This is a genomic window from Modestobacter excelsi, assembly GCF_005930495.1.
Lineage (GTDB): Bacteria > Actinomycetota > Actinomycetes > Mycobacteriales > Geodermatophilaceae > Modestobacter > Modestobacter excelsi.
In genome coordinates, this window is the sequence record NZ_SJEX01000047.1 from 1 (window position 1) to 40,732 (window position 40,732).

Genomic DNA, 40,732 nt, shown 5'->3' on the forward strand with positions numbered 1-40,732 from the left:
GACATGCCCATGCCCACCGACCACGAGCTGTTCGACCTCGGCGACGTCGTCCTGCAACGGGGCGCGACCCTGCGCGGAGCCCAGCTGGCCTACAAGACGTACGGCACGCTGAACGCCGACAAGTCCAACGTGATCGTCCATCCGACGTGGTACAGCGCCTGGCACGACGCCAACGAGTGGACGATCGGGAAGGGCAAGGCCTGCGACCCGGACGAGTACTTCATCGTCGTCCCGAACCAGCTGAACAACGGCCTGTCGTCCTCCCCCAGCAACACGCCACCCCCGTACGACGGGCCGAACTTCCCGCCGGTCACCTTCTACGACCAGGTCGAGGTCCAGCACCGGCTGCTCACGGAGAAGTGGGGCATCGAGTCGATCGAGCTGGTGCTGGGGTCGTCCATGGGAGCAGGGCAGACCTACCAGTGGGCCGTGAGCCATCCCGAGATGGTGAAGCGGGCCGCGCCGATCGTCGGTTCGCCGGTCACCAGCGAGCACAACCAGGTCTTCCTGAAGAGCCTCCGCGCCGCGCTCACCGCCGACCCCGTCTTCAACGGCGGGCGGTACTCCCCCGGCGCGCTGCCCACGGTCGGGCTCCGCGCCTTCGCCCGGATCTACGCCGGTTGGGGGCTGTCCCAGGCCTTCTACTGGCAGCGCGAGTACCGCAACATCGGCTTCTCCTCGCTCGAGGACTTCCTCGTCGGGTTCTGGGAGGGCTTCTGGCTCGACGACCGGGACCCGAACAACCTGCTGGGCATGCTGTGGACGTGGGAGCACGGCGACGTCGGACAGACGCCGGGGTTCGACGGCGACACCGAGGCCGCGTTGCGGTCCATCCGCTGCCCGCTGCTCGCCATGCCCGGGAGGACCGACCTGTACTTCCCACCCGAGGACGAGGAGTGGGCGTCCCAGTTCATCGCGAACGGGGAGGTCCGGGTGATCCCGAGCATCTACGGTCACTTCGCCGGGCTGGGCAACAACCCCGCCGACAACGACTTCATCGACCACGCGCTCACGGCGCTGCTGGAGCGCCCCGTCTGAGACCAGCGCCCGGGCGCCGTGCGGATGCGGTGACGGATTCGCGGTCAGCGGACGCAGTACCCCATGTCGGCCAGTCCGGCGAGGATCATGGGCAGTGCTTCGGGGGTGTTGGCTCCGGTGCCGTCGTGCAGGAGGATGACGCTGCCCGGCCGCACCGCCCGCAGCACGCGGTCCCGGACGGTCGTCGCGGGTGGATCGGCCCAGTCGCGCGGGTCGACCGTCCACAGCACCATCGAGGTGAGCCCGACGCCCGAGGCTGCCGCCTCCACCGTGGAGTTCGTCGCCCCGTACGGCGGGCGCCACTGCGTCGGTGTCGTCCCGGTCACCCGTGTGACGACGTCGTTGGTGTCCTGCAGTTCCGACTCGACCTGCGCCCGGGCCAGCGTGGTGAGGTCCGGGTGGTCCCAGGAGTGGTTCCCGATGGTGTGGCCCTCCTGACTCTCGCGCTGGACGAGAGCGGGGTGGGCGCCGGCCATCTGGCCGACCACGAAGAAGGTCGCGGTCACCCCGTGTGCCGCGAGGGTGTCGAGGATGTCTGGCGTGGCCGTGCGGTTGGGACCGTCGTCGAAGGTCAGGCGGACGTGGCCGGCCCCGCACGGCTCCGGTGCCGCCTGAGCGGGAACGGCCGGCAGCAGCAGCCCGCAGACCGCCGCGATGACGAGCAACGTCCGAGACCGCATGGGAAACGGTTGCACACCGCGCCGAGGCGCGCAGCAACTCGCGGCACCCGATTCCTCGAGTGCCCGGGATGACGACTCCCGCGGTGCCGCTCCGACCCGACCCGGGCGCTCACCGCAGAGCACGGCGCCCGGCCGCTGGGACCTGGTGCCGGAGTCAGCTCGAAGGTCAGCCCCCGAGGTCGGCGCGGTGGTCACCGCCCGTCCGAGGCACCGTCGTGGCAGGGGCCCCGGGCGAAGCAGGGGACCACGGCCACCGGCCGAGACCGACAGCGACCCCCGCCCGCGGACGGGTGGGGGTCGCTGTCGGTGCTGGGAGCGGTGGCTCAGCCCTCGTAGTTCACGTGGACGTGGTCCATGTGGTTCGCCGTGGCGCTGCCCCGGTCCTCCATCTGCTTCCAGGAGCCGGTCGGCGAGGTGAGGATCTCCTGCTCCCAGATGATGTAGTCCACACCGAGCTCGTCCCAGTGGGCGAGGTGGTAGGCGACGATCTCGTCGCCGAGGGCCGCGTTCTCGAGCACCATGTAGTCCACGGCCAGCCCGGACGGGTGGCCGCCCGGGTCGACCGCGCTGGCGCGGGTGCCGCCGAGGGTGATGCCGTCGGCGCCGGGGACGTTGCTGACGACCGCGTTCGCAGCGGCCTGCGCCTGCGGCTTGACCGCGCCGGCGCTGTTGGTGATGTGCGCCTCGGTGGTGGTCGCCACGAGCGTGTGGGTCGTGACGGGGGCGGGCGCCGCCACGACCGAGGTGGCCGGCGCGGCCCCGGAGGTCGCCAGCACCTGACCCGGGACGAGGACGTCCGGGTTGCTCCCGATGACGCCGGCGTTGAGCTGGTAGAGCTCGTGCCACGACTCACCGTGGGCGGCGGCGATCTTCGCCAGCGTGTCTCCCCGCACCACCGTGTAGGTGCCCGCCGGAGCGGCGTCCCCGGCGACCGAGACCTTCTCCGGCGCGGCGACCGGGGCGGGCGCGGGAGCAGGAGTCCCGACGGCGACCGCCGTGGTGCCGTCCGTCAGGCGCTTGCCACAGGTCGGCCAGGCGCCGATGCCCTGCCCGGCGAGGACCTTCTCGGCGATCTGGACCTGCTCGGCCGGCGTCGCCAGGTCCGCGCGGGCCGCGAGGCCGGTGCCGCCGTACCCGGCCCACGTCGACTGGCTGAACTGCAGGCCGCCGTAGTAGCCGTTGCCGGTGTTGATGTCCCAGTCCCCGCCGGACTCGCACTGGGCGACACCGGTCCAGTCGTGGGTGGTGGCGGCCTGCGCCGCCGGGGTGCTCAGGACGCTCAGTCCGACGACGGTCGCGCCTGCGGCGACGGGTACGCCGGCGAGGGCGTGCTTGGTGCGGACATAGCGGGGTGCGCGGTGCTTGGCCATGGTGATGTCTCCGATCACCGCCTGCGGGGTCAGCTGTCGGGTTCGGGCGATCGGTGCCCGGCCGCGGTCTGCGGCTTCACCCCGAGGCGCCATGCCGGAGGCATGTGCGCCGAGTTCGTGGGTCCCCCACCCCTGCCCTGGGTTCTGATGAGGCAGCCGGTGGGCAGAGCTCGGCGGTCCGGCGCCACGCTCACGGGTTGGGTGAGCGCCACAAGAAGTTATGAGTCGACTTGTCGACTGTCGTCGTGATGCGCGTCACTCTTCCGTTTCGGGCGGCGTTTCCGCTGGTCCGAGAGGAGGGTTCTCGGCACGGCGGCCGGCCCCGCCCGGCGAGTCCGCCCCGGCGTGTCGGCCGATCGTGCGCTGCCTCACGCGGACCGCGGGTCCCGCAGGGACGTCAGGAGGTCGGCGAAGGCGTGGTCGACCCGATCGGTGTCGCCGGTGGCGTCCAGGTCCATGATCAGCCCGCGGATGACGGCGAGGACGAGCGTCGCCAGCTCCGGACGCCCGAGGGTGCGGAGCCCGTCCTCCAGCGGTGGGAGCCGGTCCGTCGTGGCCTCCCGCCGGAAGCCGGGCCACAGCTGTTGCTCCGCGTCCTCCCGCAGCCGCCCTGACATGCTCAGGTAGCGCCGCCCCCCTCGACCCGTCATGCCGGCCCAGGCGCGGCCGAGCGTCGTCAGGTGGTCCTCGTCCGGCCGCACCCGCAGCAGCGCCTCGAAGTCCTGCCGCTGACGGCTCCGCGCCCGCTGCAGCACCGCGCGGAGCAGCGCCTCCTTCGTGCCGAAGTGGTACAGCAGCATCCGGGTCGAGGTGCCGGAGGCGACGGCGAATGCCTCAGCGGCTGTCCGCCGGCACCGGGTCGGCGTGCCGGCGCTGCCGGTGCAGCCGCAGCCGGTGGTGGTGGGCCTCCGGCGAGTGGACCACCGTGACCGGGCAGGTCGCGTGCATCGCGCACTGGATGCTCGTCGAGCCGAGCAGCACGGTGTGGAAGCCACCGTGCCCCCGGCTGCCCACCACCAGCAGGTCCGCGCCGTCCGACTCGCGGACGAGCACGTCCGCCGGGGAGCCGGGCACCGCGTGGACCTGCACCTCCGGCATCGCGCCGGCCGATCCGCCCGCGGCCGCGTCGACCACCGCGCGGACCCTGTCCACGCACTGGCTCCTCAGCGTGTCCCGGATCCGCGCCTCCTCGGTCGCGCCGAGTCCGCTGAACTCCCCCTGCCAGGCCGGCACCCGGTAGGCGATGACCGCCACGACCGGCACGCCACGCCGCGCCGCGTCCTCGAGCGCGAACCCCAGCGCCGCCTGGGAGCCCGCCGAGCCGTCGACCGCCACCACCACCCGGGGCCCGCGCGAGACCTCGGGTCCGGCCGAGGGCTGCTCCACGTACAGCGACTCCTCCTCGTCGTGCACCACGCCACCTCCTCCGCTCCGCCTCACCCGGATGGTCCTCCGACCGGGCAGCGGCCACCAGGGCCCACCGACCCCGGTGCACCGAGGTGCCCCGGGCGGCCCCCGGACCTCACGCTCCGGGCGCGTCCCCCTCGGGACGACGGGCGGCGTCAGCGCTGAGGTGCTCGGCGAAGAAGGCCTCGATGCGTGCCCACGCATCGGCCGCGGCGACCGGGTCGGGCTGGAACTTCAGCACCCGGCGCAGCAACGGGCGCAGCACCCGGGGCCCGGGGTCGGTGTCGTCGAGGAAGCCGTGCCCCGCCGTCGGGTACTCGTGGACGTCGTGCGGCACACCCAGCCGGGTCAGCACCCCCTCCAGCTGCGCCGCAGTCCCGCGCAGCGCGGGGTCACGACCGCCGTAGCTGGCCACGATCGGGCAGGCGCCGGCCAGGGCACGGTCCGGGTCCTCCGGCAGGCGGGCGTAGTTGGCCGACGACACGTCGAATCCGCGCGGTGCGGTCAGCAGCGCGAAGCCGCCGCCCATGCAGAACCCCAGGACGCCGATCCGCCCGGTGCAGTCGGGCAGCGATGCCAGGTGGGTGCGGGCGGCCTCCACGTCGACGAACGCCCGGCCGGACCCGGCGGCGATCGCGCGGAACGTCGGCACCAGGCAGCGCCGCGCCCCGCCGGCGGTGAACAGGTCGGGCATCAGGGACAGGTAGCCCGCGGCGGCCATCCGCTCCACCTGCCGCCGCATGACGTCGTCGATGCCGAACAGCTCGTGCACCAGCACCACGCCCGGCCAGGGTCCCGGTCCCGGGGGGATGCCGAGCACGCCGCGCAGTCCCGGCGTCCCGCCTGCGCCGCTGGTCAGCACGACGTCCTGCAGTCGCGGACCGTGGGGATCGGTCATCGTCCGGCCTCCCTGCTGCCTGCTCCCGCTGGGGAGAGGAGCGATGCTGGCAGAGCCGCGCCCGCGTGTCACCCCGCACGGCGCGCAGCAGGGGCTGGGCAGCGGGTGGCCGGGTGTGGGGGAATGCACCCGGCTCCCTCGAGGGGCGGACTCGACGCGGGATCGGGGGACGCGATGAGAGCAGTCGTGGTGGGTGGCGGGGTCGCCGGACCGGTCGCCGCCATGGCCCTGCAGAAGGCGGGCATCGGCGCGACCGTCCACGAGGCGCACCCCGCTCCGGACGGCGACGTCGGGGCGTGGCTGGGCGTCCAGGTCAACGGCCTGGACGCGCTGCGGGTGATCGAGGCGGACCAGGTGGTCCGCGAGGTCGGCCATCCGACGCCGGTGATCGAGTTCCGCAGCGGCACCGGCAGGCGGCTGGGCGAGCTCCCGACCGGTCGCGACGGGGTCGTCGGTGTGTCGGTGCAGCGCTCCGAGCTGTACCGGGCGTTGCACGCCGAGGCGCTGCGCCGGGGCATCGAGGTGCGCTACGGCTCCCGGCTGGTCGATGCCCGCAGCACCCCCGACGGCGTGACGGCGACCTTCGCCGACGGCAGCACCGAGTCGGCCGACCTGCTCGTCGGTGCCGACGGCGTTCGCTCGTCGGTGCGCGCACTGCTGGACCCGGACGCCGCACCGCCCCGCTTCGTCCCGGTGCTGAACACCGCCGGCTACTCCGCGCACACCCCGGCCGGCGCGGAGGTGGGTCGGCTGACGATGGTCATGGGCCGACGGTCCTTCTTCGGCTGGCTCCCTTCACCGGACGGCCGGACGTGGTGGTTCGCCAACCCGCCCGCGCGACAGGAGCCGGCGGACGGCGCGGTCGCCGCTCGGTCCGACGCGGAGTGGCGTGCCCTGCTGCGCGACCTCCACGGAGCCGACCGGTCCCCCGCCGTCGCCCTCGTCGACGCGACGCCGCACCAGCTGCGGGGGTGGACGACGTACGACGTCCCGTCCGTGCGCCGCTGGCACGACGGGCAGCGCGTGGTGCTCATCGGGGACGCCGCGCACGCGACGTCGCCGGCCGCCGGCCAGGGATCGTCGCTGGCCATCGAGGACGCCGTCGTCCTCGCCCGCTGCCTCCGCGACCTGCCCGTGCCCGCGGCGCTGCCGGCCTACGAGCGCGCGCGGCGCGACCGGACCCAGCGGGTCGTCGCCCAGGGCTTCCGGACCAGCAGCGCCAAGTCGCCGCCCGCGGTGGGCCGCGTCGTCCGCGACCTGGTCATGCCGGTGGTGCTGCGGTACCGGGACCCGCGCGCCTGGGTCCGCGACCACCACGTCGACTGGGACGCGCATGCCGCGACCGGCCGGACACCTGCCTGAGACGCTGCTCAGAAGACGGTGTACCCGCCGTCGACCACGAGCACCGAGCCGGTCATGAACGACGACGCGGGGCTGGCCAGGAACACCACCGCCGGGGCGATCTCCTCGGGCTCGGCCGCGCGCTGCAGCGGTGCGTCGTCGACCCAGTGCCGCTTGAACTGCGGCTGGTCGATCGGCGTCATGTCGGTGCGGACGTAGCCCGGGGCGACCGCGTTGACCCGGACGCCGTGCGGCGCCCACTCCGCGGCCAGCGACTTCGTCAGGTGGTGCACCGCGGCCTTGGAGGCGTTGTAGGCCGGCTGCCACTGCGGGCGGTTCACGATCTGCCCGGACATCGACCCGATGTTGACGATCACGCCCCCGCCCGCGCCGATCATCTGCTCGCCGAAGACCTGGCAGCCGTGCCAGACACCGTTCACGTTGACCCGCATGACCTCGTCCCACTCGTCCTCGGTCACCTCGAGCGCCGGTCGGTGGATGCAGGCGCCGGCGTTGTTGACCAGCACGTCGGCCCGGCCGAGGTCCGCCGCGATCTCCCGGGCGACCGCCACGACGGATCCCCGGTCCGCGACGTCGGCGCGGAAGGCCGCGGCCCGGACGCCCGCGGCGGTCAGCTCCTCGACGACCGCGCTGCTCGCGGCTGCGTCCCGCGCCACGATCGCGATCGTGGCGCCGGCCTCCCCCAGCGCACGGGCGAAGGCCCGCCCCAGGCCGCGGTTCCCGCCGGTGACCACGGCGACCTTGCCGTCCAGCCGGAAGCTGTCGAGGACCGTCATGCGGCGACCGTCCCACACCACCGCCCGCACGTCCTGGCGGAGCGGGGACGTACCCCGTTGTGGAGCGACCAGCGCGCGAGGAGCCTTGCGGGGCATGACAGCCACACCGCCTCCCGGCCCCCCGACGCCTCCTCCGCCTCCGGCCGACGGGCCGCCGCCCTCCTGGCAGCAGGCGCCTCCGCCCCCGGCAGCCTCGGTGCCGCCGCGTCCGGCGCTCCGGCGGAGCACCACCAACCGGGTGCTCGGCGGGGTGTGCGGTGGCCTGGCGGAGTACACCGGCGTCGAGGCGCTGCTCTGGCGCATCGGCTTCGTCGCGCTGGCCTTCCTCGGCGCGGGCGTCCTGGTGTACCCGCTGCTCTGGATCCTGCTGCCGGCCGGCACGGCCCCGGCCGAGGCCGCCCCGGCACCCCGCCTGCGCGAGACCCTGCAGAACGGCCGGACCCCCAACCGCTGAGTCGCCGTCCCGGGCGGCGGAGCTCGTCGGCTACACGCGGGTGAGGGGCCGGTCCTCCGCCGTCCGTTCCTGACGGTCCTCGACCAGCGGGGACGGCTGGACCCGCAGCACCCGGGCCAGCCCGGCCGGCAGCCACCAGTTCCACGTGCCGAGCAGGCTGACCAGCGCCGGCACCAGCAGCGCCCGCACCAGGGTGGCGTCGATGAGGATGCCCACGCCCAGCGCCGTCCCGATCACCTTGATGTCGGTGCCCGGCGAGGACGCCAGCGCGGCGAAGGAGAAGAACAGGATCAGCGCGGCCGAGGTCACCAGCCGGCCGGTGCGGCCGAGACCGGTGACCACCGCCGCCCTGGTGCTGCCCGTGGCGTCGTACTCCTCCCGCATCCGGGCCAGGATGAACACCTCGTAGTCCATGGACAGCCCGAACAGGAACGCGAAGATGATCACCGGCAGCCAGAAGGTGATCGCGCCCGTTCCCTCGATCCCGAAGACCGCCCCGGAGCCGTGGCCCTCCTGCCAGAACCAGGTCACGGCGCCGAACACCGCCGCCAGCGAGACCAGGTTGAGCAGCACCGCCTTGATCGGCAGCAGCAACGACCGGAACGTGCGCACCAGCAGCACGAAGGTGATCACCGCGATCAGCGCCAGCACGTAGGGGAAGGTGTCGTACACCGCCGAGAAGTAGTCCTGCACGATCGCGCCCGTCCCGGCGACGCCCACGCTGCCGTCGGTCGCGCTCTCGACGGCAGCGCGGACGTCGTTGACCACCTCGATGCTCTGGCCGTCGACCGTCTCGCTCTCGGGGACGACGTCGACGACGGTGGTCCCGTTGCTGCTGCCCCCGGCCACGGCCATCCGGACGCCGGGGACGTCGCCCGCCGCCCGGAGCGCCGCCTCGGCCTGGTCGTCGGGCACCAGCACCTCGATCGGGGTGAGCACCCCGGTGCCGACACCACCCCGCTCCAGCTGCTGCAGCGCGTCGAACGGCGGCCCGCTGCTGGCCAGCGACGCGCTGTTCGCCTGGCCGATCTTCATGCCGAACACCGGCGCGATGACCACCGCGAGCACCAGCACGGCGGCGCCGGCGGCGAGCCAGCGCCGGCGCACGATGAGCCGCGCCCAGGCGGTCCAGCCGCGCGCCGCGACCGCGTCGTGCCGGATCCGCGGCCAGTCGACCCGCGGTCCGACCTTGGACAGCAGGGCGGGCAGCAGGGTCAGCACCACCGCCACGCTGACCAGCGGGATGAGCATCCCGCCCAGTCCCATGCTCCGCAGGAACGGCACCGGCACGATGACCAGGGCCAGCAGGCTGATCGCGACCGTCACGCCCGAGGCGAGCACCGCGTGCCCGGCCGTCCGGACGGCGACGACGACGGCCTCGTCGTTGCCGCGACCGTGGGCCCGCTCCTCCCGCCAGCGGGAGACCAGCAGCAGCGAGTAGTCGATGGCCACGCCCAGCCCGACCAGGGCGATGAGGAACTGCACGACGAAGCTCACGTCGGTCAGGTAGGTCAACCCCAGGACCAGCAGGAACGTCGTCAGGATCGACACCGCGGCGATCAGCAGCGGGACGAGGGCCAGGAACGACGCGAAGACGAACAACAGCACCGCCAGCGCCCCGACGGCACCGAACAGGGTCTCCACCAGCACGCTGGGCCCCTCGGTGTCCCCACCGGCCGACAGCAGCACGTACGACGTCAGCCCGGTGTCCAGCCCGGCCGCCGCGGCCGCCTGCTCGAACGCGGGCTGCACCTGCGCCTCGGTGCCCGGCCCGAAGCCCGCGGGCATCGGGCCCTGCACCAGGGCGAAGGTGCTGCGCCCGTCGTCGGTGACGAACCGGCTGTCCCCCGTGCTGCCCAGGTCGACCACCCGGACCGAGGGGACCGCCGTCCGGACCGCCTCGAAGACGCCGGCGACGTCGGCCTGCCGCTCGGCCACCGTGCTGCCCTCCGGCACGGTCAGCACCGGCACCAGGGTGTCCGCGGTGCTCGTGCCGAACGTCGCGATGAGCTGCTCCTCGGCCTCGTAGCCGGGCTGGCCGGGCAGCGAGAAGTCGAAGGACAGCCGGTCGGTGACCGTGCCGGCGACCGCTCCGCCGGCGACCATGGTCACCAGCCAGCCGAGGACGACGAGCAGGCGGTGGCGCAGGACGAACCGGGCGAGGGACTCCACAACGTGCTCCCTGGGCAGCCGTGAGCAGGCAGGTGGTGCGCGTGGTCCCCGTGCGCGGCGAGGCTAGCGGCGGCCCGCGGCGCGTGGGGCGGCCCGAACCGCACGGTCCCGTTCTCCGGGGACGCGCCCGGCGTGTCCTCGGGGCGTGCCCCGCCGGGCGAGCAGCTGGCTCACGACGTTGGCTCCCACGATGGCCGCGATGCCGCACCATGCGTCCCAGGGCAGCGCCTCCCCCAGGACGACGAGGCCCACGACCGCGGCGAGCATCGGGTTGATGCTCATGAAGACGCCGTAGGCACCGGCAGGCACCCGGCGCAACGCCCGCAGGTCGACGGCCAGGGGCACCGCGGAGGCGAGCACCCCGGCCGTGACGGCACAGAGCACCGTCGCCGGGGAGGGCGGGGAGGTGACCAGCACCGAGACGCCGATCGGCACGAAGACGAGGGCGGACAGCCCCGCTGCCGTCGCCGGCCCCGCGCCGCCGGACACCCGTGCCCCGATCTCCCGGTTGACCAGGATGTAGCCCGCCCAGCACGCGGCCGCGAGCAGGCCGCAGGCGATCCCCGCCGGGTCGGTCGCCGGCTGCGGCCGGCTCAGCACGACCACGCCGACGGCGGCCACCAGCGCGCACAGGAGGTCGACCCGGCGGCGCGAGGTGGCCAGCGCGACCGCGAGCGGACCCAGGAACTCGAGGGTGACCGCGAGACCGAGCCCGATCCGGTCGACCGCCGAGTACAGCGACAGGTTCATCGTCGCGAAGACCGCGGCCAGCAGCAGCACCGGCCGCCACTGGGCCGCGGTGAACCGCCACGGCCGGGGGCGGGTCGCGGCGACCAGCACCGCTCCGGCGACCCACTGCCGGACGGCCACCACGCCCAGCGCGCCGATCACCGGGAAGGCGAGGGTCCCGACCGCGGCCCCTACCTGGTTGGACAGCGCGCTGCCGACCATCATCGCCACGCCCACCGCGGATCCCGACGACCGGTCCGGGACCGCAGCGGCGGTGCGGTCAGCGGGACGCTGGACGGGCTGGATGACCGGCTGCACAACCCGAGCCTGCAGGTCCGGGGGCCTTGCGCAAAATGCAATCCGCGCAATCGTTATACGCTGAGCGCATGGCTCTCGAGCTGCGCCACCTCCGCTGCCTGGTGGCCATCGTGGACGCCGGGACGCTCACCGACGCCGCCGCGGAGCTCGATGTCTCCCAGGCCGCCGTCTCCCGCACCCTGGCTGGCCTGGAGGCCGAGCTGGGCACCCGGTTGCTGCGGCGCACCGCCCGCCAGGTGAGCGTGACGCCGGCCGGCGAGCGGGTGCTGGGCCGCGCGCGCCGGCTGCTGGCGGCGGCCGAGGACCTGGTGGCCGAGGCGGGTGGGCACGCCACCCGGCTGCGGATCGGCTACGCCTGGTCGGCGATGGGCCGGCACACGGTGGCCTTCCAGCGGCGCTGGGCCGCCCTGCACCCGGACACCGAGGTGCAGTTGGTGCGCACCAACTCCGCGACCGCGGGTCTCGCCGAGGGCGCCTGCGACCTCGCGGTGCTCCGGGTGCTGCCCGACACGCGGCGGTTCGACAGCGCGCTGGTGGGCTCCGAGCGCCGGGTGTGCGCCCTCGCCGCCGACGATCCGTGGGCGCGCCGCCGCTCGCTGCGGCTGGCCGAGGTGGGCGAGCGGACGCTGGTGGTCGACCGGCGGACGGGGACGACGACGCCCGACCTGTGGCCCTCCGACGCCCGTCCGGCGGTCGAGCACACCTCCGACGTCGATGACTGGCTGACCGTGATCGCCGCTGGCCGCTGCGTCGGCGTCACCGCCGAGGGCACGGCCGCGCAGTACCGGCGGCCAGGTGTGGTCTACCGGCCGATCCGGGACGCCGAGCCGATCGCCGTCCGGCTGGCGTGGTGGCGCGACGACCCACCCGCCACCACGGCCGCCGCCGTCGCGCTGCTGGCCGATCTGTACCGCGAGGGATGACCGGGGTCTCCCCTCCCCGGCCGAGCCGGGCCAGGATGCCGGGGCATGAAGTACGTGATGAGCTACCGCGCGGTCGAGGACTTCCTGCCGCTGGCCCAGCAGCACGGCCCGGCGCACGTCGCCCGGCTGCACGAGTTCCGCGACCGCGGTCTCCTGCTCATGGTCGGCACGTTCGACGAGCCGATGAACGGCGACGCGATGGGCGTCTTCACCACCCGTGAGGCGGCCGAGGAGTTCATCGCAGGGGACCCCTTCGTCCTGGGCGGCGTGGTCGCCAGCCACTCGGTGCGCCCGTGGAACGAGGTCCTGCAGCCGGGGTGAGCTGCGAGCATCACGGCATGACCACCCCGTCCGCACCGCCGTTCGAGCCGTGGCCGGCCCTGCCCCTGGAGCAGTGGCAGGACACCCGGGACACCCTGCACCTGTGGACCCAGGTGGTCGGCAAGGTCCGGCTGGCGCTCGCGCCCGCCGCCAACCACTGGTGGCACGTCCCGCTCTACGTGGATGCGCGCGGTCTGACCACCTCGCTGATGCCCTACCGGGGCCGCGGCCTGGAGGTCGTGCTCGACCTGACCGCCCACGAGCTGCAGCTGCTCACCACCCTCGGCGAGCGCCGGCGGATGAGCCTGGAGCCCCGCAGCGTCGCCGACTTCACCGCGGAGTTCCGGGCGCACCTGCGCGAGCTCGACGTCGACGTGCCGATCCACCCGGTGCCGGTCGAGGTCGTCGAGGCGATCCCGTTCGACGAGGACACCGAGCACGCCAGCTACGACCCGGACGCCGTCCACCGCTTCTGGACGTCGCTGGTGAGCGCGCACCGGGTGCTGAGCCGGTTCCGCGGCGAGTTCCGCGGCAAGTCCAGCCCGGTGCACTTCTTCTGGGGGGCCTTCGACCTCGCGGTCACCCGCTTCTCCGGCCGGCCCGCACCACGGCACCCCGGCGGGGTGCCGCACTGCCCCGACCCGGTCATGGTCGAGGCCTACAGCGAGGAGGTGTCCAGCTGCGGGTACTGGCCGGGAGGCGCCGCCGAGGGCGCCTTCTACGCCTACGCCTACCCCGAGCCGCCCGGGTACCGGACCAGCCCGGTGAGCCCCGGGACGGCGGCCTTCGACGAGGCGCTCGGCGAGTTCGTGCTGCCCTACGCCGACCTGCGGCAGGCCGCCGACCCCGACGCGCACCTGCTGGAGTTCCTGTCCTCCACGCACGCGGCCGCCGCCCGCACCGCGAGCTGGCCGACCCGGGGCTGAGCCGGCGCGGGGCTCACCCGGAGGGGTGACGCCGCCGGGCACAGGCGGCGCGCAGGCTCGCGGAGCGGGCACCGGGTGTCGTTGAGGGACCGTTCGGTCCACACGGCAGGTCGGTCCACACGGGCAGGGAGGCAGGGCGATGAGGGTCGCGTTCTCGGTGTACGGCGTGCTGTACGTCGTCATCGAGATCGTCGGGTACCAGCTGGAGCGGGTCAGCTGGCCGGAGATCACCGCCCTGGACGTCGCCACCGCGGTGACCAACGCGCTCCTGACCGTGGCGGTGCTGGTCGCCGCGCTCGTCGCGGTCGACGTGCTGGGCCACCGCTGGCGCCGCCACCGGCGGGCGCTCGCCGCGGAGCGCACCCGGCTGGCCGCGGCGCAGTGGACCGAGCTCGAGCCGCTCCCCGTGCACGCCTGGCGCCCGGAGCCGCTGGCGCTGCCCGCCGCCCCTGCTCCGGAGCCGAGCGGTCCGGCCCGGACCGCCTACGCGCCGAACGCCTACTCCCGCCGTGCCTGGCCGGACGCGGCCGCCGCGGACGCCTCCGGCCGGCTGCTCTGAGCCGCCCGGGCCGGCTGCCGAACGGCTCCGTGCAGGAACTTTCGGGCACCGGTTCCCCACGGAGGGCTTCGAGCCGCTAGTGTTCTCTTCGTCGGGAAGGCCCTGCGCTCTGGCAGGACCCCGACGCACGACCTCAGCTAGGAGCGAGCAATGCCCGAAGGAACAGTGAAGTGGTTCAACGCAGAGAAGGGGTTTGGCTTCGCCACCCCGGACGGCGGCGGCCCGGACGTCTTCGTCCACTACTCGGCCATCCAGACCAGCGGGTACCGCTCGCTCGATGAGGGCCAGCGCATCTCGTTCGACATCGAGCAGGGCCAGAAGGGCCCGCAGGCGGCGAACGTCAACCCGGTCTGATCCTCAGACCGAGGAGCTGAACGCAGCCCTCTCGAACCACCGACAGTGCCCCCGCCCGGGAGATCGGGCGGGGGCACTGTCGTGTTCCGGGCAGGCCGGTCAGCGCTGCCGGGGCACGTACCCGCCGATCAGCGCGGACATCAGCAGCGCCCCGTCGTCCGGGCCGAGTGCGGCCGCGGCGTCGGCCATCGCGCGCCAGCGGCCGCGCTCGACGTCGGTCATCGCCCCGGTGGCGCGCGCCTCGAGCTGCTCGAGCAGCCGCTCCCACTCCCCCTGCGGCGTGGGCCAGAGCCCGACGAGCCGGCGGGCCTCGGCGGAGATGGCGGTGAACCGGACGATCTCTCCGGCGTGGTTGGTCAGCGCCTGCGCGTACCCGGCGGTGACCAGCGCATTGGCCGCGGAGACCACCTGCGGCCTGGGCAGGCCGCTGGCCGGGACGACCGCCCCCAGGTAGGGCGCGCTGCCGTGCGGCGGCTCGTCGATCAGCCGCGCGATCGCGCGGAGCACGGGGAGGTCGCGGGTGAACCAGGTGTCGGCCAGGGGCTGCGGGGTGCTCATGGGTCCTCTCGGCGGACGGCGGCGCCACCGGACGCGACGCCGCGCCCACGGTACGAGCACCGCGCGAGCGGTCGGTGCGCCGACGTCGTGAGCCCGTGCCGCCCGGTCGTCGGCCGTGCCCACTTCGTTACCGGACGTTGACCGCTCGTAGCTCAGCGCACTGGGAGGATGAAGGGGTCCCACCGCGCGCACCGAGGAGTCCCATGTCCCTCTCCCGCGCCCTCCGCCCCGTCGTCCTCGGTCTCGTCGCCGGGGCGCTGGTGACCGGCGGTCTGACGACGGCTGCCTCGCCCGCGGCGGCCGCCCCCTCTGGGGTGGTGGCCGTCGACGCCGGCACCTCCGGGGACGCCACCGCGGCGATCAGCGACCCCACACCGCTCCGGGGAGACCGGGTCACCGTGACCGGTGCCGGGTTCGACGCGGACGAGGAGGTCACCGCCTCCCTGCCCTCCCGCAACCACGGGCAGCTCGGCAGCGCGGTCGCCGGCGCGGACGGACGCGTGTCCTTCGCGGTGAGCGTGCCGACGACCCTGCCCGACGGCGACCAGGAGGTGCTGCTCACCGGCACCTCCGGCGAGCGGGCGAGCACCGGCTTCGCGCTCCGCCCGCTGCTGGAGGACGTGCTCGACCGGTTCCTGCGGTGGTGGCCGGAGCACCGGGCCGACGCGGGGTGACCTCGCCGGACAGCCAGCCGACCAGGGACGACGGCTCCGCCGCACGGCTGGCGGAGCCGCCGTACCGTGGGTGCATGACCACATCCGCCCACCAGCCCCAGGTCGTCAAGAGCGACGAGGAGTGGCGCGCCCAGCTGTCCCCGGAGGAGTACGCCGTCCTCCGCCAGGCGGGCACCGAGCGGCCGTGGACCGGTGAGTACGTCGACACGAAGACCGTCGGCGTCTACTCCTGCCGGGCGTGCGGCGCCGAGCTGTTCCGCTCCGAGACCAAGTTCGACTCGCACTGCGGCTGGCCCTCGTTCTACGAGCCCTCGGCCCAGGACAACGTCGTCCTCCGCGCCGACACCGCCTACGGGATGCTCCGCACCGAGGTGCTGTGCGGCAGCTGCCACAGCCACCTGGGCCACGTCTTCGCCGACGCCCCCCAGACGCCCACCGGCGACCGCTACTGCATCAACTCGGTGAGCATCGCCCTGGCACCCACCGAGGGCTGACACAGCCGGTTGACGAGGGCCCGTCCTCACCGGGGACGGGCCTTCGCGCTGCCGGGGACGAGTAGGGACCGGCCGCTCCGTCGCGCAGCGACCCCGCGGCGCCCGGCGCGGGGCCGCAGGCTCCCGCAGGGAGTCGCGGACAGCGGCTCCGCGAGCGCGGCGCGGGCCCGGAGGGTCCCGCCGGGAACGCGGGCAGGCCCTCCGCTCAGGCCGGGGACGGCTCCTGATGGGTTGTCATCCGGAGGATGACCATCATCACGGCAGGTCGCGCACCAGCTCCGCGACGTCCTTGCGGGTGCCGGTGTAGAACGGCACCTCCTCGCGGACGTGCCGACGGGCGCGGCTGGCCCGCAGGTCGCGCATCAGGTCGACGATGCGGTGCAGCTCGTCGGCCTCGAAGGCGAGCATCCACTCGTAGTCGCCGAGCCCGAAGGAGGCCACCGTGTTGGCCCGCACGTCGGGGTAGGGGCGGGCCTGCATGCCGTGCTCCTTGAGCATGTCCCGCCGCTCCTCGTCGGGCAGCAGGTACCACTCGTAGGAGCGCACGAACGGGTAGACGCAGACGAAGCGGCGCGGCTCCTCCTCGGCGAGGAAGGCCGGGATGTGGCTGCGGTTGAACTCCGCCGGGCGGTGCAGCGCCATCTGCGACCAGACCGGCTCGAGGTGGCGGCCCAGCGCGGTGCGGCGGAACCGGCCGTAGGCCTCCTGCAGCGCCTCGGGGGTCTCGGCGTGCCACCAGATCATCAGGTCGGCGTCGGCGCGCAGGCCGGCCACGTCGTAGACCCCGCGGACGACGACGTCCTTGCCGGCCAGCTCCTCGAAGAGGGCGGTGACCTCGTCGGCGGCGGCCCCGCGCTGGTCGTCGGCGAGCGGTCGGGCCTTGAAGACCGACCACATCGTGTAGCGGATCTGGGCGTTCAGCTCGTTCGCCCGCTTGCCGATGCTGCGCTCTCCGGTCTGCTCTCCGGTCTGCTCGCTCATGCCCCCATTGTCGCGCGCCGCGCCGTGCGTCGTCCCGGGGGCCGGAGCACCAGGGCCACGCCGACCGTGGTGACGACGACCCCGGCCAGCGACAGCAGCGGCAACCGCTCGCCGAACAGCAGATGGGCCTCCACCGCGGTCGCCGGCGGTACCAGGAACAGCAGGCTGGAGACGCCCGAGGCGCTGCCGCGGCGCAGCAGGAACAGCAGCAGCAGCACGGCGCCGAGCGACAGCGGCACGACCAGCCACACCAGGGCCAGCACGAACTCGGCGGTCCACTCGATCGCCATGTCCTCGGTGAGGCGGGCGACGGCGACCAGCGCGAGGGCCGCGGCCACGTACTGCACGACGGTGCCCGACAGCAGCGGGATGTCGTCGCCGTGCTGCTTCTGCCACAGCGTACCCGCTGTGCCGCACAGCAGCGCCACCAGGCAGGACACGACCCCGACCGGTGGGAGGGCACCCTCCTCCCCCGCGGCGGCCACCAGCCCGGGGGCCAGCACCAGCACCACGCCGCCGACGCCGAGGGCCAGCCCCAGCCACTGCACGGCCACGAGCCGCTCACCGAGCAGCCGGGTGGCCAGTGCCGCGGTGAGCACCGGCTGCAGGCTGGTCACCACCGCTGCCACGCTGGCCGGCAGGCCGGAGTGGATCGCGAAGAAGACGCCGCCGAGGTAGCCGGCGTGCAGCAGCAGCCCGGCCACGCCGGCCCGGCCGACCTGCGTCCGGCCGGCCGGCCAGCCCGACCGCAGGACAGCGGTCAGGACGGCCAGCAACGCGCCGGCCAGCCCCAGCCGCAGCGCCAGGAAGGTGAACGGTTCGGCATAGGGCAGCCCGTACTTGGCGCCGACGAAACCGGTGCTCCACAGCAGCACGAACAGCAGCGGCGCGGCCGCGACGGCCGCGTTCCGCACCCGGGTCGGTGCGCTCACCGGAGCGCGGCGACGGCCCGGCGTGCGTCGCGGATGCAGGCCGGCACCCCGACCCCGCCGTACGCGGCACCGGCGACCGCGAGCCCGGGCACGGCGCCGACCGCCGCGCGGATCGCCGTGACCCGCTGCGGGTGCCCGACCAGGTACTGCGGCAGCCCGTCGACCCACCGGACCAGGTGGGTCTCCAGCGGCTCCGGGCGGTCGAGGGTCAGCAGGCCGGCGACGTCGGCGACCACCGCGTCGGTGAGGTCGGCGTCGTCCCGGCCCAGCGCGGCGTCGTCCCCGAACCGGCCGACCGACGAGCGCACCCGCAGCGCGCCGCCCAGGTGCGGCCACTTCGACGAGGAGACGGTCACGCCCTTGACCAGCCGCCCGGTCACCGGGGGCACGAGCAGCCCGGAGCCGGCCGCCACCGGCTGCTCGGGGAACGCCATCGCGACCACGGCCATCGACGCGTACGGGATGCCCTGCAGCGGCTCGACCGCGCCGGGGGCCAGGTCGGTGAGCAGCCGGGCGGTCGGGGCGGCCGGGGTGGCCAGCACGACGACGTCCGCGGTCAGCGCAGCGCCACCCTCGACGTCGAGCTCGAAGCCGCCGGCGACCCGGCGCAGCGCGGTGACCGCCGTGCCCAGCCGGACGTCGGCGCGTGCCGCGGCGGCCAGCGCGGCCGGCAGCGAGCCGATGCCGTCGCGCACGGTGACGAACACCGGTCCGTCGACGTCGCCGCGGCTGCGGGCGCCGGCGTCCCGGGCAGCGATCGCCGCGCCGAGGACCGACGTCGAGGCCGGCAGCTGCGCGGCCAGCGCGGGCATGGTGGCGGCCAGCGAGAGGTCGTCGGGGCGCCCGGCGTAGACCCCACCCAGCAGCGGCTCGACCAGCCGGTCGACCACCTCGTCGCCGAGCCGGTCCCGGAGCAGCCGGCCCACCGAGACGTCGCCGTCCAGGCGCAGCGGGGGCAGCTCGACCTCGGCGCGCACCCGGGCGACCCCGTCCGGGGTGAGCACGCCCTCCAGGCCGTCGGCCGTGGTGGGCACGCCCTGCAGCGTCCCGGCCGGCAGCGGGAACCGGCCGTCGGGGAGCACGATCGATGCCTGGCTGGTCCGGGCCGGGACGATCTGCTCCGCCAGGCCGAGTGCCTCGATCAGCTCGACCGCCTCCGGCACCCGGGCGAGCACCGCCTCCGGCCCGGTGTCGTACCAGCGGCCGGCCAGCTCGACCCGGTCGAGCTTGCCGCCGATCCGCGGCCCGGCCTCGAGCACGACGACCTCGTCGTCGGGGTGGGTGCGCCGCCACTCCCAGGCAGCGGTCAGCCCGGTGATCCCGGCACCGACCACGACCAGCCTCATCGCGCGCTGAGCTCGTGCACCAGTTCCACGACGTGGGTCAGGACGCCGGGGTCGGTGTCGGGCAGCACACCGTGACCGAGGTTGAACACGTGCCCGCGGGCGGCCCGGCCCTGCTCGACCACCCGGCCCACCTCGCGGTCGACGGTCTCCCGGTCGGCCAGCAGCACCGCGGGGTCGAGGTTGCCCTGCAGCGAGTAGCCCGGGCCCACCCGGCGGGCAGCCTCGTCCAGCGGCACCCGCCAGTCGACGCCCACGACGTCGGCTCCGGCGTCCCCGATCAGCGGCAGGAGCTCCCCGGTGCCGACGCCGAAGTGGACCTTGGGCACGTCCCGCTCGCCCAGGGCGTCGAGGACCGCGCGGGAGTGCGGCAGCACCCGGGTGGCGTAGTCGGTCGCCGAGAGCACCCCGGCCCAGGAGTCGAAGAGCTGCACGGCGGAGGCCCCGGCGTCCACCTGCACCCGCAGGAACGTCGCCGCGCTGACCGCCAGGCGCTCCAGCAGCCGCCGCCACGCCTCCGGCTCGGCGTACATGAACGCCTTGGTCCGGGCGTGCTCCTTGGAGGGGCCGCCCTCGATGAGGTAGGTGGCCAGGGTGAACGGCGCTCCGGCGAAGCCGATCAGCGGCGTGCTGCCCAGCTCGGCGACCAGCCGGCGCACCGAGGTGGCCAGGAACTCGAGCCGGTCGGGCTCCAGCGGGGGCAGGGCGTCGACGTCGGCGGCCGACCGGACCGGGGAGGCGACGACCGGCCCGACGCCGGGCTTGATCTCGATGTCCATCCCGGCCACGACCAGCGGCAGCACGATGTCGGAGAAGAGGACCGCCGCGTCGACGCCGTGCCGGCGGACCGGCTGCAGGGTGATCTCGGTGACCAGGTCGGGGTCCTGGCAGGCCTGCAGCATCGCGGTCCCCGCCCGCAGCGCGCGGTACTCCGGGAGCGACCGGCCGGCCTGGCGCATGAACCAGACGGGCGTGTGATCGACCGGGAGCCCGCGGGCCGCCCGGACCAGGGCGGAGTCGGCGGCCGGACCTGCTGCTGTTCCCACGACCGCCGATCCTCCCAGACGCACCGGACGGCGGCGCGGGCCGTCGGCAGCGGCACGGGAGCTGCACGGCAGGGTCACGGGCAGGCCACAGCGGCGCGTCGGGACGCCACATCCGTCCCACGGCGACCTACCCTGCGCCCGTGGCCCAGCAGCGCAAGCGTCCGGCCGACGGCGTCGAGCCGCCCCTGGCGCAGAAGCCCGCGGAGTTCCAGGCCGCGCTCGAGGCACTGGCGACCGTACGCCCGCCGCCCGGGATCGTCCTGGAGCACATCCCGGCACCCCAGCGGCTGGCCCCGTTCTCGCACGCGATCGGTGTGCACGTCGGCGACCCGGCCGACGAGGAGGAGGAGCTCGCCAGCGGCCGCTTCATCCTGCTGTTCGACCCGGAGGGCCACGAGGCCTGGCAGGGCACCACCCGCTGCGTCGGCTACCTCTCCGCCGGCACCGACTCGGAGATGGTCGACGACAGCATGTTCTCCGAGGTCGCCTGGAGCTGGCTGACCGACGCGCTCGCCGAGCACGGCGCCGGCCACCACGCCATCGGCGGGACCGTCACCCGCACGGCGTCCACCCGGTTCGGCTCGATCGCCGCCCCCGAGCACTCGGTCGACGTGGAGATCCGGGCCTCCTGGACGGCGGAGGGCACCGACCTGGACAAGCACCTGACCGCGTTCCTCACGGTGCTCGGCACCGCCGCCGGCCTCCCACCGCCCGGCATCCACCTGCTGACCTCGAACGGGCAGACCGCCGACACCGGTGCCTAGACTCGTCGGCGTGCTCCACTCGGCGTAACCAGGGATGGGCCGAGTGCGCGGACACGCCGGATCGGGTACCGGGTGGTCAGCTGCTGGCCGCACCCCGCCCGACCGGCCCGACGACGGGAGGCTGCGTGACCCTGGGTCGACCGTGGTCCGACGGCATCCTGTTCGGCCCGCACGCCGGTGCGCTGGTGGTCGACCCCTCCCCGCTGGTCCGCGAGGCGCTCGCCGGCCGGCTGCGCGGGCTGGGCGCCCGGGACGTGGAGGAGGCCGCCTCGCTGGAGGAGGCCAGGGTCCGGGCCCACGTTTCCGGTCCGCGTGCGCTCTGCGTGCTGGAGGCGGACCTCCCCGAGGCCGGGCCCGACGCCGGCAGCCGCGGCGGTGACCACGGACGCGGCCTGGAGCTGCTGCCCACGCTGCGCACCGAGGGGTGGCCGGTGACCGTCGTGCTGACCTCGGTGACCGACCCCGCCGTCGTCCGGTCCGCCTTCCTGGCCGGCGTCCAGGGGTACGTGCTCAAGACCAGCCCGCTGGCCACGCTCGCCGAGGGCCTGCGGGCGGCGCTGTCCGGAGAGGTGTTCGCCGACCCGGGCATCGCCAGCAGCCTGGCCCAGGGGCTGACCCAGACCGGGGTGGAGGAAGCTGTGGGTGAGCTGTCCGCGCGCGAGCGGGACATCCTGCGGCTCGTCGCCGACGGGCACACCAACAAGGAGATGGGCGAGATGGTCGACCTGTCGGCACTGACCGTGAAGAGCCACCTGGCGCGCATCGCGCGCAAGCTGGGCACCGGCGACCGGGCGCACATGGTGGCGCTGGGCATCCGTTCGGGGGTCATCCTCTGAGCGCCGACCAGACTCCCGCCGTCCCGCAGCTGGAGTTCACCGAGCCCACACCCCTGGCCGAGGCCCCCGCGCCGGAGACGCCCGTGGTCGGGGAGCCGGTCATCCAGCCGGTGGCCGACCCGGCGCCGGTGGAGGGGGCGCCGACCGCCGTCCCGCTGCTCGCGCCCCGGGACGGGCTGCTGCCGGTCATCGAGACCTCCACCGCGCTGGTCGCCTACGCCGACGCGCTCGCCGCCGGCAGCGGCCCGGTCGCCGTCGACGCCGAGCGCGCCTCGGGCTACCGCTACGGGCAGAGCGCCTACCTGGTGCAGCTGCGCCGCGCCGGTGCGGGCACCGGGATGATCGACCCGGTGCCGCTGCCGGACCTGTCGGCCGTGCAGGCCGCGATCGGGGACGTTGAGTGGGTGCTGCACGCGGCGAACCAGGACCTGCCCTGCCTGGCCGAGCTGGGACTGGTGCCGACCCGGCTGTTCGACACCGAGCTGGCCGCCCGGTTGGCCGGGCTGCCGCGGGTCGGGCTCGGTGCGGTCGTGGAGTCCCTGCTCGGGCTGTCGCTTCAGAAGGGCCACTCGGCCGCGGACTGGAGCACCCGTCCGCTGCCGGAGGACTGGCTGGTCTACGCCGCGCTGGACGTCGAGGTGCTGGTCGAGCTCCGGGACGCGCTCGCGGACATCCTCGCCGAGCAGGGCAAGACAGAGTGGGCGCGGCAGGAGTTCGAGGCGATCCTGGCCGCCGGCCCGCCGGCGCCCAAGGTCGACCCGTGGCGGAAGACGTCGGGCATGCACGGGCTCCGCAGCCGACGGCAGCTGGGCATGCTGCGGGCGCTCTGGCAGGCCCGCGACGAGCTGGCCCGCCGCCGGGACATCGCCCCGGGCCGGGTGCTGCCGGACACGGCCATGGTCTCGGCGGTGCAGGCCGATCCCAGGACCGAGGGAGCGCTGCTGGACCTGCCGGTCTTCCGGGGCCGGGCCAACCGCAGGCTCGTCGGCACCTGGTTCGGCGCGCTGGTGCGCGGGCGGGAGCTGGCCGACGCCGAGCTGCCGCTGCACAGCAAGCCCGGTGAGGGGCCGCCACCGGTCAACCGCTGGGCCGACCGCGACCCCGCGGCGGCCGCCCGGCTCAAGGCTGCCCGGGCCGCGCTGGCCGAGGTGTCCGAGCAGTGGTCGGTGCCGGTGGAGAACCTGCTCTCCCCCGACCTCGTCCGCCGGCTGATGTGGACGCCGCCGGCGCCCGCGGACGCCGACGCGGTCGCCGCGGCGCTGCGCGCCGGCGGGGCGCGGGAGTGGCAGATCGGGCTGACCCGCGACCTGCTCACCGCGGCGATCACCCAGGCCTGATCCTCAGCGCTGGAGCAGGTCGGCGAGCTTGAGCACGGTGGCCCAGTTCCGCGCGGTGCCGACCGGGCCCGCGGTCTTGGCCAGCGCGGCGGACAGCGGGCTCTGCAGCTGCCCGTGCGGGCACCAGAGGTAGAGCTCGCGGCCGTCGACGGTGTACACGTCGTCCTCGGGGTCGACGGCGGCCAGCCGCTCCTGGACCTCGGCCGGGACGGGCGCGTTCGAGAAGGACACGACGTAGCGGCTCGGGTCGGTGGCGACCGACCCGAGCGGGTCCTTCGCCACCACCGCGAGCAGCTCGTCCCGGGTCCGGACGACGACGGGGACGGCGAACCCGAACCGCCGCTCCAGCGCCTGCTCCACCGAGGGCGCGAGCTCACCGGCCGGTCGGTCGGAGTCGAGGACCACGTTGCCGCTCTGCAGCAGGGTCGCCACCCCGGCGTGCCCTTCCGCGGTCAGCAGCTCGCGGAGGTCGGCCATGGGGATCCGGTGCGCCCGGCCGACGTTGATGCCGCGCAGCAGCACTGCGTACCGGGTCACGTCGCCTCCTCGATGTCGCGGTCCGCAGCCTAGGCGCGCTCACCCCGTCAGGAGGCCCTCTTGGACCTGCGGTTACCAATGGGTAACTTAGGGGCTGCCGCTCGTCCTCGAGCCGGCACCTGAAACGACCGCGGAGGTCCTGTGTCATCTGTAGAGCGGCGGCCACGCCCGTTGCGCGAGGTCGTCTTCGTCGACGGCGTGCGCACGCCCTTCGGCAAGGCCGGCCCCAAGGGCATCTACGCCGAGACGCGCGCCGACGACCTCGTCGTCCGCTGCATCCGGGAGCTGATGCGCCGCAACCCGGCCCTGCCGCCGGAGCGGGTCGACGAGGTCGCCATCGCCGCCACCACCCAGATCGGCGACCAGGGGCTGACCATCGGCCGCACCGCCGCCCTGCTGGCCGGGCTGCCGAAGTCGGTCCCCGGCTTCGCCATCGACCGGATGTGCGCCGGTGCGATGACCGCGGTGACCACCACCGCCAGCGGCATCGCGTTCGGTGCCTACGACGTCGCGATCGCCGGCGGGGTCGAGCACATGGGCCACCACCCGATGGGCGAGGGCGTCGACCCGAACCCGCGCTTCGTCAGCGAGAAGATCGTCGACGGCTCGGCCCTGGTCATGGGCTCGACCGCGGAGAACCTGCACGACCGCTTCCCGCACCTGACCAAGGAGCGCGCCGACGCCTTCGCGCTGGCCAGCCAGCAGAAGTACGCCAAGGCCGTCGCCAACGGCCGGATCGGCCCGGAGCTCGTGCCGGTCGCCACCCGCTCGGCCGAGGCCGGCTGGGGACTGGCCACCGTCGACGAACCGCCGCGGCCGGGCACCACGCTCGAGGGCCTGGCGACGCTGAAGACGCCGTTCCGCCCGCACGGGCACGTCACCGCCGGCAACGCCGCGGGGCTGAACGACGGCGCGACCGGCTGCCTGCTCGCCGCCGAGGACGTCGCGGTCGAGCTGGGGCTGAACGTCGGCATGCGGCTGGTCGGCTACGGCTTCGCCGGCGTCGAGCCCGAGGTGATGGGCGTCGGCCCGATCCCGTCCACGGAGAAGGCGCTGGCCAGCACCGGCCTGTCCATCTCCGACATCGGGCTGTTCGAGCTCAACGAGGCCTTCGCCGTCCAGGTGCTGGCCTTCCTGGACCACTACGGCATCGCCGACGACGACGAGCGGGTCAACCCGTGGGGCGGCGCGATCGCCGTCGGGCACCCGCTGGCCTCCTCCGGGGTCCGGCTGATGACCCAGCTGTCCCGGCAGTTCGCCGAGCGGCCGGACGTCCGCTACGGGCTGACCGCGATGTGCATCGGCATCGGCATGGGCGGCACCGTGATCTGGGAGAACCCGAACTGGGAAGGTGCTGCGACGTGAGTGCAGTGTTCGAGAACGAGGTCGTCACCACTGCGAAGGTCCGGTTCCTGCGGGTCCCCGGGGTGGCCGGGGAACTGGCGCTGATCACCCTGGACAACGGGCAGGACCACACCCGGCCGTCGACGTTCGGCCCCGGCGGGCTCGCCTCGCTGGACGCGGCGCTGGACGAGGTCGCGGCGCGCTCCCCGGCACCTGCGGCCATCGCCGTCACCGGCAAGCCGTTCGTCTTCGCCGTCGGCGCGGACCTCTCCGGTGTCCCGGCGATCACCTCGGGCGATGACGCCCGGGAGATCGCCGAGACCGGGCACCGGGTGTTCCGCCGGCTCAAGGACTCCGCCGTCCCGACGTTCGCCTTCGTCAACGGCGCGGCGATGGGCGGCGGCATGGAGCTGGCGCTGCACTGCCGGTACCGGACGATCGCCAGCACCGCCGTCGTCGCCTTCCCCGAGGTCTTCCTCGGCCTGGTGCCCGGCTGGGGCGGCACGCAGCTGCTGCCGGACCTCATCGGCATCGACGCCGCGGTCGGCGTGATCGTGGACGACGCGCTGGCGCAGAACAAGGTCACCCCGGGGCCGAAGGCAGCGAGGTCGGGGATCGCGGACGCGGTCTTCGAGCCGGCCGACTTCCTGGAGCGGTCGCTGGAGTGGGCGGCCGGCGTGCTCGCCGGCGAGGTGACCGTCAGCCGCACCCCGGTGGACACCGCAGCCTGGGACGACGCGATCGCCCGCGCCCGCGCGGTCGTCGCCGCCCGCACCCGGAACGCCTCGCCGGGCGCGCTGCGCGCCGTGGAGCTGCTCGACCTGGCCCGCGCGGGGGTGGGCGACGAGGCCTTCACCGCCGGCACCGCGGCCGAGGACGACGCGCTCACCGACCTGCTGATGAGCGACGAGCTGCGGGCCGGGCTGTACGCCTTCGACCTGGTCAACAAGCGGGCGCGGCGACCCGCCGGCGCGCCGGACCGGACGCTGGCGCGCACGATCACCAAGGTCGGCGTCGTGGGCGCCGGGCTGATGGCCTCCCAGCTCGCGCTGCTGCTCGTGCGCCGGCTGGAGGTGCCCGTCGTCCTCACCGACATCGATCAGGCGCGCGTGGACAAGGGCGTCGGCTACGTGCACGGCGAGCTGGACGGGCTGGCCGGCCGCGGGCGGCTGTCCCCCGACGCGCTCAACCGGCTCAAGGGCCTGGTCAGCGGCTCGCTGTCCAAGGACGTCTTCGCCGACGCCGACCTGGTGATCGAGGCGGTGTTCGAGGAGCTGTCGGTCAAGCAGCAGGTGTTCGCCGAGGTGGAGGCGGTGGTCTCCGCCGAGTGCGTGCTGGCCACCAACACCTCGGCGCTGTCGGTGACCGAGATGGCCGCCAAGCTGCAGCACCCCGAGCGGGTCGTCGGCCTGCACTTCTTCAACCCGGTCGCCATCCTGCCGCTGCTGGAGGTGGTGCGTGCCGAGCAGACCGACGACGCCACGCTGGCCACCGCCTTCGCCGCGGGCAAGCAGCTCGGGAAGAGCTGCGTGCTGGTCGCCGACGCCCCGGCGTTCGTGGTCAACCGGCTGCTCACCCGCTTCCTCGGCGAGGTCACCGCCGCGGTCGACGCCGGCACGCCGGTCGCCGTCGCGGAGACGGCGCTGGACCCCCTCGGCCTGCCGATGACGCCGTTCGAGCTGCTGTCGCTGGTCGGGCCGCCGGTGGCGCTGCACGTGGCCGAGCGGATGCACGAGGCGTTCCCCGACCGCTTCGGTGTCGGCGAGGGGCTCCGGCGGATGGTCGAGCTGGGCAAGACCTCGGTCTTCTCCGAGCCCGGCGTGATCGACCCGGAGCTGGCCGGCATCGACGCCGGCGACGCGCCCCTCACCGCGGAGCAGCTGCGGTCCAACGCCGAGCGGGCGCTGGCCGAGGAGATCCGGCTGATGCTCGACGAGGGCGTCGTCCAGGCGGTGCAGGACATCGACCTGGCCATGCTGCTGGGCGCCGGCTGGCCGTTCTGGCTGGGTGGCATCTCCGCCCACCTGGACCGGGCCGGCGTCTCCGAGGCGGTCACCGGGGAGCGGTTCCTCCCCCGCGGGGTGGCCTCCCTGCCCGCCTGACTCTCCGGGGTCGTGGATCAGGTGACCTGATCGAAGGCCGTCCCCCCGCACCAGCGTTGGTGCGGGGGGACGGCCATTGGTGCAGGAGGACGCGCCTCAGCTCGTGGTGAAGGACTGGCCGGTCTCGAGCAGCGTCTTGAGGTCGCTGAGGATCCACGGCCAGCCGCCACCGCCCATGTCGCCGAACTCGTTGTCGCCCGACGTCATCGCGGCCAGCGACGGCATGCCGCCCAGCTCGTGGACGACGGTGAGCCGGCAGACGCCGTCCTCACCGGGACCCTCGATCTCCCAGGTCAGCCGGCTGAAGCCCTCAGCGGCCGCGGTCGGGTCCATGAGCATCCGCCAGGTCTGCACCAGACGCCGCGGCGGGTCGATCTCCTGCACCTCGCCGTCCACGATGACCTCGGGCAGGTCCCAGCCCATGGCGGCGGAGGCCTGCTTCATCTGCTCGCTCGCGTGCGAGACGTACGAGCCACCCGGGCGCAGCTCGTAGTGCCCGGGTGCGCCGTAGCCGTAGCGACCGTTCCACTCCGGGTCGGTGATCGCCTGCCAAATCCGCTCCGGGGTGGCCTTGATGTACACGCGGTGCACCTGGGTGGTCCGCGCCGTCTCAGCGGTCGTCATCTTCGCTCTCCAACTCGTTCTTGAGGTCGACGAGCGCCGCGACGTGGCGCTCCGTGTACTTGTCGATCCACCGGTCGTGGACCATCCGGATGGGCACCGGGTCGAGGAAGTGCAACTTCTCCCGGCCCGACCTGCGGGTCACCACCAGCCCGGCGTCCTCGAGCAGGCGCAGGTGCTTCATGACGCCGAACCGCGTCATCTCCACCTCCGCCTCCAACTCGCCGAGGGTGCGGCCGTCGCGGGCGAACAACAGGTCGAGCAGGAACCGGCGGGTGGGGTCGGCCAGGGCCTTGAAGACCAGGTCGTCGTCCGCCATGCGCCGATCATATGTGACCAAAAGGTCACATGTCAACGGGGTCAGGAGCGGAGGACGTCGTAGCTCGAGTGGGTCGCCGTCGAGGTGGCGACCACGGTCCGCTGCACCAGCGTGCGCGGCGCCCCGCCGGTGAACAGGGGTGTGCCGGCGCCCAGCAGGACGGGCCCGAGGTGCAGCGTCAGCCCGTCGACCAGCCCCGACGACCGCCGAGCCGACGGTGGCGCCACCGCCCATGAGGACGACGTCAAGCTCCCTGCCGGTGCCCAGACCGTTGTCCGGCCGGGGTCGGGCCCGGTGACGAAGCCGTCGAGGGAGAACGGGATGTCCGCAATGATCCGGGTCATGCCACGGCAGACCCGGCCGGCCGAACTCATCGCCCCCGCGTCAGCGGAACTTGGCGGTGAGGCTGTCCATCGTGCGGTCCACCGTGGCCACCTTGAGGTGCGAGATGCCGCTCGTCGCGCCCGCGGCCAGCATCGCCTCGTGCGCGGCGCGGAGGGTCGCCCAGACGGCGTCCGCGTCCCCCTCGAGCGTGGTGCCGAGCGCACCGACCTCGTGGCGGAGCCCGGAGCCCTGGATGACCGCGATGGCCGCCTCGACGTGGGCGTGCGGGTCGTCCGGGGTGCCCGGAGGGGACGGCGCCACCTGGATCTCCGCGATGATCACTGCTGGCCCTCGGCCCGCTGCGGGACCTCGGGGGCGGTGGCCGAACGGTCGGCGACCCGGGCGGCCCACTCGACGATCCGGCGGGCGACGTCCTGCTCGGTGAGGCCGACGTCGGCCAGCACCTGCCCGCGGCTGCCGTGGTCGAAGAACCGCTGCGGCAGGCCGAGCGTGCGCACCGGCACGTCGTGGTCGGCGTCCTGCAGCGCCTGGGACAGCATCGACCCCACACCACCGGTCCGGCCGCCGTCCTCGACGGTGACCACCAGCCGGTGGCCGGCGGCCAGCGCCACGAGCTCCTCGGACACCGGGAGCACCCAGCGCGGGTCGACGACGGTGACCTCGATGCCGTGGTCGGCGGCCCGCTCGGCGACGGCCAGGCACATCGGCACCAGCGAGCCGACGGCGACCAGCAGCACCTCCGGGGTCGCTCCCCGGCGCAGCACGTCGACCCGGCCGCGGCGTTCCAGCGCCGGCACCTCGACCGGCAGCGCGCCCTTGGGGAACCGGATGACGGTCGGGCCGTCGGTGACCGCCACCGCTTCCCGCAGCGCCTCCCGCAGGGTGGACTCGTCCCGCGGGGCGGCCAGCTGGAGGCCGGGCACGATCGAGCAGATCGACATGTCCCACATGCCGTTGTGCGAGGCACCGTCGGAGCCGGTGACGCCCGCGCGGTCCAGCACGACGGTGACCGGCTGGCGGTGCAGCGCGACGTCCATCAGCAGCTGGTCGAAGGCGCGGTTGAGGAACGTCGAGTAGATCGCGACGACGGGGTGCAGCCCGGCCATGCCGAGGCCGGCGGCCGAGGTGAGCGCGTGCTGCTCGGCGATCCCGACGTCGAAGGTGCGCTCCGGGAAGCGCTCGGCGAAGGACGCCAGGCCGGTCGGGTGCAGCATCGCGGCGGTGATCGCCACGACGTCGGAGCGCTCGTTGCCGATCCGGACCAGCTCGTCGGAGAAGACGTCGGTCCACTCCGGCCCGGCCGCCGCCGAGGACAGCCCGCTGTCGGGCTCGAAGACGCCGGTGGAGTGCCAGGCGTCGACGGTGTCCGTCTCGGCCGGCGGGTAGCCGAAGCCCTTGGTGGTGACGGCGTGCACGATCACCGGCCCGCCGAAGGACCGGGCCCGGCGGAGCGCGGACTCCATCATCGCCACGTCGTGGCCGTCGACCGGGCCGACGTACTTCATGCCGAGGTCCTCGAACATGCCCTGCGGGCTGAGGACGTCCTTGAGGCCCTTCTTGATCGCGTGCAGCGCGTCGTAGAGGGTCGTGCCGACGACCGGCGCCTTGTGCAGCGCCTGCCGGACGGCGGCCAGCGCGTCCTCGTAGCCGGGCCGCAGCCGCAGCGTGGCCAGGGCGTCGGCGACGCCGCCGATGGTCGGTGAGTACGAGCGGCCGTTGTCGTTGACCACGATGACGACGGGGCGGTCCTGCGCAGCGGCGATGTTGTTCAGCGCCTCCCAGGCCATGCCGCCGGTGAGCGCGCCGTCGCCGATGACGGCGACGACCGGACGCGGGTCGCCTCGGACGGCGAAGGCCTTGGCCAGCCCGTCGGCGTAGGACAGCGACGTCGAGGCGTGGCTGTTCTCGACCCAGTCGTGCTCGCTCTCGGCGCGGCTGGGGTAACCGGACAGGCCGCCGCGCTGGCGGAGCTGGGCGAACCCGTCCAGCCGGCCGGTGAGCAGCTTGTGCACGTAGGCCTGGTGCCCGGTGTCGAAGACGATCGGCTCGCGCGGGGACTCGAAGACCCGGTGCAGCGCGATGGTCAGCTCGACCGTGCCCAGGTTCGGGCCCAGGTGACCGCCGGTCTTGGCGACGCTGGTGACCAGGGCGTCCCGGATCTCCGCGGCGAGCGCGGGCAGCTGGTCGGGCGCCAGGGCCCGGAGGTCTGCGGGCCCGGTCAACGAGCGGAGCAACGACACGACGGAGCAGGGTCCTCTCGAGGTCGGCGGCGTCAGGGAGGGCGCAACCGGTGGGAAGACCCACTGTAACTGCGAACCGGCGACCTGCCCTGACGAGCGGGGACGCTCAGAGCCGGGGCACCCACCGTTCGCCGCGCAGCGCTCCGGCGACCACCTCCACGCCACGGGCCGCCCGGGTCAGCCGGGCGCCCTCCCGCTCGTAGGCGCTGATCGCCGCCTCCATCGCGTCCGGCGGCAGCTGGTCGGCCAGCTCGACGCGCACCGTTCGCCAGCCCGCGCGGGCCGCCTCCAGCCCCGCGGCGACGTGGTCGGCGGCGAACCGGGCGAGCAGCACCGGGTACCGCCGCAGCACCTCGTGCGCCCGGTAGTCGTGCGGTACGAGGTCGTACAGCCACGCGACCGCCGTGCGCTCCCAGTCCGGGGCGCCGGGCGGCGCGACCTCGTCCGGCCAGCCCGGGGGCAGTGACACGTCCACCCGGTCAGTGTGGGCCCCCACCGGCGGCTGCTCGACACCGGATCGCACACGTGTTCGATCCGTGACCCGCCGGTGCCGCGCTGTGCGGCCCCGGCTGTCAGCAGCCGGCGGGGCAGTGCAGGTGGGTCAGCCGGAACAGCCGGTCCGACGAAGCGGGCACGGTCGGCGACGGTGTGCAGGTGCTCTTCCGGCGGCACGGGCATGGTCGGGAGGATTCAGCGCGGCCACGACGCGGGCCCGTTGGTTCCAGCACGCCGGGGTTCCGGCACTCCCCCGGGTCAGGCGGGGACGAGCAGCGCCACGCACTCCACGTGCGCGGTCATCGGGAAGCAGTCGAACGCCCGCAGGGCCTCGAGCCGGTACCCGGCGTCGGCCAGGACGGCGACGTCCCGGGCCAGCGCCGCAGGGTCGCACGCCACGTAGACGACCGCCCGGGGCGCGGCACCGGCGATCACCCGGCTCACCTCGCGGCCGGCACCGGCGCGCGGCGGGTCCAGGACGACGACGTCGGGCCGGCCCAGCTCGCCCAGCAGCTCGGTGAGCCCCGGGGCGTCGACGTCGCCCTGCCACACCTCGGCCTGCGGCAGGTCGGCGAGGTTCGCGTCGGCCGCCGCGCACGCCGCGGCGTCGGACTCCACGCACACCACCCGGCCCTCGGCGCCGACCCCGGGGGCCAGCGCACCGCCGAACAGGCCCGCGCCGGCGTAGAGGTCGAGCACCGTCTCCCCCGGCCGCACGCCGGCGACGGCCGACACCGCTCCGACCAGGGCGTCGGCTGCGGCCGGGTGCACCTGCCAGAAGCCGGTGCCCTCGACCTCCCAGTCGCGCCCACCCGCCGAGCGCTGCGCCCGCCCGCCCGGCTCCTCCGGGACATCGGCGCCGGGCCGCAGCACCCGGGTCGAGGTGGCCTGCCCCCGTCGGTCCAGCCGCGTCGTCGTCACCACCCCGGCCGAGTCGACGGCGACGTCCACGGCGCCGGCACCCGGCCAGCGCCTGCCGAGCACGGCGGCAGCCGCGGGCTCGACGGTGATCGGGCAGTCGTCGAGCGGCACGACGTCGTGCGAGCGGTGCCGGCGCAGCCCGGGGGCACCGGTCCGGTCGACGGCGAACCGCGCCCGGGACCGCCAGCAGAGCGGCCCGCCGGGCAGCGCCTCCACCGTGACGGGCAGGTCCACCCCGGCCAGCCGGGACAGCTGCTCCCGGACGACGGCGGCCTTGAGGGCCAGCTGGCCGGCGTGGCTGACGTGCTGCCAGTCGCAGCCGCCGCACTTCCCGGGCCCGCTGTAGGGGCAGGGCCGCTCGATCCGGTCCGGCGCGGCCTCGAGCACCTCGACGGCGTCGGCACGGCAGAACCCCGCGTGCCGGTCCTCGGTCACCTCGACGACCACCCGCTCGCCCGGCAGCGTGTGCCGCACGAAGACCACCCGGCCCTCGTGCCGGGCCACGCAGTGCCCACCGTGCGCCACCGGCCCCACGGCCACCTCGAACCGCTGGCCGAGCCAGTTCGGCCCCCGTTCAGCAGCCCGCCGCGAGCGTGCGAGTGGTGGGGGGAAGGGGGATCCGTCGTCAGCCATAGGGGGTCTGCTCCGCCTCGTCGGTCAGGCCGCGGCGCAGGTCGCCCGGCGCGGGCCCCGATCCGTCGATCCTGTGGTCCCGGTCCAGCGAGCTCTCCAGCTGCCACGGCACGCTGGTGATCATCACGCCGGGCTGGAACTGCAACCGGGTGCGCAGCCGCAGCGCGCTCTGGTTGTGCAGCAGGTTCTCCCACCAGTGCCCGACGACGTACTGCGGCACGAAGACCACGACCAGCTCCCGCGGGCTGGACCGGCGGATGTCCCGGACGAAGTCGAGCACCGGCCGGGTGATCTCCCGGTACGGGGAGTCGATGACGGTCAGCGGCACCGGGATGTCGTAGCGCTCCCAGTCGGTCTGCAGCGCCCGGGTGTCGGCGTCGTCGACGTTGACGGTGAGCGCGGTCAGCACGTCGGGCCGGGTCGCCCGGGCGAAGGCCAGCGCGCGCAGCGTCGGCTTGTGCACCTTGGACACCAGCACGACGGCGTGCACCTTGCTGGGCTTCAGCCGCACGTCGCTGTCGGGCACGAGCTGGGCGGCGACGTGGGAGTAGTGCCGGTTGATCGACCGCATGAGCAGGAAGATCAGCGGCATCGCGGCAATCACGATCCACGCGCCGCCGACGAACTTGGTCACCACGACGATCACCAGGACGACGGTGGTCAGCGACCCGCCGATGGCGTTGATCACCCGCGAGCGCTGGACCCGCCGCCGCGCCAGCGGGTCCGTCAGGCTGCGCAGCTCCCGGTTCCAGTGCCGCACCATGCCCCACTGGCCGATCGAGAAGCTGGTGAAGACGCCCACGATGTACATCTGGATCAGCTTCGTGGAGTCGGCGTCGAAGACGACCAGCAGCAGGACGGCGAACCCGGCCAGCAGCAGGATGCCGTTGCTGTAGACGAGCTTGTCCCCGCGCGTGTGCAACTGGCGGGGCATGAACCGGTCCTGCGCCAGCACCGAGCCGAGCAGCGGGAAGCCGTTGAAGGCGGTGTTGGCGGCCAGGATGAGGACCAGCGCCGTGGCCGCCTGGATGTAGTAGAAGCCGATCGAGTCGGGGCCGCCGAACGTCGCCGCGGCGACCTGGGCGACGACGGTGCGCTGCGGTTCGGTGGTGCAGTTGGCGAACCCGATCAGGTCGCAGGTGTTCTCGACGTACTTGACGTCGGAGAGCAGGGCCAGCGCGGTCACCCCGGCGAACATCAGCGCGGCGATGCCGCCCATGAGCGCCAGCGTGGTGGCCGCGTTCCTGCTCTTCGGCGGGCGGAAGGCCGGCACGCCGTTGGCGATCGCCTCCACCCCGGTCAGCGCGGTGCAGCCGGAGGCGAACGCGCGCAGGGCGAAGAAGACCAGCGCCAGCCCGGCCAGCTGGCCGTAGCCGGACTCGGGCTCGATGCCGTAGCCCGCGCTCTCGGCGACCACCCGGTCGTCGAGCACGAAGTCGCGGAGCAGCCCGGTGGCGATCATCACCACGATGCCGCCGATGAACAGGTACGTCGGGACGGCGAAGGTCTTCCCGGACTCCCGCACCCCGCGGAGGTTCGCCGCCACCAGCAGCGCGATCAGGGTGATCGCGATGCCCAGCCGGTGCTCGTCCAGCCCGGGGAACGCCGAGATGATGTTGTCGGTGCCGGAGCTGACCGACACCGCGACCGTGAGCACGTAGTCGGTGAGCAGCGCGCTGGCCACCACCAGTCCGGCGAACTGCCCGTGGTTCTTCATCGCGACCTCGTAGTCGCCGCCGCCCGAGGGGTAGGCGTGCACCACCTGGCGGTAGGACAGCACCACCACGGTGAGCAGCAGGACCACGGCCGCGGCCAGCCACGGGGCGAGGAAGAGGAACGACGTCCCGGCCAGCGTGAGGATCAGCAGGATCTCCTGCGTCGCGTAGGCGACGGAGGACAGCGGGTCGCTGGCGAAGATCGGCAGGGCGAGGTGCTTGGGCAGCAGCGACTCCCCCGCCTTGTCACTGCGGACGGGGCGGCCGAGGACGAGACGCTTCGGGAGTTGTCCGAGGTCGGACAGGGTCGGCACGGCGGCGATGGTACGGACGTCGGAGCCCCCGGTGCGCCGACACGGGGCAACCTCCCTCACAGCAGCACCCGGACGGGTGTCCGGTGCGCCCGGCGGCGGATCCCGGGCCCTCCGCCGGGTGTACGTTCGCGCGCGGTGGGCCCCGCCGGGCGCGGGGCGGCACGCTCCTCGGACTGACCGACAGACAGGGTGGAACAGGTGCACGTGGTCGTGATGGGCTGCGGCCGCGTCGGCTCGCAGATCGCCCGGCGGTTGGAGGCGATCGGCCACAGCGTCGCGGTCATCGACCAGGACGCCGAGGCCTTCCGCCGGCTCGGCCCGGAGTTCGGCGGCCGCCAGGTGACCGGCCTGGGCTTCGACCGGCAGACCCTGCTGGACGCCGGGATCGACTCCGCCGGCGCCTTCGCGGCGGTGAGCAGCGGCGACAACTCCAACATCATCAGCGCCCGGGTCGCCCGGGAGACCTTCGGCGTCGAGCACGTCGTCGCCCGCATCTACGACTCCAAGCGGGCCGAGGTCTACGAGCGGATGGGCATCCCGAGCGTCGCCACCGTGCCCTGGACGGTCAGCCGGCTGCTGCGCGAGCTGCTGTCGGTCAAGGTCTCCGAGATCTGGCGCGAACCGACCGGCAAGGTCCTGCTCATGCGGGTCACCGTGACCGACGGCTGGGTCGGCCGCCCGCTCACCGAGCTGGAGAAGGCCTCCGGCGCCCGGGTGGCGTGGCTGGTCCGCTTCGGCGAGGCCCAGCTGCCCACCGCGACCACCGTGCTGCAGACCGGTGACCACCTGGCCGTGGCCACCACCGACGAGAACACCGACCGGGTGCACCTGGCCGTCGAGCAGGGACCGTCGGGAGGGCAGCACTGATGCGCGTGGCCATCGTGGGCGCCGGCGCGGTCGGCCGCTCCATCGCCGCGGAGCTGATCGGCAACGGCCACGCCGTCATGCTCATCGAGAAGAACGGCTCCCGGGTCAAGCCCAAGGCGGTGCCCGGCGCGGAGTGGGTCCAGGCGGACGCCTGCGAGGTCACCTCCCTGGAGGAGGCGCAGCTGGCCAGCTGCGACGTCGTCATCGCCGCCACCGGCGACGACAAGGCCAACCTGGTCGTCTCGCTGCTGGCCAAGACCGAGTTCGCGGTCAACCGGGTGGTCGCCCGGGTCAAGGACCCGCGCAACGAGTGGCTGTACACCGAGGCGTGGGGCGTGGACGTCGCCGTCTCCACCCCGCGGGTGCTCGCCGCCCTCGTGGAGGAGGCGGTGACCGTCGGCGACGTCGTCCGGCTGATGAGCTTCCGCAAGGGCGCGGCGAACCTGGTGGAGATCACCCTCGCCGAGGACACCCCGTGGGTGGGCCGGCCGGTGCGTGACGTGCCGCTGCCGCGGGAGACGGTGCTGACCACCATCCTGCGCGGCGAGCGGGTCATCAACCCCGACCCCGACGAGCCGCTGGAGGCCGGGGACGAGCTGCTGTTCGTCACCCACGGCGACATCGAGGAGCAACTGCAGCAGGTCATGTGCCCCGACGGGATGTGTTGAGAGGACCCCTGCACGTGCGCTAGGCGGCGGGGCGCTCCTCTGCGCCGGGCTCGTCCGCAGCGGGTTCCTCGGCGCGGTGGCGGTGGAGCCGGGAGACCACCCAGAGGGTCACCACCAGCTCGACCGCGGTGAGCGGCAGGCCGAGCACCAGGGACGACGTCCCGAGCAGGCCGACGGAGTCGCGCAGGTACAGGACCCACTGGACGACGGCACGGAGCAGGAACACCCCACCCCACAGCACGGTGAGCCAGCCGTAGGCGCGCAGCACCCGCGGGTCGTCACGCCAGTGCTGCTCGGCCGGCGCGTCCGGCTCGCGCTCCGCCCCGGCCTCCGCGCCGGTGGACGCCTCGGCCGGCTGCGCCCGCAGCCGGTTGCGCAGCGAGGGCAGCCGGTGACCGGACATGGCGCCGAGGTGGCTGGGCGCGAGGAACTCCGCGACCACCCCGACCAGCGGCCAGCGCACCAGCAGCGAGCCCAGCAGGACGACGCCGATGGCGGCGTTGCGGACGATGCCGAGCACGAAGAAGTCGCGCGCCTCACCGGTGCGCGCGGCGATCACCACGGCCACGGCGACCGCGAACAGGCCGCTGATCGCCTGCTGGATGCTCTCCTTGCGGACCAGCCGCAGCAGGAAGACCAGCACCGCGGCGACGACGGCCGCCCAGATGCCGACGGTGAGCCCGCCGATGCCGTTGGCGACGATGAAGGCGATGGTCGGCAGCGAGGCGTCGACCATCCCGCGCCAGCCACCCAGCTGGTCCAGCACCAGGTGGCGGTCGAAGGTCATGCCCCCGCCCTGCGACGTCCCACCCGGTGACGTCCCGCTCACCGCAGGCTCCCCCCGTGCCGCCCCGGTGCGCCCGAGGTCACCCGGCGCTCAGCTCGTACCAGGGGTTGTAGATGACCCGACGGCCCTCGAAGGCCGCGAACCGGCCGCGGGCGGTGAGCCGGCGACCGGGCTCGATCCCCGGGATGCGGCGCCGGCCGAGCCAGACGAGGGTGACCGAGCCGGAGCCGTCGAACAGCTCGGCCTCCAGGGTCGGCACCGTCTCGCGGGGGGTGTAGACGACCGACTTCAGCCGGCCGGTGACGGTGACCACCTGCCCCTTGCGGCAGGCGCTCAGCGGCGCGCAGCCGGCCGAGGCGACGTCGGACTGCAGCTCCTCGGCATCGACGGTCTGGTCGTCGGCGGTCAGCTTCTGCAGCTTGCGGGACAGCCAGCCGCGGGCGCCGGGCTGCGCGCCCTGCCCTGCTGCGCTGTCGGTCCTGGTGGTGGTCACGATCCCAGGGTAGTGCTGTCCAGGGCGGCTGGGCGGCGTGCGGTCAACCACTCCAGGGTGCGTCGCCACGCCTCGCCGGCGACGTCGATCACCACCATGTGGTCACCCGGCACGACGGTCACCTCGACCCGGTCGCCGGCGGCTGCGGCGGCCGCCGCGTACCGCTCGCTCTGGTCCAGCGGGACGGTGGTGTCCGCCTCCCCGTGCACGCACAGCACCGGTACGCCGGTGGGCAGCAGCCGCACCGGGTCGGCGGCTGCGTAGCGGTCCGGCAGCTCCTCCGGCGACCCGCCGAGGAACTCCACGGCCGCCCCGCTGCCCAGGTCCGCGGCGACCGCGGCCGTCAGGTCCAGCACCCCGGCCTGGGACACCGCGGCGGTGACCGCCACCCGGGGAGCAGCGCCCGGCGCGCCTGCGGGCAGCCGGCTCCGCCCGGCCGCCCAGGCCGCGAGGTGCCCGCCGGCGGAGTGGCCGACCACGGTCACGTCGGTGAGGTCCAGCCGGGCGGCGACGTCCTCCTCCAGCAGGCCGGCGTCGGCGAGGGCGTCGATCGCGGCAGCGACGTCCTCGAGGGTGGTGGGCCAGCCCCCACCGGCGCCGACCCGGCGGTACTCCACGGCGACCGCCGCCCAGCCGCGGGCGGCCAGGTCGGCGGCGAGCGGGCGGGCCAGCTCGACGCCGTAGCGGGCGCGCCAGAAACCGCCGTGCAGGACGACCACCACCGGCGCCGGGCCCTCGCCGGCCGGCAGCGAGACCTCCAGGAACTGGTCGGGGCCGGGACCGTAGCCGGTGACCACCGGGCCGGTCACGCCGCACCGCCGCTCGGCGGGGTCACGGTGCCACCCGGACGACCGGCGGCCTGCTGCCGGGCGACCTGGGCGGCGGCCTGCGGCGGCAGGGTCAGCGGCAGCTGGTCGCGCACCGGCATGGCCGCCGCCCCACGGACGACGACGACCGCCCGGAACGCCTCCTCCAGTGCGGTCGCCTGCTCCGGGTCGGCGGCCGCCGGTCCGGTGAGCATGCCGCGCAGGAACCAGCGCGGGCCGTCGACGCCGAGGAAGCGGGCCGGCCGGCGCACCGGCCTGGGCGGGGCCGTGGCGCCCGGCTGCGCCGGGCCGGGCAGCAGCACGGTGCCGGCCAGCTCGGTGCCGAAGGGGCCCTCGACCTCCGTGAGGGACGCGCCCTGACCGCTGGCAGTCCGCGCCAGCTCCGCGCGCACCTCGTCCCAGAGGCCGCCCGCGCGGGGCGCGGCGAAGACCGACAGCTGCAGCATCGACTCCCCCGACCGCAGGCTCGCCCCGACCACCTGCTGCTGGGGGTTGACGTCCACCCGCAGCTCCATGCCGCTCAGCGCGGGCAGTCGCAGCGCACCCAGGTCGATCCGGGCGAGCCCGTCCGCCGGGGCGTCCGCGACGTCCCAGGGGCCGTCGGTCTCGGTCTCCTCGCGCTGCCGCACCTGCGGCTCGGGAGGGACCCCGCGCTCACGCAGGCTCCGGTCGATGCGGTTGCGCCGGCGTCCGAACGGCATGTCAGACCCGTCCTTCCAGTGCTGGGGGAGAGGGTGCGGCGAGCACCGCCGCGCCGCCCGTGGAACCGTGCCCGCCGCTGCCCCGGTCGCTGCCCGGCAGCTCGGCGACCGGCACGAACCGGGCCCGCACGACCGGCTGGACGACGAGCTGGGCGACCCGGTCCCCCCGGCGCAGCCGGATGGTGGACACCGGGTCCAGGTTGACCAGGTTGACCTTGATCTCGCCGCGGTAGCCGGCGTCGATCGTGCCCGGTGCGTTGACCAGGCTGAGACCCAGCCGGTGCGCCAGACCCGAGCGCGGGTGCACGAACCCGGCGAACCCCTCGGGGATGGCCACCGCGACCCCGGTGCCGACCAGGGCCCGCTGGTGCGGTGCGAGCTCCACGTCCTCGGCCACGCACAGGTCGGCCCCGGCGTCGCCGGGCAGCGCGTACGCGGGCAGCGCCGCGTCCGGTCCGCTCAGCAGCACCGGCACGTCGACCGCCGCGACGGCCGGCGCCGCGGGATCGGAGGAGGCAACGGGCACGGCGGCGAGGCTAGCCGCGCCGCCCGGGTCGGTGGAGGGCAGCCGGAGCCGGGTCAGTGCGGCAGGGAGGACGGCGGCAGCCCGAGCTCGTCGCGCAGCTTGTCGGCGAGGACGGTGGTCGCCTTCTTGTTGGCGCGCGCGGCGAGCGTGGCCCCCAGGAGCAGCGGCGCCATGGACGTCGTGCTGCGGGCCAGCCGCCGGGTCACCTGGCGGCGCATCGCCGCGGCGGTGGCCGTGCTGATGACGCCGAACAGCCCGCCGGAGCCGGTCCGGCCCACGGGCCGCTGGGTGGTCCAGCTGGTCAGGTAGGCCCGGGCCCGCCCCGCGGGGTCACCGGGGGCGCGCTGGCCGGCCAGCTCGTGGAGCTCCCCCACCAGGACGACCTCGACAGCTGCGACCAGGACCGTCTGCGCGCCGAGCTCCAGCGGGACGGCGATCAGCGAGGGCGGGGCGAACCACTGCGCGGCCGTGAGCCCACCGGCTGCCGCGCCGATGCCGCCGGTCAGCCTGGTGGCCCGGGCGACGAGGGCGTCGGCGATCTCGGCGTCGGAGGAGCCCGGGTAGGCCCGGCGCAGCCGGTCGCGGTCCCGGATCGGCAGGCGGGGGGCGGCGGCGTCGAGCAGGTCGGTCAGCACCCCGCCCGGCGCGGCGCTCCGCTGACCGCCCGTGCCGGTGGACGTGCTCGTCCGCTCCTCGCCGCTGGGGTTGGCGGCCGAGCGGGCAGCGGCGGCAACGGCGGAGATGACGTCGGTGAGCACGCCGGAGGCTGCCCGGGCACCGGCGGTCGTGCGCCGGGCTCCGGTCGGCTGGTCGGCCGTGGCGTCCCGGCCGAGCAGCCCGGCGACGGCGTCGGCCAGCGCGCGGGCAGCCGGACCGAGGCCGGTGTCGCCCCCGACGACCTCGCCCTCGACCGCTTCCACGGGCCGGGGCGGTGGCACGTCCCGAGGCTGTGCCGACCTGCGCGACTGCTCCGTCATCGAGTTCCCTCCGTCAGTGACCCGTACCCAGGACGGTTCCCCTCCCAC

Annotated in this window: 45 protein-coding genes and 1 riboswitch; of the genes, 17 read left to right on the forward strand and 28 right to left on the reverse strand. The window is 74.5% G+C overall.

Annotated features, from left to right (window positions below; all coding sequences use genetic code 11):
* Window positions 1-1,038, forward strand: a 1,038-nt coding sequence (locus tag FHL80_RS15435) for an alpha/beta fold hydrolase (RefSeq protein ID WP_246078709.1), incomplete at its 5' end; no start/stop codon positions are given.
* Between the two features lie 44 nt (window positions 1,039-1,082).
* Here the strand turns inward: FHL80_RS15435 and FHL80_RS15440 are convergent.
* The 5 genes from FHL80_RS15440 to FHL80_RS15465 all read right to left on the reverse strand — a co-directional run bounded on the left by FHL80_RS15440 (window position 1,083) and on the right by FHL80_RS15465 (window position 5,393).
* Entirely contained in the window at window positions 1,083-1,718 is a 636-nt protein-coding gene (locus FHL80_RS15440) for a polysaccharide deacetylase family protein (protein ID WP_138734280.1), read from the reverse strand.
* Between the two features lie 323 nt (window positions 1,719-2,041).
* A complete protein-coding gene (locus FHL80_RS26765) occupies window positions 2,042-3,106 on the reverse strand; it encodes a LysM peptidoglycan-binding domain-containing protein (protein WP_216870761.1) in 1,065 nt (354 codons plus the stop codon).
* Window positions 3,092-3,253: riboswitch (cyclic di-AMP (ydaO/yuaA leader) on the reverse strand. It overlaps the preceding gene by 15 nt.
* Before the next feature lie 203 nt (window positions 3,254-3,456).
* Window positions 3,457-3,888 (reverse strand): TetR/AcrR family transcriptional regulator, encoded by a 432-nt coding sequence (locus FHL80_RS15455; protein ID WP_216870762.1) that lies wholly within the window; start codon window positions 3,886-3,888, stop codon window positions 3,457-3,459.
* A 34-nt stretch (window positions 3,889-3,922) separates the two neighbouring features.
* A complete protein-coding gene (locus tag FHL80_RS15460; protein ID WP_138734281.1) occupies window positions 3,923-4,504 on the reverse strand; it encodes a universal stress protein in 582 nt (193 codons plus the stop codon).
* Between the two features lie 106 nt (window positions 4,505-4,610).
* Complete coding sequence (locus FHL80_RS15465; protein WP_138734282.1) at window positions 4,611-5,393, reverse strand: dienelactone hydrolase family protein; 783 nt, start codon at window positions 5,391-5,393, stop codon at window positions 4,611-4,613.
* 174 nt (window positions 5,394-5,567) lie between these two features.
* Here FHL80_RS15465 and FHL80_RS15470 point away from each other — a divergent pair, with 174 nt between their 5' ends.
* On the forward strand, window positions 5,568-6,755 hold the full coding sequence (locus FHL80_RS15470) for an FAD-dependent oxidoreductase (RefSeq protein ID WP_138734283.1): 1,188 nt from the start codon (window positions 5,568-5,570) through the stop codon (window positions 6,753-6,755).
* Window positions 6,756-6,763: 8 nt separating this feature from the next.
* Here FHL80_RS15470 and FHL80_RS15475 read toward each other — a convergent pair whose 3' ends face one another.
* Window positions 6,764-7,531, reverse strand: a complete 768-nt coding sequence (locus tag FHL80_RS15475; RefSeq protein ID WP_138734284.1) for a glucose 1-dehydrogenase — start codon at window positions 7,529-7,531, stop codon at window positions 6,764-6,766.
* A 196-nt stretch (window positions 7,532-7,727) separates the two neighbouring features.
* On the opposite strand from FHL80_RS15475, the gene FHL80_RS15480 reads away from it, so the two are divergent.
* On the forward strand, window positions 7,728-7,985 hold the full coding sequence (locus tag FHL80_RS15480; protein WP_246078710.1) for a PspC domain-containing protein: 258 nt from the start codon (window positions 7,728-7,730) through the stop codon (window positions 7,983-7,985).
* Between the two features lie 30 nt (window positions 7,986-8,015).
* Here FHL80_RS15480 and FHL80_RS15485 read toward each other — a convergent pair whose 3' ends face one another.
* Both FHL80_RS15485 and FHL80_RS15490 read right to left on the reverse strand, forming a co-directional pair.
* Window positions 8,016-10,157 (reverse strand): MMPL family transporter, encoded by a 2,142-nt coding sequence (locus FHL80_RS15485; RefSeq protein ID WP_138734286.1) that lies wholly within the window; start codon window positions 10,155-10,157, stop codon window positions 8,016-8,018.
* Between the two features lie 63 nt (window positions 10,158-10,220).
* Window positions 10,221-11,204, reverse strand: coding sequence for an EamA family transporter (locus tag FHL80_RS15490; RefSeq protein ID WP_216870763.1), 984 nt, complete (start codon window positions 11,202-11,204; stop codon window positions 10,221-10,223).
* A gap of 68 nt (window positions 11,205-11,272) precedes the next feature.
* Here FHL80_RS15490 and FHL80_RS15495 point away from each other — a divergent pair, with 68 nt between their 5' ends.
* The 5 genes from FHL80_RS15495 (at window position 11,273) to FHL80_RS15515 (ending at window position 14,287) form a co-directional block, all read left to right on the forward strand.
* Complete coding sequence (locus FHL80_RS15495) at window positions 11,273-12,127, forward strand: LysR family transcriptional regulator (RefSeq protein WP_138734287.1); 855 nt, start codon at window positions 11,273-11,275, stop codon at window positions 12,125-12,127.
* 45 nt (window positions 12,128-12,172) lie between these two features.
* Window positions 12,173-12,448, forward strand: coding sequence for a YciI family protein (locus FHL80_RS15500; RefSeq protein WP_138734288.1), 276 nt, complete (start codon window positions 12,173-12,175; stop codon window positions 12,446-12,448).
* Between the two features lie 17 nt (window positions 12,449-12,465).
* Complete coding sequence (locus tag FHL80_RS15505; RefSeq protein ID WP_138734289.1) at window positions 12,466-13,374, forward strand: DUF5996 family protein; 909 nt, start codon at window positions 12,466-12,468, stop codon at window positions 13,372-13,374.
* Between the two features lie 139 nt (window positions 13,375-13,513).
* The gene (locus FHL80_RS15510) at window positions 13,514-13,933 is read left to right on the forward strand and encodes a hypothetical protein (RefSeq protein ID WP_138734290.1); all 420 of its coding nucleotides are present in this window, start codon (window positions 13,514-13,516) and stop codon (window positions 13,931-13,933) included.
* Between the two features lie 150 nt (window positions 13,934-14,083).
* Window positions 14,084-14,287, forward strand: coding sequence for a cold-shock protein (locus FHL80_RS15515; protein ID WP_014741881.1), 204 nt, complete (start codon window positions 14,084-14,086; stop codon window positions 14,285-14,287).
* Between the two features lie 99 nt (window positions 14,288-14,386).
* Here FHL80_RS15515 and FHL80_RS15520 read toward each other — a convergent pair whose 3' ends face one another.
* Complete coding sequence (locus tag FHL80_RS15520; protein ID WP_138734291.1) at window positions 14,387-14,845, reverse strand: hypothetical protein; 459 nt, start codon at window positions 14,843-14,845, stop codon at window positions 14,387-14,389.
* Between the two features lie 203 nt (window positions 14,846-15,048).
* On the opposite strand from FHL80_RS15520, the gene FHL80_RS15525 reads away from it, so the two are divergent.
* Together FHL80_RS15525 and msrB are read left to right on the forward strand one after the other, a co-directional pair.
* Window positions 15,049-15,519 carry a hypothetical protein gene (locus tag FHL80_RS15525; RefSeq protein WP_138734292.1) on the forward strand — a complete coding sequence of 157 codons (471 nt, stop codon included), beginning with the start codon at window positions 15,049-15,051 and terminating at the stop codon, window positions 15,517-15,519.
* Between the two features lie 74 nt (window positions 15,520-15,593).
* A complete protein-coding gene (gene msrB / locus FHL80_RS15530) occupies window positions 15,594-16,013 on the forward strand; it encodes a peptide-methionine (R)-S-oxide reductase MsrB (RefSeq protein WP_138734293.1) in 420 nt (139 codons plus the stop codon).
* 255 nt (window positions 16,014-16,268) lie between these two features.
* Here the strand turns inward: msrB and hemQ are convergent, their stop codons facing one another.
* Genes hemQ through hemE form a run of 4 tightly spaced genes read right to left on the reverse strand, consistent with a single transcriptional unit; the run spans window position 16,269 to window position 20,315 of the window.
* Window positions 16,269-16,994, reverse strand: coding sequence for a hydrogen peroxide-dependent heme synthase (gene hemQ, locus FHL80_RS15535; protein ID WP_138734294.1), 726 nt, complete (start codon window positions 16,992-16,994; stop codon window positions 16,269-16,271).
* Window positions 16,991-17,926, reverse strand: a complete 936-nt coding sequence (locus tag FHL80_RS15540) for a DMT family transporter (protein WP_138734295.1) — start codon at window positions 17,924-17,926, stop codon at window positions 16,991-16,993. Before FHL80_RS15540 ends, hemQ begins: the two co-directional genes overlap by 4 nt.
* Window positions 17,923-19,272, reverse strand: a complete 1,350-nt coding sequence (hemG, locus tag FHL80_RS15545) for a protoporphyrinogen oxidase (RefSeq protein WP_138734296.1) — start codon at window positions 19,270-19,272, stop codon at window positions 17,923-17,925. The genes FHL80_RS15540 and hemG overlap by 4 nt, the downstream gene beginning before the upstream one ends.
* Window positions 19,269-20,315, reverse strand: coding sequence for a uroporphyrinogen decarboxylase (gene hemE, locus FHL80_RS15550; RefSeq protein ID WP_138734297.1), 1,047 nt, complete (start codon window positions 20,313-20,315; stop codon window positions 19,269-19,271). The genes hemG and hemE overlap by 4 nt, the downstream gene beginning before the upstream one ends.
* Before the next feature lie 140 nt (window positions 20,316-20,455).
* On the opposite strand from hemE, the gene FHL80_RS15555 reads away from it, so the two are divergent.
* The 3 genes from FHL80_RS15555 (at window position 20,456) to FHL80_RS15565 (ending at window position 23,252) form a co-directional block, all read left to right on the forward strand.
* The gene (locus tag FHL80_RS15555; RefSeq protein WP_216870764.1) at window positions 20,456-21,079 is read left to right on the forward strand and encodes a DUF3000 domain-containing protein; all 624 of its coding nucleotides are present in this window, start codon (window positions 20,456-20,458) and stop codon (window positions 21,077-21,079) included.
* A 125-nt stretch (window positions 21,080-21,204) separates the two neighbouring features.
* On the forward strand, window positions 21,205-21,915 hold the full coding sequence (locus FHL80_RS15560; RefSeq protein WP_138734298.1) for a response regulator transcription factor: 711 nt from the start codon (window positions 21,205-21,207) through the stop codon (window positions 21,913-21,915).
* Window positions 21,916-21,998: 83 nt separating this feature from the next.
* A complete protein-coding gene (locus FHL80_RS15565) occupies window positions 21,999-23,252 on the forward strand; it encodes an HRDC domain-containing protein (protein WP_246078711.1) in 1,254 nt (417 codons plus the stop codon).
* A gap of 3 nt (window positions 23,253-23,255) precedes the next feature.
* On the opposite strand, the gene FHL80_RS15570 is transcribed toward FHL80_RS15565, so the two are convergent.
* Window positions 23,256-23,789, reverse strand: coding sequence for a DUF1697 domain-containing protein (locus FHL80_RS15570; protein WP_138734300.1), 534 nt, complete (start codon window positions 23,787-23,789; stop codon window positions 23,256-23,258).
* Between the two features lie 141 nt (window positions 23,790-23,930).
* Between FHL80_RS15570 and FHL80_RS15575 the strand changes: the two genes are divergently transcribed.
* Window positions 23,931-25,154, forward strand: a complete 1,224-nt coding sequence (locus tag FHL80_RS15575; RefSeq protein ID WP_138734301.1) for a thiolase family protein — start codon at window positions 23,931-23,933, stop codon at window positions 25,152-25,154.
* Entirely contained in the window at window positions 25,151-27,235 is a 2,085-nt protein-coding gene (locus tag FHL80_RS15580) for a 3-hydroxyacyl-CoA dehydrogenase NAD-binding domain-containing protein (protein ID WP_138734302.1), read from the forward strand. Before FHL80_RS15575 ends, FHL80_RS15580 begins: the two co-directional genes overlap by 4 nt.
* A 96-nt stretch (window positions 27,236-27,331) precedes the next feature.
* Here FHL80_RS15580 and FHL80_RS15585 read toward each other — a convergent pair whose 3' ends face one another.
* The 8 genes from FHL80_RS15585 to FHL80_RS15620 form a co-directional block, all read right to left on the reverse strand.
* Window positions 27,332-27,859 (reverse strand): SRPBCC family protein, encoded by a 528-nt coding sequence (locus FHL80_RS15585; RefSeq protein ID WP_138734303.1) that lies wholly within the window; start codon window positions 27,857-27,859, stop codon window positions 27,332-27,334.
* Complete coding sequence (locus FHL80_RS15590; protein ID WP_138734304.1) at window positions 27,846-28,175, reverse strand: ArsR/SmtB family transcription factor; 330 nt, start codon at window positions 28,173-28,175, stop codon at window positions 27,846-27,848. The genes FHL80_RS15585 and FHL80_RS15590 overlap by 14 nt, the downstream gene beginning before the upstream one ends.
* Window positions 28,176-28,216: 41 nt before the next feature.
* Window positions 28,217-28,519, reverse strand: a complete 303-nt coding sequence (locus FHL80_RS15595) for a dihydrofolate reductase family protein (protein ID WP_216870765.1) — start codon at window positions 28,517-28,519, stop codon at window positions 28,217-28,219.
* 40 nt (window positions 28,520-28,559) lie between these two features.
* Window positions 28,560-28,841 carry a thiamine-binding protein gene (locus FHL80_RS15600; protein ID WP_138734305.1) on the reverse strand — a complete coding sequence of 94 codons (282 nt, stop codon included), beginning with the start codon at window positions 28,839-28,841 and terminating at the stop codon, window positions 28,560-28,562.
* On the reverse strand, window positions 28,838-30,760 hold the full coding sequence (dxs, locus tag FHL80_RS15605) for a 1-deoxy-D-xylulose-5-phosphate synthase (protein ID WP_138734306.1): 1,923 nt from the start codon (window positions 30,758-30,760) through the stop codon (window positions 28,838-28,840). The genes FHL80_RS15600 and dxs overlap by 4 nt, the downstream gene beginning before the upstream one ends.
* A gap of 106 nt (window positions 30,761-30,866) precedes the next feature.
* Complete coding sequence (locus FHL80_RS15610; RefSeq protein ID WP_138734307.1) at window positions 30,867-31,235, reverse strand: hypothetical protein; 369 nt, start codon at window positions 31,233-31,235, stop codon at window positions 30,867-30,869.
* Between the two features lie 278 nt (window positions 31,236-31,513).
* Window positions 31,514-32,809, reverse strand: a complete 1,296-nt coding sequence (locus FHL80_RS15615; protein ID WP_281283486.1) for a class I SAM-dependent RNA methyltransferase — start codon at window positions 32,807-32,809, stop codon at window positions 31,514-31,516.
* On the reverse strand, window positions 32,802-34,838 hold the full coding sequence (locus FHL80_RS15620; protein WP_138734308.1) for an APC family permease: 2,037 nt from the start codon (window positions 34,836-34,838) through the stop codon (window positions 32,802-32,804). Before FHL80_RS15620 ends, FHL80_RS15615 begins: the two co-directional genes overlap by 8 nt.
* Before the next feature lie 198 nt (window positions 34,839-35,036).
* On the opposite strand from FHL80_RS15620, the gene FHL80_RS15625 reads away from it, so the two are divergent.
* The gene (locus FHL80_RS15625) at window positions 35,037-35,705 is read left to right on the forward strand and encodes a potassium channel family protein (RefSeq protein WP_138734309.1); all 669 of its coding nucleotides are present in this window, start codon (window positions 35,037-35,039) and stop codon (window positions 35,703-35,705) included.
* Window positions 35,705-36,373 (forward strand): potassium channel family protein, encoded by a 669-nt coding sequence (locus FHL80_RS15630; protein ID WP_138734310.1) that lies wholly within the window; start codon window positions 35,705-35,707, stop codon window positions 36,371-36,373. The genes FHL80_RS15625 and FHL80_RS15630 overlap by 1 nt, the downstream gene beginning before the upstream one ends.
* Before the next feature lie 19 nt (window positions 36,374-36,392).
* Here FHL80_RS15630 and FHL80_RS15635 read toward each other — a convergent pair whose 3' ends face one another.
* The 6 genes from FHL80_RS15635 to FHL80_RS15660 all read right to left on the reverse strand — a co-directional run bounded on the left by FHL80_RS15635 (window position 36,393) and on the right by FHL80_RS15660 (window position 40,645).
* Window positions 36,393-37,160 (reverse strand): DUF3159 domain-containing protein, encoded by a 768-nt coding sequence (locus FHL80_RS15635; protein ID WP_138734311.1) that lies wholly within the window; start codon window positions 37,158-37,160, stop codon window positions 36,393-36,395.
* Between the two features lie 79 nt (window positions 37,161-37,239).
* Window positions 37,240-37,653, reverse strand: coding sequence for an OB-fold nucleic acid binding domain-containing protein (locus tag FHL80_RS15640; RefSeq protein WP_138734312.1), 414 nt, complete (start codon window positions 37,651-37,653; stop codon window positions 37,240-37,242).
* Window positions 37,650-38,462: an alpha/beta hydrolase family protein gene (locus tag FHL80_RS15645; RefSeq protein WP_138734313.1), complete on the reverse strand. Its 813-nt coding sequence runs from the start codon at window positions 38,460-38,462 to the stop codon at window positions 37,650-37,652. Before FHL80_RS15645 ends, FHL80_RS15640 begins: the two co-directional genes overlap by 4 nt.
* On the reverse strand, window positions 38,459-39,181 hold the full coding sequence (locus FHL80_RS15650; RefSeq protein WP_138734314.1) for a DUF3710 domain-containing protein: 723 nt from the start codon (window positions 39,179-39,181) through the stop codon (window positions 38,459-38,461). The genes FHL80_RS15645 and FHL80_RS15650 overlap by 4 nt, the downstream gene beginning before the upstream one ends.
* 1 nt (window position 39,182) lies before the next feature.
* Entirely contained in the window at window positions 39,183-39,707 is a 525-nt protein-coding gene (gene dut, locus FHL80_RS15655; protein WP_216870766.1) for a dUTP diphosphatase, read from the reverse strand.
* Between the two features lie 53 nt (window positions 39,708-39,760).
* Window positions 39,761-40,645, reverse strand: a complete 885-nt coding sequence (locus FHL80_RS15660) for a hypothetical protein (RefSeq protein WP_246078713.1) — start codon at window positions 40,643-40,645, stop codon at window positions 39,761-39,763.
* Window positions 40,646-40,732: the final 87 nt, after the last annotated feature.

Excerpts from the sequence above, each read along its gene's own strand:
- FHL80_RS15475 (WP_138734284.1), bottom strand. The coding sequence starts at position 7,531 with ATGACGGTCCTCGACAGCTTCCGGCTGGACGGCAAGGTCGCCGTGGTC.
- msrB (WP_138734293.1), top strand. The coding sequence starts at position 15,594 with ATGACCACATCCGCCCACCAGCCCCAGGTCGTCAAGAGCGACGAGGAG.
- FHL80_RS15510 (WP_138734290.1), top strand. The coding sequence starts at position 13,514 with ATGAGGGTCGCGTTCTCGGTGTACGGCGTGCTGTACGTCGTCATCGAG.
- FHL80_RS15635 (WP_138734311.1), bottom strand. The coding sequence starts at position 37,160 with ATGACCTTCGACCGCCACCTGGTGCTGGACCAGCTGGGTGGCTGGCGC.
- FHL80_RS15470 (WP_138734283.1), top strand. The coding sequence starts at position 5,568 with ATGAGAGCAGTCGTGGTGGGTGGCGGGGTCGCCGGACCGGTCGCCGCC.
- FHL80_RS15500 (WP_138734288.1), top strand. The coding sequence starts at position 12,173 with ATGAAGTACGTGATGAGCTACCGCGCGGTCGAGGACTTCCTGCCGCTG.
- FHL80_RS15595 (WP_216870765.1), bottom strand. The coding sequence starts at position 28,519 with ATGACCCGGATCATTGCGGACATCCCGTTCTCCCTCGACGGCTTCGTC.
- FHL80_RS15615 (WP_281283486.1), bottom strand. The coding sequence starts at position 32,809 with ATGGCTGACGACGGATCCCCCTTCCCCCCACCACTCGCACGCTCGCGG.
- FHL80_RS15440 (WP_138734280.1), bottom strand. The coding sequence starts at position 1,718 with ATGCGGTCTCGGACGTTGCTCGTCATCGCGGCGGTCTGCGGGCTGCTG.
- FHL80_RS15495 (WP_138734287.1), top strand. The coding sequence starts at position 11,273 with ATGGCTCTCGAGCTGCGCCACCTCCGCTGCCTGGTGGCCATCGTGGAC.
- FHL80_RS15465 (WP_138734282.1), bottom strand. The coding sequence starts at position 5,393 with ATGACCGATCCCCACGGTCCGCGACTGCAGGACGTCGTGCTGACCAGC.
- FHL80_RS15590 (WP_138734304.1), bottom strand. The coding sequence starts at position 28,175 with ATGGCGGACGACGACCTGGTCTTCAAGGCCCTGGCCGACCCCACCCGC.
- FHL80_RS15630 (WP_138734310.1), top strand. The coding sequence starts at position 35,705 with ATGCGCGTGGCCATCGTGGGCGCCGGCGCGGTCGGCCGCTCCATCGCC.
- hemQ (WP_138734294.1), bottom strand. The coding sequence starts at position 16,994 with ATGAGCGAGCAGACCGGAGAGCAGACCGGAGAGCGCAGCATCGGCAAG.
- FHL80_RS15515 (WP_014741881.1), top strand. The coding sequence starts at position 14,084 with ATGCCCGAAGGAACAGTGAAGTGGTTCAACGCAGAGAAGGGGTTTGGC.
- FHL80_RS15505 (WP_138734289.1), top strand. The coding sequence starts at position 12,466 with ATGACCACCCCGTCCGCACCGCCGTTCGAGCCGTGGCCGGCCCTGCCC.
- FHL80_RS15455 (WP_216870762.1), bottom strand. The coding sequence starts at position 3,888 with ATGCTGCTGTACCACTTCGGCACGAAGGAGGCGCTGCTCCGCGCGGTG.
- FHL80_RS15525 (WP_138734292.1), top strand. The coding sequence starts at position 15,049 with ATGTCCCTCTCCCGCGCCCTCCGCCCCGTCGTCCTCGGTCTCGTCGCC.
- FHL80_RS15520 (WP_138734291.1), bottom strand. The coding sequence starts at position 14,845 with ATGAGCACCCCGCAGCCCCTGGCCGACACCTGGTTCACCCGCGACCTC.
- FHL80_RS15585 (WP_138734303.1), bottom strand. The coding sequence starts at position 27,859 with ATGACGACCGCTGAGACGGCGCGGACCACCCAGGTGCACCGCGTGTAC.
- hemG (WP_138734296.1), bottom strand. The coding sequence starts at position 19,272 with ATGAGGCTGGTCGTGGTCGGTGCCGGGATCACCGGGCTGACCGCTGCC.
- FHL80_RS15650 (WP_138734314.1), bottom strand. The coding sequence starts at position 39,181 with ATGCCGTTCGGACGCCGGCGCAACCGCATCGACCGGAGCCTGCGTGAG.